This is a genomic window from Rathayibacter sp. AY2B3, from assembly GCF_002931755.1.
Taxonomy (GTDB): Bacteria; Actinomycetota; Actinomycetes; order Actinomycetales; family Microbacteriaceae; genus Rathayibacter.
This window is the reverse complement of sequence record NZ_PSUG01000017.1, coordinates 1-57,475: the sequence shown is the minus strand read 5'-3', so window position 1 is coordinate 57,475 and position 57,475 is coordinate 1. Positions and strand designations below refer to the sequence as shown.

Below are 57,475 nucleotides of genomic sequence, written 5' to 3'. Positions count from 1 at the left end.
GGTGTGGTGCTCGGCCGTGCCCTTGTCGACGTCGGCCCTGCTGAGGGAGAGGTACACGACCGTTGCGAGGATCGCGAGCAGGAAGATGATGCTGGTGACGAAGGTGCCGAGCCCGAGGCCCTGCTCGTCGGGGGAGAGGCCGAGCCAGTCGCCGATGTTGGCGCCGAGGGGGCGGGTGAGGATGTAGGCGATCCAGAACGCGAGGACGGGGTTCGCTCCGTAGCGCCAGAGGCCCGTGACGATGGCGATCAGGGCGAGGGGCAGGAGGATCGAGACGCCGGGGCCCCAGCCGGTGAGCTCGAGGGTCCAGTCGCCGAGGGCGGTGCCGAGCGCGAAGGTGACGAGGACGGTGAGCCAGTAGAACGCCTCGCGCGGGGTGGTGTCGATGCTGTGGATGGAGAGGGTGCGCTCCTTCGAGTACCAGACGCTGAACACGATCGCGAGCAGCACGGAGAAGACGAGGGAGCTGGCCCAGAGGGGCACGCCGAGCTGGTCGGTGAGGATGTCGGTAAGCAGGGTGCCGGTGACGCTCATGACGACGACGGTCAGCCAGTACGCGGCGGGCAGGTAGCGGCGCAGCCGCATCTGGATCGCGAGCACGACTGCGGTGACGATGATGAAGATCACGGCGGTCGTGATGAGGCCGACGCCGAGAACCATGTCGATCCAGTCGGCGAAGCTCTCGCCGACGGTGGTGCAGAGGATCTTGATGATCCAGAACCAGATCGTGACCTCGGGGACCTTGCTGAGCAGCCGGTGCACCGGGAAGCGGGTCGTCGTCGTTGAAGTGTCCATGCCCGCAGAGTCGCAGCCGGGACGGGGGCGGCGGCTCGGGATGCGCCGTGCTGTGTTGTGTTTGCTCACAACGACCCGGAGGTCCCGAACGCGTTCAGGTCGATGCCCGGCTGAGGGGCTGAGGTTCTGTGCTTTCACAACGGATGCAGGGGAATCCTCCGCCGCCACAGGCCGCTCGTTCGTAGCGTGAACTCCTTCGGCGCGCTCCGCGTCGGGAGACGAGGACGACACTGATGCCGAACCGGGAACCCGCGACAGACGGTGCGATCGCCTATCGGGCGGCGCGACGCTGGCCGCTGATCTCGGCGGGCCTCGCGGTGCTGCTCACGGGACTTCTGGCCGCGCTGATCTTCTACCGGGAGCACGACAAGCCGTTCGGGTTCGACACCGCGTGGATGAACGAGATCATCGAGCACCGGTCGACGTTCTGGTTGGTGCCGTCGCTGGTGATGAACGGCCTCGGCGGCGGGATCGTCGGCACGATCGTGATTCCGCTCGTCGTGTTCGTGTGGCTGCTGGTCTGGCGGGGTCGGTGGGCGGCGACGTACTTCGCGATCGCCGCGCCGCTGAGCGGGCTGCTGGTGCAGATCCTCAAGAACGCTGTCGGTCGTCCGCGGCCGCTGGAGATCCTCGTGAACGCCGACTTCGGCTCGTTCCCCTCCGGCCACAGCGCGAACGCCGCCACGACCGCGATGGTCCTCGCGATCGTCTTCCCGCTGTGGTGGGTCCGCATCGCCGGAGCCCTTTACACGGTCGCGATGATGCTCAGCCGCACCTACCTCGGAGCGCACTGGATCTCCGACACCGTCGGCGGACTGCTCCTGGGCGCCGGAGTGGCGCTGATCGTCTGGGCGCCGCTCGCGGTCCGGCTGCACACCGAGCGCGCGTCGTCACCGCCGCCCCTCCGGCGCCGCATCGCCCGACGGCGGGCCCTCAGCTGACGGCTCGTCAGGGTCGAGGCCTGGCGACGTCGCCGCGGAGGATCGTCAGGAGCACGACGGCGACGATCGACCCGGATGCGATCAGGCCCGCGAGCACGACGATCTGGAAGACGCCCGCCGCCACGGGCGAGAGTCCGCCGAAGACGGCGCCGATGAACGCGCCGGGCAGGACGACGAGCCCCGTGGTCCTCGTCTGGTCGGTCAGCGGCACGAGCCCGGTCCAGGCCGCCTCTCGCGCCAGGCCGAGCGTGGCCTGCCGCGGCCGGGCGCCGAGAGCCAGCCAGCCCTCGACCTGGTCCCAGCGGTCGGCGAGCGTCGCGGCCAGCGCTCGGCCGGTGACGGTCGCGACGGTCATCGCGCCGCCGATGAGGATCCCGCCGACCGCGAGGACGTAGCGGCCAGTGAACGGGACGGCCCCGAGACCGAAGACGATCCCGGCGCTCACCGCGACGCCGGCCGCCATCGCCGCGGTGACGGCGAGGACCGTGCGCCGGGAGCGTCCGAGGCGGCCGGCCGCGGTGAGCACCGCGGCACCGCACATGACGACCAGGAAGAGCAGGACCCAGCGGATGTCCGCGATGACTCCCGAGAGGATCACCGCGAGCACCCCGAGCTGAACAGCCCCACGGAGGATCGCCAGCGCCGGCCGCGCGAACGAGACGACCCCGAACGTGCGGAGTGCGGCCACGGAGACTGCCGCGCAGATCGCGACCGCCGCGACCACGACCGCCGGAGTCAGCTGGTCGATGGGCGTTCCTGAATGACCCAGGTGTTGCCGTCGGGGTCGGTGAAGAAGACGAACGAGTTCCACTCCCCGCCGCGGCCCTCGAGCCGGACCCCGTCCTCGAAATACGACACCGGGCTGACGTCCACGCCGCGCTCGGCGAGTTCGGCACGGGCTGCGTCGATGTCGTCGACGACGAGCTGCAGCCCTTCCAGGCGGGTGGGGCCGGTCTTGAGCTGGATGCTGCTGTGCGAGCCGGGCGGGGTGAGCTGCACGATGCGCATCTCGTCGCTGATCCGCACGTCGAGGTCGAGGTGGAACCCGACCTGGTCGGCGTAGAACGCTTTCGCCCGGTCGACGTCCTCGACGCTGACGGGCACGACTTCGAGATTCCACTGCACAGGACGGCCTTTCGCAAGGGTGGCGGACGAGGTGGCGGGCGTCGCCGTCCAGTGTGTCCGGTAGGACTCCCGTCGGGCAATCAGGTCAGCTGGCCGCGATCGTCCCGGTGAGCAGCAGCCCGGACACGACGAGGGCCAGGGCGACGCGGTACCCGACGAAGACGCCGAAGCCGTGGCCCGCGACGTACCGGAGCAGCCACGCGATCGACGCGTACGCGACCACGAACGAGACGACGGTCGCGACGAGGGTCGGGATCCAGCCGACGCTCGCACTGACCTCGGACGCGGCCGTGGCCGCTTCGTAGGCGCCGGCGGCGGTGAGTGCGGGGATGGAGAGGTAGAACGCGAACTTCGTCGCGGTCACTCGATCGAGCCCGCGGAACAGGCCTCCGCTGATGGTCGCTCCGGAACGAGAGACGCCGGGGATCAGCGCGATGCACTGCACGAGGCCGATGATGACCGCGTCTTTCCGGGTGATCGCGCGACGGTCCTTGGTCTGAGCGCCGACGCGTTCGGCGACGAGCATCACGACGCTCCAGCCGAGCAGCGCCGCGACGACGACCCACAGATTGCGCAGGCCTCCGCTGATGAGGTCCTTCCCAAGGAACCCGATGATCCCGATCGGGATCGACCCGAGGATCACGTACCAGGCGATCCGGTAGTTCGTCCGCTTGCGCTGCGACGGGTGCCGCAGCCCGACGAACCACGCGGTGGCGAGCTCGGCGATGTCCTTCCGGAAGTACAGGAGCACTGCGGCGATCGCACCGATCTGGATGATCGCGGTGAACGCGGTCACCCCGACGTCGTCGACGCGGAGGCCCATCAGCTTCTCGGCGATGGTGAGGTGCCCGGTGCTGGAGACCGGGAGGAACTCGGTCAGCCCCTCGATGATGCCGAGGATGATCGCCTGGAGGATGTCCATCGGGTCCGTTCCGGTCGGAGAGGAGTCGCGGGGGATCCCGCGAGCGCTTCCGAGAGTAGGGATCGCGACGGCCGTGCTCGGCCGGAATCCGGGTCGCTGTGTGCATCTTCAACGACCCCGGCGAACACCCCAGCTGCCGACACCGCACGCTCCTCGAGCATGGCGGGATGACGCACCTCGCTGCACCGCTCCCTCGACCCCGCGGCGGTGTCTTCGCCGGCCGCTACGTCGCCTCCACGGTCCCCGAGGCGACGGCGCTGTTCTGGGTCCTCAAGGTGCTGACCACCGGGATGGGCGAGACGGCGTCCGACTTCCTCGCGACCGCCTTCGACCCGGTGATCGTGGTCGGCGCGACCGGTCTCGCGTTCCTCGCGGCCCTCGGGCTGCAGTTCGCGGTCCGCCGGTACATCCCCTGGGTGTACTGGCTGGCAGTACTGATGGTGAGTGTCTTCGGCACGATGGCCGCCGACGTGCTGCACGTCGTCGCCGGCGTCCCGTACCTCGTCTCGACCCTCGGGTTCGCGATCGCGCTCGCCGCGGTCTTCGCCCTGTGGTGGCGAGTCGAGCGGACCCTGTCGATCCACTCGATCACGACACCGCGCCGGGCCCTGTTCTACTGGCTCGCCGTCTCCGGGACCTTCGCGCTCGGCACGGCCGCGGGCGACCTGACCGCCTCCACCCTCGGGTTCGGCTATCTGCCGTCCGCGGTCCTGTTCGCGGCGATCATCGCTGTCCCGGCGCTCGCGCACCGGTTCACGGGGCGGAACGCGGTCCTCGCGTTCTGGTCCGCCTACGTCGTCACGCGTCCGCTCGGGGCGTCGGTCTGCGACTGGCTCGCGGATCCCGTCGCCCAGAAGGGCCTGGGCCTGGGCACCGGCCCGGTCACGCTCGCGGCCCTCGCGGTGTTCCTGCTGCTGGTCGCGGTGATCGCGCTCCGCCGACCGCGCGCGGCCGTCACGGCGACCCCCTGAGCGCAGGGCTCAGGCGTCGCGGCCGGCGCGGTTCTTCTGCCGCCAGTAGGTGAGGGCGATCCCGGCGACGCTGATCACGACGATGCCGACGAGGACGATGTCGATGTACTTCCCGACGAAGTCCGCGACGCCGGGGATCTGTCCGAGGAAGAAGCCGAGCAGGATCACGCCGGTGGACCAGACGGCCGCACCGAGGGCGTTGAAGCCGACGAAGTGGGCGTAGTGCATCTTCCCGACGCCGGCGGCGACGGGGGCGAAGGTCCGGACGACCGGGACGAAGCGGGCGATCGTGACCGCCCAGCCGCCGAAGCGGTCGAAGAACGACTGGGTGCGCGCCACGCTCGAGCGGCTGAACAGTCCGCTGTCCTTGCGCTCGAAGATCCGCGGCCCGCTCGCGCGGCCGATGATGAACCCGAGCTGGTCGCCGAGGAAGGCGGAGGCGGCGACCATCAGGATCACCAGCGGCACCGGGAGCGAGATCACGCCGGTCGCGACGAAGACGCCGGTGAAGAAGAGCAGGGTGTCGCCCGGGAGGAAGAACCCGATCAGGAGGCCCGTCTCGACGAAGGCGATCAGGCAGACCAGGGCGATGGCCCAGGGGCCGGCGCCGTCGAGGAGGGATTGGGGGTCGATCATCGGTTCTCCTAGCGAGAGGTCGGGCCGGGGCGGGTCGCGGGGATGCGGACCTCCGCGCCGAAGCCGTGGGGGACGAGGTTGCGGAGCCGGAGCTCGCCGCCGGCGGCCCGGCTGAGCCCGGCGACGATGGCGAGCCCGAGACCGGCGCCGCCGTCCCGGGAGCGGGCGGCGTCGGGACGGGTGAAGCGGTCGGTCGCGACGGCGAGGAACGCCTCCGGGACACCGGGTCCGTCGTCGTCCACGGAGAGGACGGCCTCTCCGGGGCGCTCGACCAGGGTCGCGGTGATACTGCCGCCGTCCGGCGTCGCGGCGACGGCGTTGGAGAGCAGGTTGTCCAGGATCCGGCCGAAGTCGGTCGGCGAGACGGGGTACCGGGCGGCGTGAGCCGACACGGGAGCGACGAAGTCGATCGCGAGGTCCCGGTCGCGGGCGAGCATCCTGATGCGGTCGACGCTGCCGGTCACCTCCTCGCGGAGAGCCGACGACGAGGCGTCGCCCGTGACGGTGCCGGCGTCGATCTTCGACAGGATCAGCAGCCCGTCCGTCAGGGACTGCAGGCGGTCGATCGAGCGGCGCGCGTCGACGACGTCGGCGTAGAGGGCCGCCGGGTCGTCGCGGACCCGCTCGGCCAGCTCGAGGCGGGTGCGCAGGGCGGCGAGCGGAGTGCGCAGCTCGTGGCTCGCGTCGGCGACGAGCCGCCGCTCCCGGTCCGCCGACTCCCGCAGGTCCGCGATCAGCGCGTTCAGGGTCGAGGCGAGGTCGGAGAGCTCGTCGCGAGCGGGCCCGACGGGGAGGAGCTCGGTGGAGCGGCCGTGGCGCAGCCGGTCGGCGATCGCGCGCATCCGGCCGACGGGTCGCAGCGCGAGGCCGACGAGGAGCCAGGAGGTGGCGGCGAACGCGACGAACAGGATCGCGAGGGCGATCAGGAGCGTCGTGCTGACGCCGCCGACGACGGCCTCGGCGGTGTCGCGGCTCTCCTCGATCAGCGCCTGCGACGCTCCCGAGCGGACCAGCTCGATCGTGGAGGCGTCGAGGATGTGGTCGAGCTGCTCACGGACGACGACCGCGACGATCCCGAAGAACAGCATCGCGACCAGCAGGCTCGACACCGTGATCCGCACCCGGATCGACAGAGTCCGCCACCTCACGGCGTCACCCCGAGCCGGTAGCCCGCACCCCGTCGGGTGAGGATCTCGACCGACGCACCGCCCGCGGCCAGCTTGCGGCGGAGGTAGCTGATGTACTGCTCCGCGATGTTGTGGTCCACGAACTCCGCCGACCCCCACACCTCGAGCAGGATCTCCTCCCGCGGCACGTAGTCGCCGGCGCGGACCGCGAGCACGCGCAGCACTCCGAACTCCTTCGGACTCAAGGGCAGCACGGCGCCGTCGACCGTCGCGGCGTGCGTGTACGGATCGACGCGCAGGTTCCCGAGCGCCACCGGGGTGCGGTTCGTGAGGCGCTCGCGGCGGATCATCGCGCGGAGGCGGGCGGAGAGCTCCTCGAAGTGGAACGGCTTCGCGAGGTAGTCGTCGGCCCCCGCGTCCAGGCCGAACACCCGGTCCTGCAGTGCGTCGCGGGCGGTGAGCAGGATCACCGGGAGCGTGGCACCGCTCGCGCGAAGATGCCGGCAGATCTCGAAGCCGCTCATGCCGGGGAGCATCACGTCGAGAACCGCGGCGGCGTAGTCCGCGTCGCGCGCCGCGTTCAGCGCGTCGACCCCGTTCGAGAACAGGGCGACGTCGTAGCCGTCGCCGGTAAGACCCCGCTTGATGAGCTCGCCCATCTCGACGTCGTCTTCGACGACCATCACCGCGTCACGCATCCCGGCCTCCTACGGTCATGCTCGCACCCGTGGCGCGGCGGAACCGGCCTGCTCCGCGGAGATATGCGGCTTCTCAGCGGTACGCGCTGCATACAGAGACAGCGCACGTGCACCCCGATCGAAAAGCACGTTCCTGGTGCGCAGACGATCTCGGATGCGGGCACTGACATGGACGCCGACCTCCGGTCGACGCGGTGCTGTGCGCTGCGCGCATTTTGCCTGGAAGCCTTCGGCGGCGTACGGGCCTCCAGCGTCCGCGCAAGCCGCTGCGCGGCCGGCTCCTCCGAGGTTCTCGGCACGCGGTCGCTGCGCTCCCTCCCATCGCGCCGACAACCTCTCCTCCTCCGCCCTCCGGGTTGCGCTCCCACCTCCGGCCCTGCTCGGCACTACGTGCCTTCCAGGCAAAAAAAACGCTGGGAGAGAAGGAAGAACAGACGAGCCAGACCACCCCCGCTGGCTTGACAAACCTGATTGAGAATCACGGCCGGAGGGGGAGCGGCTCCCTGCTCGAGCCGGTCGGCGTGCTCGTGCGCGCCGTGCCGCCGCTGCGCCCCGCCGCTCAGTCCTGCGGGTAGCCCGGCAGCCCGTCGATGCTGACCGCGTTCCGCGTGGCGCGGTACTCGGCCATGCCGCCGGGGCCCTTCTTCTCGGCCTGGAGGAGGAGCAGGTCGCGCTCGCCGACCGGCTCCATCACCGGCACGCCCCAGCCGCACGCGTCGCTGATGCGGGTGAGCTCGACGGTGACGACCGCGCGGGTGCTCGGGTGCTCGGGGTGCTGCTCCGCGACCTCGGCGAACGCCTCCGACCCGGGCAGGTGCACGGAGCCGGTGCCGTGCAGGCGGACGATGCGCGGACGCGGTCCGAACGACGCGAACATCAGGCACACGCGCCCGTTCTCGCGCAGGTGCGCGATCGTCTCGACTCCGCTGCCCGTGTAGTCGACCCAGCCGACGCGGCGCGCACCGAGGATCGAGAACGAGTCGTGGCCGCGCGGAGACATGTTGATGTGCCCGTCCGCGGCGAGGGGTGCGGTGGCGACGAACCACATCGGCTGCTCGTGGATCCAGGAGGAGAGGCTCTCGTCGATCTCGTCGTAGACCTGCGCCACGGGGTCAGGCCCCGGCCGCGCGGCGGACCAGCTCGGTGACGGCGGCGCGCGTCTCGTCGTCGGCGGAGACGAGCGCGTAGGCGGTCGGCCAGATCGTGCCGTCGTCGAGCTGGGCGCCGTCCTGGAAGCCGAGGGTCGAGTAGCGCGTGCCGAACTTCGCGCCGGGCTGGAAGAAGACGATCGCCTTGCCGTCCGAGCGCGCGTAGGCGGGGAAGCCGTACCAGGTCTTCGGGAGGAGATCGGGGGCGGTCTCGCCGACGACCTCGTGGAGCATCTGGGCGATCGGCCGCTCCTCGTCGGTCATCGCGGCGATCGCGGACTCCGCGTCCCTGCGATCGGCGTCGGCCTTGTCGGCGCTCTTCTGCCGCTTCGCCTCCGCCCGCAGCTCGGCCGCGCGCTGCTTCATCGCCGCGCGCTCGTCCTTCGAGAAACCGTCTTCGGAGGCCATGTCCGCCCGTCCCGTCCGTCTGCGGCTCCCGGTCCGGGAGCGTCCCCGCACATCGTGGCAGCGCCGCACTCGCCGCACAACGGCGGGACCGGGCGCGACCGCGCCCCCCGGAAGCCCAGCCTCCGCGGTTAGCGTGGACGGATGCGCCTCCTCCTGATCCGCCACGGCCAGACCCCCTCCAATGTGGCGGGCCTCCTCGACACCCGCATCCCCGGACCCGGGCTCACCGACCTCGGCCGCACCCAGGCCGCAGCGCTGCCCGGTCAGCTCGCGGGCGAGGGGATCGGCGCGCTGTTCGTCTCGACGATGGTCCGCACCCACCAGACGGCCGCCCCTCTCGCCGCGGCCCTCGGGCTCGAGCCGATCGAGCGCGACGGCATCCGCGAGGTCGCGGCCGCGGGGCTCGAGATGCGCGGCGACGAGGCGGCGGTCGAGGAGTACATGGGGACGGTCTTCCGCTGGGCCGGCGGCGAGACGTCGATCCGGCTCGCGGGCGGCGAGACGGGCGACGAGTTCGCGGCGCGCTACGACGCGGTGGTGGCGGAGGCGGAGTCGCTCGGGCACGAGGTCGTCGCGCTGGTCAGCCACGGTGCGGCCATCCGCTGCTGGTCGGGTCTGCGCTCCCTCGACCTCGATGCGCGCTTCATCGCCGACCATCTGCTCGACAACACGGGTGTCGTCGTCCTCGAGGGCTCGGGCGACGCGTGGACGCTCGTGTCCTGGCAGGGCGAGCCCGTCAGCGGAGTCGGCGCGGCGGCCCCCTCGGGCCCGGCGGGCGAGACCACCGTCTGAGCGGCACGGGCGTCCTCGCCCCGCTCGCCGGTCGAGCAGCCGTGCAGGGGTGCATCGAGACCCGCCCCCTCCGAGCGCCGCCGGCCGTGCCACGACGGTAACGATCGCGCAACAGTCCGGAAACCAGCTCCGACCAGCACATCCGCGCGCCCCGGTCGCGTCGTGACCACCCCCGGACCCGCCTCCGCAATTGTCCGACGTTTGCCCCTCGGCGGCTCCGCGGCTACCGTGGTCGGCGGTCCTCACGGGCCCCGATGAACCGGTCCGCGCTCGCACGGCGTCCCCCAGGACGCGCAGCGATCGTACGGTCAACGGGAGTGGAGGCGGCCCCGAGGCCGCCTCGGACGCTCTCGCCTCCACCCCCTGCAGCGCTGAGCGGCGGGACGCACGCGGAGGCTCGACGCACGGCTGTCCCACGCTCCCGACCCGGCACCACGAGATGAGCGCAGGGCGTCGTCCCTGCGCGCCGACGGAGTGTACGTGCACCAGAACCAGCAGACCATCAGCGAGCCCCGGAGCGAGGCGGGCGCCGATCCGGCGACCCCGGCTCTCGAGGCTCGCCACCTCTTCAAGGTGTTCGGCCGGAGGCCCGACGAGGTCGTCCGCCGACTGGGCGAGGGTGTCGACCGCGGCGAGCTCGCCGGACTCGGCACTGCCGCGGTGATCGACGCGTCCTTCACCGTGCGCCGAGGCGAGATCTTCGTCGTGATGGGCCTCTCCGGCTCCGGGAAGTCCACCCTCATCCGCATGCTCAACGGGCTCCAGGAGCCCTCCGCGGGCGAGGTCCTGATCGAGGGCTCCACCATCACCGGCGTCTCCGAGGCGGAGCTGCGCCGCGTGCGCCGCTCGTCGGTGTCGATGGTGTTCCAGCACTTCGCGCTCCTCCCGCACCGCACCGTGCTCGACAACGTCGCGTACCCGCTCGAGATCCAGGGCGTCCCCGCGGCCGAGCGCCGCGAGCGGGCCCTCCTCGCGGTCGAGCGCGCCGGTCTCGCCGGCTGGCACGAGAAGATGCCCGACGAGCTCTCCGGCGGCATGCGCCAGCGCGTCGGCCTCGCCCGGGCGCTCGCCGCCGACACCGACATCGTGCTGATGGACGAGGCGTTCTCGGCGCTCGACCCGCTGATCCGCCGCGAGATGCAGGAGCAGCTGATCGAGCTGCAGCACGAGCTCGGCAAGACCATCGTCTTCATCACGCACGACCTCAACGAGGCCATGTTCCTCGGCGACCGCATCGCGGTGATGCGCGACGGCCGCATCGTCCAGATCGGCACTCCGGAGGAGATCCTCACCGACCCGGCGAACGACTACGTCGCCCAGTTCGTGCAGGACGTCGACCGCGCCCGCGTGCTCACCGCCTCCGCCGTGATGGAGCCCGCGCGCTCCGTGGTCACCCTGGCGGCCGGTCCCCGCGCCGCGCTGCGGAGCATGCGCGACCTGCAGACCTCGGCCGCGTTCGTGGTCGGCGGCGGACGCCGCCTGCTGGGCACGGTCCGCGACCGCGACGTGATCGAGCAGGTGCGGCGGAGCGTCGGCGACCTCTCGGCGGTCCTCACCTCCGACGTCGTCACCGTCGGCCCGGACACCGCCCTCAGCGAGGTCATCGAGCCCGCCGTCGAGTCGGCGCTGCCGGTCGCCGTGGTCGACGCCGACGGGCGCCTGCTCGGAGCGATCCCGCGGGTGACCCTGCTCGCGGCGCTCGGCAACGTGCCCGCCCACACCGGCGAGCACCCGGTGATCGAGCCGCCCGCCACCGTCTCGACCGAGGTCGTCACCGCGACTCTGCACGCGACCGGAGGCCCCGTCGAGGACGCCGTCCTCGCGACGGACGGGGGTGCACGATGACCGATCTCGGCTTCCGCCTCCCGCTCGGCGCCCTCGCCGAGGGCGCCGTCGACGTCCTCACGCAGACCTTCCAGCCGGTCTTCGACCTGCTGCGCACCGTCTTCGGCGCCCTCTACTCCGGCGTCGACCTCGTCCTCGCGACGCCGCCCTTCTGGGTGATCGTCGCCTTCCTCGCCGTGCTCGCCTACGCCGTCCGCGGCTGGGTCTTCGCGGCCGGCACCGCCGTGGGGCTCCTGCTGATCGTGGGGGTCGACCAGTGGGAGAACGCGATGGACTCTCTCGCTCTGGTGCTCGTCGCCTCCGTGATCGCCATCGCGCTGAGCGTGCCGCTGGGCGTGCTCGCCGCGCGCAACCGCACGGCCTCCGCGGTCATCCGGCCCGTGCTCGACCTGATGCAGACGATGCCGGCCTTCGTCTACCTGATCCCCGCGCTGATCCTGTTCCGGGTCGGAGTGGTGCCGGGCATCGTCGCGACCATCGTCTTCGCGATGGCGCCGGGCGTCCGGCTCACCGAGCTGGGCATCCGCGGCGTCGACCCGGAGCTCGTCGAGGCGGGGGAGTCGTTCGGCTCCTCGAAGTGGCGGATCCTCCGCCAGATCCAGCTGCCGCTGGCGCTGCCCTCGATCCTGGCGGGCCTCAACCAGGTCATCATGCTCTCGCTCTCGATGGTCGTCATCGCGGGCATGGTCGGCGCCGGAGGGCTGGGCGGCGACGTCGTCGCGAGCCTCAACCGGATCGACGTCGCGCTCGGCTTCGAGGCGGGCGTCTCCGTCGTGATCCTCGCGGTCGTCCTCGACCGGATGACCGGCGCGCTGGGCTCGCCCTCGCCGGCGAGGGTCGCCCGGGCGAAGAACCGCCGCGCCGTCGTGGCGACTCGCTCGGCCGTCGGCGTCGTCTCGATCGGCCTGGTCGCGTCCCTCGGGGCCGCGGCCCTCGCCGCTCCCGCCACCGCCGCCTCCGTCGACAACGGCGACCGCACCGACGTGACCGTCGCCGTGTTCCAGGGCTGGGACGAGGGGATCGCCGTCGCCGCTCTGTGGGAGGCGGTGCTCGAGGAGCAGGGCTACGACGTGACCCTGCAGAACGCCGACGTCGCCCCCGGCTTCCAGGGCCTCTCGACCGGCGACTACGACCTCGCCCTCGACACCTGGCTGCCGCTCACCCACGCCCGGTACGTCGAGCAGTACGGCGACTCGATCGTCGACCTGGGCGCGTGGAACGACGAGGCGAAGCTGACCATCGCGGTCAACGAGGACGCCCCGATCGACTCCCTCGAGGAGCTCGCCGCCGACCCGGGCGTCGTCGGGAACCGCCTGATCGGCATCGAGCCCGGCTCCGGACTGAACAAGACGACGACCGAGGACGTCATCCCGGGCTACGGCCTGGAGGGGATGGACTACCTCACCTCATCGACGCCCGCCATGCTCCAGGAGCTCTCGAGCGCGACCGCCGCGGGCGAGAACATCGCCGTCACGCTCTGGCGCCCGCACTGGGCCTACGACGCGTTCCCGGTCAAGGACCTCGAGGACCCGAAGGGCCTGCTCGGCCAGGCGGAGGGGATCCACTCCTTCGGCTCGGCCGCGTTCGACGCGGACTACCCGACGATGAGCCGCTGGATCCGAGACTTCCGGATGGACTCGAAGACGCTCTACTCGCTCGAGAACGCGCTCTTCAACGACGGGGCCGACGACCGCTCGGCCGCGCTCGCCGCGTGGATGGACGAGAACCGGGAGTACGTCGACACGCTGATCACCTGATCACCCGATCACCTGATCACCGTCGCGACGAAGGCCGAGCGGCCGGAGTCCTCGTCTCGAGGGCTGCTCCGGCCGCTCGGCCTTCGTCGTGCAGGGCGTCAGGCGGTGACGCGGCGTCCCGCGGTGGCGCGGACGAGGAGGGTGACCACCAGCACCACGGCGGCGGCGACCAGCGCGGCGATCCCGGCGGGGACCGAGACGAGCTCGCCGGCGAAGCGGCCGACGGCGACCCAGGAGAGTCCCCAGACGAGCGAGAGCATCGGGGCGATGCGCCCGCGGCCGGTGACGGCGATCAGGAGTCCGACGAGCGCGGCGACGGCGAGGACGACGACCGCCCAGACCGCGGCGCCCGGACCGTCCGCGCTGCCGACTCCCGCGCCGACGAGCCCGGCGGTGACGTTCGCGGCCGTGGCCACGCACACCCAGCCGAGGTAGAGCCCGAAGGTGCCGTCCGTCACGATCGCGTCGACCACTCCGGCCGAGCGGGTGGTGCGGAGGATCACGAAGATGCGCGCGAGCACGGCGAGCAGCAGGGCGATCACGACGACGCTGAGCGTCAGGAAGCCGGCCTGGACGACCAGGATCCACGCGGCGTTCAAGAGGAGGCTCGCGGCGGCCCAGTAGCCCAGCCGGCGGTGGCGGGTGCGGGCGGTCTGGGAGGGGAGGAACTGCCAGATCGCGTAGGCGATGAGGCCGGTGTAGATGACGCTCCAGATCGCGAAGGCGGGGCCGTCGGGGGCGATGGGGGTGGAGGACGCGGTCAGGGCGCCGCCCGCCGCGTCCTGGATCTGAGTGCCGCCCGCGGCGCCCGAGCCGATGAACGAGCCGATGAGGGCGAGCACCGCGCTCACGGCGACGACGACCTGGCGGATCCGGTCGGCGCGGTCGGGGGTTCGTGTGGCGGTCATGTCGCTCCTCCGTTAGTCAGCTGGCTGAGTAATTAGAGTAGCGCGATTCCGCTCCCCGTCCACTGGGGCTTGCGGCGCGGCCCCGGCCCTGGATGAGGGCCGGGGCCGGATCCTCAGGCGCGGGCGGCCGCGTACTGCTCGCGGATCACGGGCCGGTGGTCCGGCGCGGGCTCGGCCACCGAGGTGACGGTCCACGTCGGACGGGATCCGGTCAGCGCCCAGGCGGCCTGCACGGCGGCACCGTCGGCCACGTACTCGCCGGGCGTCGGCACCTGCACGGGCACGTCGAACACCTGCGAGGCCGCGAGCTGCACGGCGCGGTTCTGCGCGGCTCCGCCGATCAGGAGGATGCGCCGCGCCTCCACTCCCTGCGCGCGAACGGCGTCGAGGCCGTCGGCCAATCCGCAGAGCATGCCCTCGATCGCCGCGCGGGCGAGGTTCGGGCGCGTGGTCGAGGCGATGGTCATCCCGTGCAGGCTCGCCGTCGCGTCCGGCAGGTTCGGCGTGCGCTCGCCCTCGAAGTAGGGGACCAGCACGAGGCCGTCGGCACCCGGCTCCGCCTCGAGCGCCAGTGCGGCGAACTCGTCGAAGTCGCTGCCGAGCAGGGTCGCGGTCGAGGCCAGCACGCGCGCGGCGTTGAGCGTCGCGACCAGCGGCAGGAAGCGCCCGCTCGCGTCGGCGAAGCCGGCGACGGTCCCGGAGGCGTCGCGCACCGGGTCGTCCGTGACCGCGAAGACGGTGCCGCTCGTGCCGATGCTGACGACCACGTCGCCGGGGCCGGCGCCGAGGCCGAGCGCGGCGCCCGCGTTGTCGCCCGCGCCGGGGCCGACGACGAGTCCGCTCCCGGTGCGGCCCGCCTCCTCCGAGGGACCGAGCACGCGGGGGAGCAGCGGGCGGTGGCCGAGGGCGCGCTCGAGCAGCTCGAGGTCGTAGCCGTCCGCTCCCCAGTACGAGGTGCCGGAGGCGTCGGACCGGTCGGTCGTGAGCGCGTCGAGCTGCGGACCGCGGGCGGAGTCGGGGCCGTAGCCGAGCAGGCGCCAGGTCAGCCAGTCGTGGGGGAGCGCGACGGCGGCGACGCGGGCGGCGTTCTCGGGCTCGGCGTCGCGAAGCCAGCGGAGCTTGGTAGCGGTGAAGGAGGCGACCGGCACCGATCCGGTGCGCTCCGCCCAGGCCTCGGCCCCGAGCTCCTCGATGAGCGCGGCGGCGGCCGGCGCGCTGCGGGTGTCGTTCCAGAGCAGAGCGGGGCGGATGACGACGCCGCTCTCGTCGAGGACGACCATGCCGTGCTGCTGGCCGCCGACCGAGATCGCGGCGACGTCGTCGAGTCCGCCGGCGTCGGCGAGGGCGAGCTGCAGCGCCTCCCACCAGGCGGCGGGGTCGACCTCGGTGCCGTCGGGGTGGCTCGCCCGGCCGGTGCGCACCACGGTGCCGGTGTCGAGGTCGCGGACGACCACCTTGCAGCTCTGGGTCGACGAGTCGATCCCTGCGACGAGCGTCATCGCTGTCCTCTTTCGTTGGGGGTACGGGGTCGGGCGTCCGGTGCGTAACCGGGCCGGATGCAGGAGAACGGACGAGATCCCGTGCGGGTGCAGGGGATCTCGTCCGTCTCAGGTCGTCCCGCGGCGGACCGCGGGCTCAGAGGGTGCGGGTCAGCCGCGGGCGCCGAGCAGGTGCTCGGTGGCCAGCTGCTGCAGGCGCACGAAGCCGAAGCCCTTGCCGCCGAGGTAGGCGTCGGTGTCGAACGACTCGTACGAGGCGGCGTCCGCGAGCAGGTCGTCGTACGACTCGCCCTCGTTCAGCGTCGGGGTGGACAGCTCGGCGACCTTCGCGGCGGCGAGCGCCTCCTGCACCTCGGGGTCGGCGCGGAAGGCCGCGGCGCGCTCCTTGAGCAGCAGGTAGGTGCGCATGTTCGCGGCGGCCGAGTCCCAGACTCCGGTCTCGTCCTCGGTGCGCGAGGGCTTGTAGTCGAAGTGGCGCGGGCCGTCGTAGGCCGGGACGCCACCGGGGCCGCCGTTCTCGAGGAGGTCGACGAGCGAGAACGCGTTGTGCAGGTCGCCGTGGCCGAAGACGAGGTCCTGGTCGTACTTGATGCCGCGCTGACCGTTGAGGTCGATGTGGAAGAGCTTGCCGTGGTACAGCGCCTGGGCGATGCCGGCGGTGAAGTTCAGACCCGCCATCTGCTCGTGGCCGACCTCGGGGTTCACGCCGACGAGCTCGGGGCGCTCGAGGGAGTCGATGAAGGCGATCGCGTGGCCGAGCGTCGGCAGCAGGATGTCGCCGCGGGGCTCGTTCGGCTTGGGCTCGATGGCGAAGCGGATGTCGTAGCCCTTGTCGGTGACGTAGTCGCCGAGCAGGTTGACGGCCTCGCGGTAGCGCTCGAGCGCGGCGCGGATGTCCTTGGCGGAGTCGTACTCGGCGCCCTCGCGGCCGCCCCACATGACGAAGGTCTTCGCGCCCAGCTCGGCGGCGAGGTCGATGTTGCGGAGGACCTTGCGCAGCGCGAAGCGGCGGACGTCGCGGTCGTTCGAGGTGAAGCCGCCGTCCTTGAAGACCGGGGCGCTGAAGAGGTTCGTGGTGACCATCGGCACGATGAGGCCGGTCGACTCCAGAGCGCCCTTCAGGCGGTCGATCTGGGTCTGGCGCTCGGCGTCGGTGGAGCCGAAGGCGAACAGGTCGTCGTCGTGGAAGGTGAGGCCGTACGCGCCGAGCTCGTCGAGCTTCTCGACCGCGTGGACGACGTCGAGCGGCTCGCGGGTCGGGCCGCCGAACGGGTCCGTCCCGTTGTAGCCGATGGTCCAGAGGCCGAACGAGAACTTGTCGGCGCGGGTGGGGGTCAGGGACATGGGATCCGAATCCTTTCCGGCGACGTCGCCGAATTGTTGTTGGGCCCAACATATCCCCTGCGAGTCGGGAGGCGCAACGAGGGTCGAGGCGGTCGGCTCGTCGGAGGATCGCTTGCGCAAGCGCTTCGACTGTGCGTACAGTCGCTCCAGCACGACCGGTCGAAGCGCTTCGAAGCTCGATCGCGACCGACGACGACGTCCGGCAGGAGGAATCATGGCGACCATCCACGACGTGGCCCGCGCTGCCGGCGTCTCGATCAGCACCGTCTCCTACGCCCTCTCCGGCAAGCGCTCCATCGCCGCCTCCACCCGGCAGCGCGTCGACGACGCGGTGCGGCAGCTCGGCTACCGGCCCCACGCGGGAGCCCGGATGCTCGCGGGGACGCGGACCCACATCCTCGCCCTCTCCGCCCCGATGCGCGGCGAGCTGCACCTGCCGACCCACATGCGCTTCGTCACCGAGGTGCTCGAGCGCGCCCGGGAGTCGGACTACGACGTCCTGCTGCTCGTCACCGACGAGGCCTCCAGCGGCATCGGCCGCGTCTCCTCCTCCTCGCTCGTCGACGGCATCGTCCTGATGGGCGTCGACGACGACGACGACCGCGCCGAGCTGATCCGCGCGGCCGGGGTCCCCGCCACCTTCATCGGCGTGCCCGCCGACTCGCACGATCTCGCCTGCGTCGACCTCGACTTCGCCGAGGCCGCCCGGCAGAGCGTCCGCCGGCTCGCCGAGCTGGGCCACCGCTCGCTCGGCCTGCTCGAGCACCCGCAGTCCTACACCGACCGCAACGCCGGCTTCGTCCGCCGCTTCGACGAGGCGTTCCGCGCCGAGGCCGCCGCGCTCGGAGTCGAGATCGCGGTCGAGCGCCCGCACATCGGCCGCCCGAGCGCACAGGCCGCGATCGACGCGATCCTCGCCGCCCCCGTTCCGCCGACCGCACTCGTGCTGCACTGCAACGAGCCCGTGGCGGAGGCGGCGATCGAGCGCGTCCTCGAGCGCGGCCTCTCCGTCCCCGGCGACCTGTCGATCCTGGCGGCCTGCGCCAGCTACGACGGCGGCGCCCTCCCGGTCCCCACCAGCAGTCTTCCCCTCCCGTTCGACGCGATGTGCCGAGCGGCCGTCGCCCGGACCCTCCAGCAGATCGAATCCGGCCGCACCGTCGGCGTCGAGCTGCTCCCGCCCTCCTACGTCGACCGCGGATCCCTCGCGATCGCTCCGACCGGCGCTCCGGCGCCGGCGGTCCCGTCCGGCACCCTCGCGCCGGCCTCCCTCTAGTCCTCCACCCTCGTCCCGCCCGCTCCGGCTCTGCGCACTGTCGAAGCGCTTCGACACCGCGCCTCCGCGAGAGAGCGCTCCCTGCACCACCCTCCGCAGCACCACCGCACCGTTCGAAGGAGAACCACCGCAATGTCGCTCCGATCCCGCTCCGCCTTCCACCGCCCGACCGCCGGTCTCAGCCGGCGCAACCTCCTCGCCGGCGGAGTCGGCCTCAGCGCGATGTTCGCGCTGGCCGCCTGCTCCGGAGGCGGCTCCGACGCCGGCTCCGACGCGCTCTCGACCACGGTCGACGGCGCCGGCCGCACCCTCACCCTGTGGGACTTCGAGACGCCCGACAGCGACCGCGGCATCGCCTGGCTCGCCGCCCGCGACCTCTTCACCCAGGAGACGGGGGCCGAGATCGCGTACGAGTTCAAGGCCTTCGAGCAGCTGCGCACCGGCGCCAGCCAGATCTTCAACTCCAACTCGGCACCCGACGTCGTCGAGTACAACAAGGGCAACGCGACCAGCGGACTCCTCTCGAGCCAGGGCCTGCTCACCAATCTCGACGAGGCGGTCGCGTTCTACGGCTGGGACTCGCTGATCCCCGGCGCGCTGCAGACCACCGCGAAGTACGACGAGAACGGGATCATGGGCTCCGGCTCCTGGTACGGCATCCCCAACTACGGCGAGTTCACCTTCGTCTACTACAACAAGGACGCCTTCGCCGCGAACGGCCTCGAGGTCCCCACCACCTACGAGGAGTTCACGGCCGTCCTGGACGCCTTCGTGGCCAAGGGCATCACCCCGCTGGCCGAGGCCGGCGCCGAGTACCCGCTGCAGCAGCTCTTCTACCAGCTCGCGCTGCTGAAGGCGGACCGCTCCTGGATCACCGACTACCAGACCTACACGGGCGAGGTCGACTTCGAGGACGCGGCCTGGAGCTACGCGGCCGACCAGCTGAAGACGTACGTCGACAAGGGCTACTTCTCGGCCGACGCCTCCGGGCTGAAGGCGGAGGACGCGGGCACGGCGTTCATCTCGGGCGAGTACCCGATCTTCTTCTCGGGCTCCTGGTGGTTCGGCCGCTTCAAGACGGAGATCACCGGATTCGAGTGGGACACGTTCCTCTTCCCGGGCGCCGAGTTCACGATGGGCTCCGCCGGCAACCACTGGGTGATCCCGGAGACGGCGAAGAACAAGGACCTCGCCTACAAGTGGATCGACATCACGATGCGACCCGAGATCCAGAACCTCATCGGCAACAACGGAGGCATCCCGCTGGTCGTCGACGAGAGCGCCATCACCGACGAGAAGAGCAAGGCGCTGCTCTCGCAGTGGAAGACGGTCGTCGACGGCGACCAGCTCTCCTTCTACCCCGACTGGCCCACCGCGACCTTCTACGACGACCTGGTCGCCGCCACGCAGGAGCTCATCAACGGCTCCTCCGACGAGTCCGCCATGCTCTCCGACCTCCAGGCCAAGTACGACGACGGAGTCGCCGACATCAAGTGACGCGGAAGCGTCACGCGATGCCGGCCAAGGCGGCCGGCCCCGCTTCCGCACCGCACCCCGCGAGATGCCACTTGTGACGCCGACACGCCGTCGCACGCCGTCACAGGTGGCATCTCGCGGCAGCACACCCACGACCCCGTCCGACCTAGGAGTACCCATGACGACGACAGCACCTCGTCGCGCGGAGAGCGCGCCGCCTCCCACGACGCCGCCCCGCGAGAAGCGCTCCGGCGGCTACTGGCTCTACCTGATCCCGGGGTTCGTGCTCTTCACGTTCATCGTGCTGATCCCGCTGATCTGGAACGTCTCCGTCAGCTTCACGTCCTGGCGCGGCATCAAGCCGCCGATCTTCATCGGCCTCGACAACTGGATCGAGCTGATGGGCGACGACCAGTTCTGGACCTCGTTCCTCAACTCGGTCTACATGATCATCGCGATGGTGATCGTCCCCACGATCCTCGGACTCCTGCTCGCGGCGATCCTGTTCGATCTCGTCGGCAAGAAGTTCGGCGGGCGCCTGGCGAGCTTCCTCCGCGCCACCTACTACCTCCCGCAGATCCTGCCGACCGTCATCGCCGCGATCGTCATCGGCTGGATCCTCCGCCCCGACAACGGCGCGCTGAACTCGATCCTCGAGGCCGTCGGACTCGGCTCCCTCTCGCACGACTGGCTGGGCAAGCCGGACACGGCGATGCTCTCGATCATGGTCGTGATGATCTGGGTGCAGCTGGGCTACCCGGTCGTCATCTTCATGGCGGCGCTGCAGCGCGTGGACCCCGAGCTCTACGAAGCGGCGGAGCTCGACGGCGCGAACTGGTTCCAGCGCTTCCGCTGGATCACGGTCTCGATCATCCGGCCCGAGATCTTCGTGGTCACCCTCACCTGCACCATCGCCGCGCTGAAGGTCTTCGGCCCGATCTACGCCCTGACCCGCGGCGGCCCGGGCGACTCCACCATCGTCCCCTCCTACTACTCGTACACCGAGTTCTTCCAGAAGCAGCAGGTGGGCTACGGCGCCACCATCGCGACCGCGCTCACGATCGTCATCGTGATCCTCGCCGTGCTGTTCATCCGCGCCCAGGAGCGCGTCGAGCGCAGCGAAGGAGCCCGCTGATGTCGGCCATCGAGACCCTGCCCCTCACCCAGGCCGGCACGGAGGACGCGGACCTCTCGTCCTCCCGTCCCGCGAAGCCCGCGAAGGGCACCACCAAGCGCACCCTCGGCGACTGGGTGATCCTCGCGGTCGCCGTGGTGATCGGGCTCGTGATCGTCAGCCCGGTGCTGCTGATCCTGCTCAACTCCTTCAAGACCCCCGCGGAGTACTCGGCGAACGGCCCGCTCGCCTTCCCGACCGGCCTCTCCTTCGACGGCCTCTCGACCTTCTGGAGCCGCGTCGACTTCCCCGAGAAGCTCGGCAACTCGATCCTCATCTCGGGGTCGGTGGCGATCCTCGCCGTCGCCCTCTCGGTGCTGAACGCCTACGCGATCGGGATCGGCCGGGTCCGCGGCCGGAGCTGGATCATCGTGCTGTTCCTGCTGGCCAACATGCTCCCGCAGGAGGCCCTGCTCTACCCGCTGTACTACATGTTCAAAGCGGTCGGGATCTACGACACCCAGCTCTCGGTCATCGTCATCTTCACCGTGATCCAGTCGGCGTTCGGCACCTATCTGCTCTCGAGCGTCTACGGCACCTTCCCGAAGGAGATCCTCGAGGCCGCGGCTCTCGACGGCGCCTCGAAGTGGCAGGTGCTCACCCGGGTGATCGTCCCGATCTCGCGGCCCACCCTCTCGGTGCTGATGATCTTCTTCTTCATCTGGACCTGGAACGAGTTCCTTATCCCGCTGGTCTTCCTGGTGAGCGACGCGACGCAGACCGTCCCGATCGCGATCTCGAGCCTTCAGGGCGACAAGATCATGGACGTCACGACGACCAGCGCGAGCGCGCTCCTGGGCCTGCTCCCGACGCTGATCTTCTTCCTGATCTTCCAGCGCACCCTCACCCGCGGCATCACCGCCGGCGCGGTGAAGTAGCCCTCTCTCCCTCCGTCGGCGCCTCCCTCGCGGGATCCGCCGGCGCGCCATCGAAAGGCACCTCCATGAAGTTCACCGACGGGTTCTGGCAGACGCGGGCCGGATTCACGCCCCTGTTCGCGCAGGAGGCGTACGACATCCGCACCGGCGGCTCCTCGCTCGAGGTGATCGCCCCGACCCGGGTCATCCAGGGCCGCGGCGACGTCCTCAACCGGCCGGCGCTCACGGTCACGGTGTCCTCGCCGGCCGAGGGGGTCGCACGGGTGCGGATCGAGCACTGGCGCGGGACGGCGGCCCGCCCGGGCTTCGAGCTGGCCGAGGGCGACGTCGGAGCGGCGGAGGTGACGGAGACGGGCGGCGTGCTGCGCACCGGCGACCTCGAGGTCCGGATCGGGCAGGGCGCTCCGTGGTCGCTGGAGTTCTGGGACACCTCGACCGGCTCGCGCCTCACCGGCTCGGGGCACAAGGCGCAGGGCTACCTGACCGGACCGGACGGAGCCGCCTACCTGCACGAGCAGCTCGACCTCGGCGTCGGCGAGCTGGTCTACGGGCTCGGCGAGCGCTTCGGCCCTTTCGTGAAGAACGGCCAGACCGTCGACGTGTGGAACGCCGACGGCGGCACCTCCTCCGAGCAGGCCTACAAGAACGTCCCGTTCTACCTCTCCAGCCGCGGCTACGGCGTGCTCGTGAACGACCCCGGCCTCGTCTCGTTCGAGATCGGCTCCGAGGCGGTCGAGCGCGTGCAGTTCTCGGTCGGCGGGGAGGCGCTGGAGTACCTGGTGATCCAGGGCCCGACGAAGAAGGACGTGCTGCGCCGCTACACAGGCCTCGCGGGCCGCCCCTCCGTCGTGGCCGCCTGGAGCTACGGGCTGTGGCTGACCACCAGCTTCACCACGAGCTACGACGAGGAGACGGTGAACTCCTTCATCGACGGCTTCGCGGAGCGGGAGCTGCCGCTGTCCGCGTTCCACTTCGACTGCTTCTGGATGCGCGAGTTCCAGTGGACCGACCTCGAGTGGGACCCGCGCACCTTCCCGGACCCCGAGGGGATCCTCGCCCGCCTGCACGAGCGCGGGCTGCACACCTGCGTCTGGATCAATCCGTACATCGCGCAGGCGTCGCCGCTGTTCGCCGAGGGGCGCGAGAAGGGGTACCTGCTCACGACGGCCTCCGGCGACGTCTGGCAGTGGGACATGTGGGTCGCGGGGATGGCGCTGATCGACTTCACGAATCCGGAGGCGACCTCCTGGTTCCAGGAGAAGCTCCGCGTCCTCGTGCGCCAGGGGGTCGACTCCTTCAAGACCGACTTCGGCGAGCGGATCCCGTCGGAGGGCGTCGTCTGGGCCGACGGGACCGACCCTGAGGCGATGCACAACTGGTACACCCAGCTCTACAACCGCGCGGTGCACGAGGTGCTCGAGCAGGAGCTCGGCGAGGGCCGCGCGGTCCTCTTCGCCCGCAGCGCCACCGTCGGCGGACAGTCGCTGCCGGTGCACTGGGGCGGGGACAACACCTCCTCCTACGTGTCGATGGCCGAGACCCTGCGCGGAGGCCTCTCGCTCGCGCTGGGCGGGTTCGGCTTCTGGGCGCACGACATCGGCGGCTTCGAGGGCACGCCCGATCCCGGAGTGTTCAAGCGCTGGCTCGCGTTCGGCCTGCTCTCCTCGCACTCGCGCCTGCACGGATCCTCCTCGGTGCGCGTGCCGTGGGCGTTCGACGAGGAGGCCGTGGAGGTCACCCGGCTCTTCACCCGGCTGAAGCTCTCGCTGATGCCCTACCTCTTCGCGGCCGGGGCGGAGGCGGCGCGCACCGGCGTCCCGATCATGCGCCCGATGGCGCTCGAGTTCGAGGACGACCGCAGCGCCGCCCACCTCGACACGCAGTACCTGCTGGGGCACGACCTGCTCGTCGCTCCGGTGTTCACCGAGGACGGCACGGTCGAGTTCTACCTCCCGCGCGGGACGTGGACGAGCTGGTGGACGGACGAGCGGATCGACTCGACGGGGGAGTGGCGACGGGAGGTCCACGGCTTCGACTCGCTGCCGCTGTACGTGCGCGAGGGCGCGGTGATCCCGGTGGGCGCCCGCCAGGACTCGGCGGAGTACGACTACCTCGACGGGCTCGAGCTGCGGGTGTTCCCGGGGCCGGACGGAGTGACGCCGGTGCGCGTCGTCGCGCACGACACGGGGGAGGAGACGGTGTTCACCGTGACGCGCTCCGGAGGCGACGTCGCGGTCGACGGTCCGGCCGGCACCTGGACCTGGACCCGCGCCGGAGACTGAGTCGCGCGCCGTCAGCTGAGAAGGGGGTCCCTCGCTCCAGGGTGGAGGGACCCCCGTCTCAACTGACGTTGGGGGCGGCGGGCGCCGTCCGACCCGCCGATAGGCTGGCATCGGCCAGCAGAGGAGACCGCGGATGCCCGACCACGCGACGCGCGGCAACAACCTCGACCGCGTCCGGCGCCACAACCTCTCGGCGATCCTCCGCCTCGTGCACCGCGGCGGCCCCCGCTCCCGCTCGCAGCTGACCCGCCTGACCGGCCTCAACCGCTCGACGATCGCGGCGCTGGTCGGCGAGCTGGTCGAGCTCGGCATCGTGCGCGAGCGCGAGCCCGCCACGCCGAACCAGGTCGGCCGGCCGAGCCCGGTCGTCGAGGCCGATCCCGGAGTCGTCGCGCTCGCCGTGAACCCCGAGATCGACGCCGTCACGGTCGCCGTGGTCGGCGTCGACGCCGTCGTCCGCCGCCGCATCCGCCGCGCCGCCTCCGTCCCCACCGCCGAGGCCGCCGCTCGTCTGGCGGCCGAGGCGGTCGCCGAGCTGCTGGCCGAACTGCCCGAGGAGACGCGGACGGTCGGCATCGGCGTCGCCGTGCCCGGTCTCGTCCGCGACGCCGACGGCCTGGTCCGGGTCGGCCCGCACCTCGGCTGGGACGACGAGCCCTTCTCCCGCATGCTCGCCGACGCGACCGGCCTGCCCGTCCTCTCGGCGAACGACGCCAACCTCGGCGCGCTCGCCGAGAGCGTCCTCGGCGCCGGCCGCGACGTCTCGCACCTCGTCTACCTCAACGGCGGCGCGAGCGGAGTGGGTGCCGGCGTCATCGTCGGCGGTGCGCCTCTGCACGGCATCGACGGCTACGCGGGGGAGATCGGCCACACCCTCGTCAACAGCGCGGGCATCGACTGCCACTGCGGCGCCGTCGGCTGCCTCGAGACCGAGGTCGGCCGCGCCGAGCTGCTCACCGTGCTCGGCCTCGACGAGAGCGAGCGGCTGGAGGAGGCGCTCGCCGCCTCCGAGGACCCGGCCGTCCGCGCCGAGGTCGAGCGCCAGCTCGGGCACCTCGCGGTCGCCCTGCGCAACGTGATCAACGTGTTCAACCCGCAGCTCGTGGTGCTGGGCGGCTTCCTCGGGGCGCTGATCGGAGTCGCGCCGGGGTTCCTGGAGGAGCGCCTGGGCCGCGGCGGTCCTTTCCGGGTCGCGCTCGACTCCGTGCGCATCGTGCGGACCGAGCTCGGCGCCGATCTGCTCATGCTGGGCGCCGCAGAGCTCGCCTTCGAGCGTCTGCTCGCCGACCCGCTCGGCACTCCGCTCCACCCGGTCTGACCCGACGGCGGGCCGAGGGGTGGCGCCGCTGACCGACACGTGGTCGAATTGATTCGACCGAGCGGCGTGGAGCCGACCGGGTCCGCTCCCGCGCCGAGGACGACACCGGCCGCACCTCTCCCTCCCATCCCGCTGCGCCCCGCGCAGGAAGGCACTCCGTGTCCACTCTCGCCTCGACTCCGACCGGCTCCGTCCCCGTGCGCCGCCACCCGGGCGACGCCCTCACGGCCCGCCAGCGCCTCGTCTACGTGATCGTCCTCGGCTCGCTGACCGCCCTCGGGCCGTTCACGATCGACCTCTACCTGCCGGCGTTCCCCGCGCTGCAGAGCGAGCTGAACGTCTCGGAGGCGGCGGTCCAGCTGACGCTGACCGGCACGACCCTCGGCTTCGCGCTCGGCCAGCTGGTCGTGGGCCCCTGGAGCGACGCGGTCGGCCGGCGCCTGCCGATCCTGCTGGCCACGTCGCTGCACGTGCTGGCCTGCGTCGGCGCGGCGCTCGCCCCCGAGATCGTCACGCTCGGCGTCTTCCGCTTCCTGATGGGAGCCGGCGCGGCGGCGGGCGGCGTGGTCGCGATGGCGATGGTCCGCGACCTCTTCGGCGGACGCCCGCTGGTGCGGATGCTGTCCCGCCTCGCCCTGGTGTCGGGCCTCGCGCCCGTGCTCGCGCCGGTCATCGGCTCGCAGCTGCTGCTGATCATGGACTGGCGCGGGATCTTCGTCTTCCTCGCCGCGTACGGCGTGCTGGTCGTCGCGGCCGTCGGCCTCCTCGTCGTCGAGACGCGGCCCCGCGCGGCCCGGCACGAGCGCGAGCACCGCTCGCTCGTGCAGCGCTACCGGGCCGTCCTCAGCGACCGCGTGTTCCTCGGAGTGGCGGTGATCGGGGGCATGACCTTCGCCGGCCTGTTCACCTACCTCTCCAGCTCCTCGTTCCTGTTCCAGGGCCTCTACGGATTCGACGCGCAGCAGTACGGCCTGCTCTTCGCCGTGAACTCGCTCGGCGTCGTCCTCGGCGTGCAGGCGTCCTCCTACCTCAGCCGGAGGATCGGTCCGCAGTGGATCCTCGCGATCACGACGCTGACGCTGTTCACCTCCGCCGGCCTGATCGCCCTCTTCGACGTGCTCGGGCTGGGGCTCTGGGGCACGCTGGTCCCGCTGTGGTTCTTCATCGCGTCGTGCGGCTTCAGCTTCCCCTGCGTGCAGGTCCTCGGCCTGGTCAACCACGGCCGGGAGGCGGGGACGGCCGCGTCGCTGCTCGGAGCGGTGAACTTCGGCACCGCCGGACTGCTGTCGCCGATCTCCGGGATCTTCGGCGCAGGCTCGGCCGTGCCGATGGCGCTGGTGATGATGGCGACGGCGACCGTGTCGATCCTGGCGCTCTGGCTGATCGTCCGGCCGAGGAGCGTCCCGGCGCTGCAGGACTGAGCGGGCGGCTCCGGCGGGTCCCGGCGGTCCGGCGCGCCCCGCTCCTGCGGCTCCTCCCGGGCGTTCCGACCCTCGCTGGATCCGCTCCCGAGCACCGCTGCTACAGTCCCCTCCCATGTCCTCCCGCGACTCCTCCGCCCTGCTCGCCGAGCTCTCCGACCCCGACCGCGACGTCCGCCTCCGCGCGGCGATGACCCTGGGCGAGCTCGCCGAGCCCGCCACCGCCGAGCCCCTCGCCGCGCACCTCTGGGAGGAGCCGGACTTCTTCGTCCGCGACGTGCTCACCTGGTCGCTCGGCCGGCTCGGCTCCGCAGCCGTCCCCGTCGCCCGCGAGGCGCTCGGCCGCGAGCCGCGGGTGCGCACGCAGGCGCTGCACGTGCTCAGCAAGATCCTCGACCCGCACACGCTCGACGACATCGCCCCGCTGGCCGCCGACTCCGAGCCCGCCGTCGCCGCGAAGGCCCGCTTCGCGCTGGGCCGCCTCGGCGACGAGCGTGCGCTGCCGGTCCTGCTCGGCCTGCTCGGCGACGACGACGCGGAGGCGCAGAACGTGCTCACCGACGTCCTCGCCTCCTTCGGCGCCGCGGCCGTCCCCGGTCTGGAGCAGGCCCTCCGCGAGGGGTCCGCGCCGGTCCGCCGTCACGCCGCCGCCGCCCTCGGCTACCTGGGCGTCGACGCACGACCGGCCGTCGACGCGCTGGACAGGGCCGCCGGCAGCGACGACTCCGCCCTCGCGGTCTCGGCCGTGATGGCGCTCGGCTCGATCACCGGTCCCGACGCGGCCGCCGCGCTCGAGCGGGCCTCCGCCTCGGACGACTCCCGCGTGAGCGCCGTCGCCGCGCGGCTCCTCGCCCGCGCCTCCGAGCCGACCCGGCTCGACGCCCTCCGCGCCGCCCGCCTGGCCCGCGCGGCCGGCTGAGCCGCGCCGCGGACGTCCGCGGGGAGAGGCCGGGCATCCGAGCGGCCGGCCGAGCCGTCCCGCAACCCCCAGCGGGGGAACGCCTTTGGCGGCATCATGTCCGGATGGATCACCGCGACGACCGACTGTCGACCGAGCCCGGAATCGCGCGCCCGGACGCCGTCCAGCGCTCGCGGATGCGCGAGCAGGTGCCGTCCGACGACGTCGCCGCGCGGCTGCTGACGAAGGAGGCGGCGCACCGGGTCTCCCGCCGCTGGCCGCTGATCTCCGCGTCGCTCGCGATCCTGCTCACGGTGCTCCTCGCCGTGCTGATCGCCTTCCGCCCCACCTCGGCCTTCCGCTTCGACGTGGAGTGGATGGACGAGATCGTCGAGCACCGCTCGCCGGTGTGGGACATCCCGGCCCTCGTCATGAACACGGTCGGAGCGGGACTCGTCGGCACGACGCTCATCCCGCTCGGCATCGTCGCCGTGCTGCTGGTGTTCCGGAGGCGGTGGGCCGCGCTCTACTACGCGATCGCCGCGCTGGTCAGCGTGGGCGCCACCCAGCTCGTCAAGGAGTTGGTGGGACGCGCCCGCCCGGCCGACATGCTCGTCACCAGCGACTACGGCTCCTTCCCGTCCGGCCACACCGCCAACGCCGCGACGACGGCGATGGTGCTGGCCCTGGTGTTCCCGCTGCTGTGGGTCTGGATCGCCGGCTTCCTCCACACCGTGGCGATGATGGCGAGCCGCACCTACCTCGGCGCCCACTGGCTGAGCGACACCGTCGGCGGTTTGCTGCTCGGGATCGGGGTGGCGCTCGTGGTCTGGGCTCCGCTCGCCGGCCGCCTGCGCACCGAGGCCGAGCTCCCGCACCCGCCGATCTGGATCCGCCGCACCACCTGACGCGCGCAGACCCTCCCCGTGGGAGGGCCGGGGGATCGCGGGGTCCGTCGTCCGCGGCGCCCGAGGAGCGCGGAGGCCTGCCGATCAGCCGAAGGCGGAGAGGGAGTCGAGCTCGTTGAAGGTGTAGACGTGCAGGCCCGCGAGGCGGTCGCCCGCCGCCGCTTCCAGTCGCGCGACGAAGGCGGACGGGTCGAAGCGGCGCCCGCGGAGCAGCCCGCCGGCCACTGAGGTGCTCCGCTTCAGGAAGCCGAGCGAGGAGCCCACTCCGATCCGCGCGCCGAGCGTCAGCAGCCGCGAGCGCTCGACCGGCCCCGGCACACCCGCCCACAGGTCGGCGGTGACCCCCGTCTCGCGCAGCCGGTCGGCGTAGCGGACCACCGCGTCGACGTCGAAGCACATCTGCGTGACGATCGAGCGGATGAACGGAGCGCGCTCGCGCAGGTGCCGCTCGATGCTCTCGTCGGAGAGGTGCGGGTGGCCCTCGGGGTAGCCCGCGATGTCCAGGGCCAGCCCGGGCGAGATCTCGCGGGCGTCGCGGATGAGCTCGAGGCTCGTGGAGTAGGTGCCCGCCGCCGAGGACGCGTCGCCCGAGATCACGAACGCCTCGTCGATCCCCGCCTCGCCCATCCGACCGAGGACCCGCTCCAGCGCGCCGCGGCCCTCGACGTTCCTCGCCGCCAGATGGGGTACCACGCGGAATCCGCGGTGGGCCAGCGCGAGCGCGCAGTCCACGGTCCGCCCGGTCCCGTGCTTCGGCAGGCTCGTCACGGTCAGCGTCACCGCGGAGGGGTCCGGGAACGCCCGCGCGGCGCGCTCGCCGATGTCATCGGCCGGGATGATCTCGAAGCGCGCGCGGGTCATCGGCCCAGCCTGCCACGCGGAGGCGGAGCGGCGCGGGGGGTCGCCGCGCCGCACGAGTGTCGGAGGGGCGCCCTAGCCTGGAGCCGATCGCCGCCCGGTGGTCGCGGAAGGAGTCGCGTGTACCTGGAGTCCGGACGCGTGGTCACGAGCCCCACCGACCTGTCGAACTGGGCGGCCTGCGAGTGGGCCGTCCTCCGCCGGTTCGACGCCCTTCTGGGCCGCGCCCCGCGCCTCGAGGCCGAGAAGGATGCGATGCTCGAGCGCACCGCGGTGCTCGGCGACGAGCACGAGCACCGCTTCCTCGCCGAGCTGAAGCGCACGCACGAGGTGCTCGAGTTCGAGCGCCCCGAGCCCGCCGGCTACCCCGCGGCGGCCGAGGCGGCCGTCGAGGCGATGCGCGCCGGGGTCGACGTGCTCTACCAGGCCACCTTCTTCGACGGCGACTTCCTCGGCTTCTCGGACTTCCTCCTCCGCACCGCCGACGGCGCCTACGAGGTCTACGACACCAAGCTCGCCCGGCACGCGAAGATCCCGGCGCTGCTGCAGCTCGCCGCCTACGCCGAGCAGATGCAGGCCCGCGGCATCCGCGTGGGGGAGCAGGTGCATCTCGTGCTCGGCGACGGCTCCGTCACCAGCCACGAGCTGGCCGTCGTCGCCCCGGTCCAGCGGGTGCAGCGCGCCCGGCTCCGCGCCGTGCTCGCCGAGCGCCTCGCCGCCGACGAGCCGCTGGCGTGGGGCGATCCGCGGTATCCCTCCTGCGGGCGCTGCTCCGTCTGCGCGCCCGAGGTCCAGGCGCACCGCGATCCGATCCTCGTCGCCGGGATGCGGCTCGACCAGCGCGCGAAGCTCGCGGCGGCCGGCGTCCTGACCCTCGACGCACTGGCCGAGCACGACGGCCCCGTGCCCGGCCTGGGCGCGGGCACGCTCGAGGGCCTGCGCGCCCAGGCGAGGCTGCAGCTGCGGTCGGAGTCCTCGCCGGTGCCGACCGTCGAGGTGATCGACGCCTCCGTGCTCGCCGCGCTGCCCGCCCCCGACCCGGGCGACCTCTTCTTCGACTTCGAGGGCGACCCGCTGTACACCGAGGACACCCGCGAGTGGGGCCTCGACTACCTCTTCGGCATGGTCGACGACCAGGAGCGCTTCACCGCGCTCTGGGCGCACGACCTCGCGGACGAGCGCCGCGCGCTCCTCGACTTCCTCGCGCTGCTGCAGGCCCGCCGCGCCGAGCACCCCCGGATGCACGTCTACCACTACGCCTCCTACGAGCGCAGCCACCTGCTCTCGCTCGCGCTCCGGCACGGCGTCGGCGAGGAAGAGGTCGACGCGCTCCTGCGCGACGGCGTCCTGGTCGACCTGTACCCGGTGGTGCGGCGGGCGCTCCGCGTGGGCTCGCGCAGCTACTCGCTGAAGAAGCTGGAGCCGCTCTACATGGGCGACGAGGAGCGGGACGCGTCCGGCGTCACGAACGCCGCCGACAGCATCGAGATGTACGTGGAGGCGCGGGCGGCGCTGGAGGCCGATCCGGTCGACGGCCGGCGCCGGCTCGACCTCGTCGCCGAGTACAACGCCTACGACTGCCGCTCCACGCTGCGCCTGCGCGACTGGCTCCTCGAGCTCGCTCCGCCGCGCGAGGAGCTGCCGCCGCTGCTCGAGGTCGAGATCCCCGTGCCCCGCGAGCCGCACCCGGTCGCGGTCGCCCTGCTGGCGCAGGTCGAGGGGATCGAGCCGCGCGAGCGCACGCCCGACCAGACCGCGCTCGCCCTCGCCGGCGCGGCGATCGACTACCACCGCCGCGAGGCCAAGACCTTCTGGCAGGAGCACTTCGACCGCCTCCGGCAGCCGCTGGACGAGTGGGCGGACACCCGCGACGTCGTGATGATCGACCGGGTCGAGGTCGTCCGCGACTGGGCGAAGCTCCCACGGGCCCGCACGCAGTCGCGCGAGCTGCGGATCCTCGGCCGACTCGCTCCCGGCAGCCGGCTCGGCGTCGGCTCCTCGCCGTACCTGGTCTACGAGGCCCCGGCGCCCCCCGGTGCGCCCTCACCCGGTCCCGGTCTGCGCGGCGCCTCCGAGCGCTCCGAGATCCTCGCGGTCGACGACGACGGCGAGCGGATCGTCCTGCTCCTCAAGGAGGGCCTGAAGGCGGGGGAGGAGCCTCACGACGACGCCCCCGTGGCCCTCGCCCCCGCGCCGCCGCCGCGTGCCGCTCCCCAGCCCGAGGCGATCGCGGAGTGGGGCGCCGAGGTCCTCGACGCGCTGCCCGCGATGCCGGCCGACCCGGCGCTCGACGTCCTCCGCCGCGTGCCGCCGGCCGCCGTCGCTCCTGTGCAGGGCGACGACGTGATCGGCGCGGTCGTCACGACTCTGCTCGGACTCGACCGGGCGACCCTCGCCGTGCAGGGGCCGCCCGGCACCGGGAAGACCTACGTCGGCTCCCACGTCATCGCGCGGCTGGTGAACGAGCACGGCTGGCGGATCGGCGTGGTCGGCCAGTCGCACTCGGTGGTCGAGAACGTGCTGAGCGCGGTCGTCGGCCGCGGCGTCGATCCCTCCCGGGTGGCGAAAGTGCCCAGGAGCGGCACGTCGCCCGAGGCGCTCGAGGCCGCGCCCTGGGCGCCGGTGAAGAACGCGGCGGCGCTCACCGCGGTCCTCGAGGAGGGCGGCGGCTGCGTCATCGGCGGCACCGCCTGGACCTTCGCGAACCCGGTCACCGTGCCGCGCCGCTCGCTCGACCTCCTGGTGGTCGACGAGGCCGGGCAGTTCTCGCTCGCTCCGACGATCGCGTCGGCCGTCTCCGCTCAGCGCCTGCTCCTGCTCGGCGACCCTCAGCAGCTGCCCCAGGTGAGCCAGGGCGCGCACCCGGAGCCGGTCGACGAGTCGGCGCTCGGCTGGCTCGCCGACGGTCACGACGTCCTCCCGCCCGAGTACGGCTACTTCCTCGCGCAGACCCACCGGATGCACCCGGCGCTCTCCGACGCCGTCTCCGAGCTCTCCTACGAGGGCGCGCTGCGGTCGCGGGCGCCGGAGGTGCGCCACCTGGAGGGGGTCGAGCCGGGCGTGCACTCCGTCCCGGTCGAGCACGCGGGCGACACCACCTCCTCGCCGGACGAGGCGAGGCGCGTCGTCGAGATCGCCCTCTCCCTCGTCGGCCGCACCTGGACCGACGAGCACGGCGAGCGGACGCTGACCGCGGCCGACGTCATCGTCGTCGCGCCCTACAACGCTCAGGGCGGGCTCCTCCGCGCCGCCCTCGACGCCGCGGGCCTCGAGGAGACGCCGGTCGGCACGGTCGACCTCTTCCAGGGCAGGGAGGCGGTGGTCGCCATCGTCTCCCTCGCCGCGTCCTCGGGGGCGGACGTCCCGCGCGGGATGGAGTTCCTCCTCCTGCCCAACCGCCTGAACGTCGCGGTCTCGCGGGCGAAGTGGGCGGCGTACCTGGTGCACTCGCCGGCGCTCGCCGCCTCGCTCCCGACCTCGCTGACCGGCCTCGAGCACCTCTCCGGCTTCCTCCGCCTGCTCGAGCGGGGAGAGCGGGCCGCCCTGTGACGGATCCGGTGGCCGAAGGAGGCGCTCCACTCCGATTCCGTCGGTGTTCGGCATGGTGGACGACGCGATCCGTCGCTACGGTGTCCCCATGAGAATCCTCCTGGTCGGCGCCGGCGGCGTCGGCGACGCCTTCGCGAAGATCGCCGCGCGCCGCTCCTTCTTCGAGCAGATCATCGTCTGCGACTACGACCTCGCCCGGGCCGAGCGCACGGTCGCCTGGATCGCGGAGCGGCACGGTGCGGACGACCGCTTCGTCGCCGCGCGGATCGACGCCTCCGACGCCGAGAACGTCGAGACCGTCGCCCGCGCGCACGGGGCGACCCATGTGATGAACGCGGTCGAGCCGCGCTTCGTCCCGACGATCTTCGCCGGAGCGCTCGCCGCCGAGGCCGACTACCTCGACATGGCGATGAGCCTCTCCCTCCCGCACCCCGAGCAGCCCCACGAGCTGACCGGGCTCAAGCTCGGCGACGAGCAGTTCGCCGCCGCGGAGGAGTGGTCCTCCCGCGGCCGCCTCGCCCTGGTGGGCATGGGCGTGGAGCCGGGGCTCTCCGATGTCTTCGCCCGCTACGCCTCCGACCACCTCTTCGACGAGATCGACGAGCTGGGAGTGCGAGACGGCGCGAACCTCGTCGTGCACGACGCGGACGGCCGCGAGATCTTCGCTCCGTCCTTCTCCATCTGGACCACGATCGAGGAGTGCCTGAACCCGCCGGTGGTGTTCGAGCGCGACCGCGGCTGGTACACCACGGCCCCCTTCTCGGAGCCCGAGGTGTTCGAGTTCCCCGAGGGCATCGGTCCAGTCGAGTGCGTGAACGTCGAGCACGAGGAGGTGCTGCTGATGCCGCGCTGGCTGGACGCGAAGAAGGTCACCTTCAAGTACGGCCTCGGCGAGCAGTTCATCGGCGTCCTGCGCACTCTCCACCTCCTCGGCCTCGACAGCACCGAGCCCCTGCGGGTCCGCTCGGCCGGCGGTCCCGTCGAGGTGTCGCCGCGCGACGTCGTGGCCGCCGCTCTGCCCGATCCGGCCGGCATCGGCCCGCGGATGACCGGCAGGACCTGCGCCGGCCTCTTCGTCTCGGGCACGAAGGACGGCGCTCACCGCGAGGTGTACCTCTACCACGTGAGCGACAACGAGTGGACGATGGCCGAGTACGGCACCCAGTGCGTGGTCTGGCAGACGGCGCTCAACCCGGTGGTCGCGCTCGAGCTCCTCGCGACCGGCGTGTGGACCGGCGCCGGAGTGCTCGGGCCGGAGGCGTTCAGCGCCGACCCGTTCCTCGAGCTGATGGCCCGCCCCGAGGCCGACGGCGGGTACGGACAGTCCTGGCACGTCCGCGAGGACTGACCGGCGCCGCCGACCCTAGGCTGAGCCCATGAGTGACGACGACGGGCTCGCCTCGGCGAGAGACGAGGCGCGCGCGGCCCTGGAGGCCGCCCGCCGACTGCAGGCGGAGGCCGCCGAGGCCCTGGCGCGAGCGGAGGCGGCGGCCGCGGCGCTGAACGCGGCGGCCGGCCCGGAGGAGGCGGAGGCCGTCGCCGACGACGTGCGGCTGGTCGCGGCGTCGGAGAGCGGAGCGGAGCAGTCCGCCGCTCCCGTTGCTGCTGACGCCGTCGCTGCGGTCGCCGTCTCCTCCGGTCCGGTTGCTCCGGGGGCCGATGCTCCGCCCGTCGTCGCTCCGGAAGCCGCTGCTCCGCCCGCGCCCTCCGCGCCCGCCCCGGCCCCCGGCCCGCTCCCCGAGAGCGCCGTCGACGCGGTGCGCGCCGGGTACGCGTTCTCCGGCCCGGCCCTCGAGCTCGGCGCCCTCGTCAACGGCGACGCGCGGATCGACGTCCCCGTCCGCATCCCGCTCGGCATGCTCAACCGGCACGGCCTCGTCGTCGGCGCGACCGGCACCGGCAAGACCAAGACGCTGCAGGTCCTCGCCGAGCAGCTCTCGGCCCACGGCGTCCCCGTCTTCGCCGCGGACATCAAGGGCGACCTCTCCGGCCTCGCCACTCCGGGCGCCGCGACCGACGCGCTGCTCGCCCGCACCCGCGGCATCGGCCAGGACTGGCGAGCGGAGGCGGCCCCCGCCGAGTACTTCGCGCTCGGCGGCATCGGCACCGGCATCCCTGTCCGCGCCACCGTCACCGGCTTCGGAGCACTGCTGCTCGCGAAGGTGCTCGGCCTCAATCACACGCAGGAGTCGAGCCTCGGCCTCGTCTTCCACTACGCCGAGAGCGCCGGCCTCCCGCTCGTCGACCTGTCCGACCTCCGCGCCGTGCTCACCTACCTCGTCGGCGACGAGGGCAAGTCCGAGCTCGCCGAGCTCGGCGGGCTGTCCAAGGCGACCGCCGGCGTGATCCTCCGCGAGCTGATCGCGTTCGCCGACCAGGGCGCCGACGTGTTCTTCGGCGAGCCCGAGATCGACACGGCCGAGTTCCTCCGCCTCGCCGCCGACGGGCGCGGCGTCGTCAGCCTCCTCGAGGTCCCCGGAGTCGCCGACCGACCGGCTCTGTTCTCCACCTTCCTGATGTGGCTGCTCGCCGACCTCTTCAACGACCTGCCGGAGGTCGGCGACCTCGACAAGCCGAAGCTGGTGTTCTTCTTCGACGAGGCGCACCTGCTCTTCCGCGACGCGTCGAAGGACTTCCTCGCCGCGATCACCCAGACCGTGCGCCTCATCCGCTCCAAGGGGGTCGGCATCGTCTTCGTCACGCAGACCCCGAAGGACGTGCCCGGCGACGTCCTCGCTCAGCTCGGCTCCCGCGTGCAGCACCAGCTCCGCGCGCACACGCCGGACGACGCGAAGGCACTCCGCGCCACCGTCTCGACCTACCCCGAGAGCGACTACGACCTCGGCGAGGTCCTCCAGGCGCTCCCCATCGGCGAGGCGATCGTGACGGTCATGAACGAGCGCGGCGCGCCGACCCCGGTCGCCTGGACGCGTCTGCGCGCCCCGCTCGGCTCGATGCAGCCCACCCCCGAGGCCGACCGCGAGGCGAGCGTCCAGCGCTCGCCGCTGCTCGCGCGCTACGGCACGTCCCTCGACCGCGACTCCGCCCGCGAGATCCTCACCCGCCGACTCGACGCAGCCGCGGACGCCGAGGAGGCCCGCGTCGCCGCCGAGCAGCAGGCCGACGACGACGCCCGCCGCGCGAAGGAGGACGCGCGCCGCGCGAAGGAGGAGACCGCGGACGCCGCCCGCCGCGCCAAGGAGCGGGCCGCCGCCGAGCGCGCCGCCGACCAGGCCGCCGAGCGCTCCCGGCGGCGCACGGCACCGACCTCGCGCGGGACCCGCACCGCCCGCCGCGACAAGACGGTCGTCGAGGAGGTCTTGGGCTCGAGCGCCGGCAGGACCCTCCTGCGGGAGGTGGTGCGCGGGATCTTCGGGACCGCTCGACGGCGCTGACGCGGCCGGGCGGCTCCGGGAGACGAGGCGCTAACGGGAGCGTGTTAGCGTCGGTAGCATGAGTGAGAGCGGGACGACGCGGGAGCGGATCCTCCGAGCGACGGTCGAGCTGCTGGCGGACGGCGGGCGGGACGCGGTGTCGACGCGGGCGATCAGCGCGGCGGCGGGGGTGCAGGCACCCACGATCTACCGGACGTTCGGCGACCTGCGCGGGCTGCTCGACTCGGCCGCGGCAGCCGGATTCGCCACGGCCCTCGCCGACTTCGAGCGGAGCGAGGCGCCGGCCGACCCGGTCGACGCGCTCCGGGCCGCCTGGGACCACCACGTCGCCTTCGGGCTCGCCGAACCGCACCTCTACGCGCTGATGTTCACCGCGCGGCCGGGGGAGGAGTCGGAGGCGGCGCGCCTGTCCCGCGGCGTCCTCCTCGACGCGGTCCGCGCCGTCGCCGAGGCCGGCCGCCTCACGGTCGACGTCGAGCGCGCCTCCCGCCTGCTCCAGTCGGCCGCACTCGGCTGCACCCTCACGCTGACCGCCCTCGCCGACCCGGACGACGAGCTCTCGTCCCGCTCGCGCGAGTCCGTCCTCGCGGCGATCACCACGGCGGAGGCGGGCCCCACCGATCCCGCCGCCCGCGCGGTCGTCGCGCACGCCGTCGCCCTGCGCACCGCGCTGCCGCAGATCGAGCCCCTCAGCGCGGGGGAGCGGCTCCTGCTCGACGAATGGCTCGAGCGCATCGCCGACTGAGCATCCGCGTCGCCGCGGCTCCGTGTCGCCGGCCGCTCGTCCGCGATGTCGTTATACGGATGGCGACGGGCACGATCCGGTGCCGGCACCTACGGTCGGACCATGTCGCGATCCATAGCCGAACTCTTCTTCCGCCCCGTCTGCGCCGCCTGCTCGGCCCCGCTCGTCGCCCGCCGTGGCGCGTTCTGCTCCGACTCCTGCGCGCGGACGAACCACCTCTACGGCTGATCCCGCCTTCGGCGCGACTCCTCGGCGGCCGATCACGCAGGCCCCGCCCGATACGGATGCTCGCGCCCACGGGTCGAATGCCGCCCACGGGTGAAACAAAACGGTGCCCGTGCTGGCGAGAGCAACGGGCACCGTTCGCGGAGGATGGGGGATTCGAACCCCCGAGGGCTTTCACCCAACACGCTTTCCAAGCGTGCGCCATAGGCCACTAGGCGAATCCTCCTGGCACGACCTGAGCCGCGACTCATCGATACTAGCCGGTGTCGGAGGCTCCCGCTGACCACGACCCCGACACGCCCCGCTCTCCTCGGCCGCCGTCGTCGGTTAGACTGTCACCCGGCTCCCCGCGTGGCGCCATCCAGGCCAACTCCCCCAGGGCGGAAACGCAGCAAGGGTAACCGGGCTCTGGCGGGTGCGCGGGGGGTCTTCTTCCGTTGACGGGCCGCGGTGGCGGCGGAGGCTCCTCCACAGCCCTCCGACCTGCACGGACTCCCATCCCTGGCCTCTACCCAGCCAGCCGGAGGGACCCCCTCGGTAGGCTGGATCCGATGGTTCAGAGCATCTACATCTCGTCCGCCGAAGGTCATTCGGGCAAGTCCACGGTCGCCCTCGGCGTCCTCGATGCGCTCAGCAGCCAGGTGCAGCGGGTCGGCGTCTTCCGCCCGATCGCCCGCTCCACCTCCGAGCCGGACTACGTGCTCGAGATGCTGCTCGGCCACTCCGACTCGGGCCTCGCCTACGAGGACTGCATCGGCGTCACCTACGAGGACGTCCACGCCGACGGCGAGGCGGCGCTCTCGCGGATCGTCGAGCGCTACAAGGGCGTCGAGGCGCGGTGCGACGCGGTCGTCATCCTCGGGTCCGACTACACCGATGTGGGCAGCCCCACCGAGCTCGGCTACAACGCCCGCATCGCCGCCAACCTCGGCGCTCCGGTCCTGCTGGTCCTCACGGGCCGGGACTCGTCCCGCAGCGAGCAGCTGGGCCAGGCGCCCGCGCGCACTCCCGAGGAGATGCGCCAGATCACCGAGCTCGCCTCGGTCGAGCTGCGCACCGCGCACGCGAGCCTCATCGGAGTGATCGCGAACCGCGCCGATCCCGACACCGCCGCCGACGCCGTCGCCGCGATCCGCGAGAGCATCCCCGCCACCGTCCCGGTCTGGGCGATCCGCGAGGACCCGTTCCTCGTCGCTCCGAGCCTGTCCCGCCTGGTCGAGGCGGTCGACGGTGTCGTCGTCGCGGGCGATCCGGAGCTGCTCGGCCGCGAGGCGCTCGGTGTGGTGATCGCCGGCATGTCCATGGTCAACGTTCTGCCGCGGCTCACCGAGGGAGGCGTCGTGATCGTCCCCGGCGACCGGCCCGAGGTCGTCCTCGCCGTGATCATGGCGTACGCCTCCGGCACGTTCCCGACCGTCACCGGCATCATCCTCAACGGCGGCTTCGAGCTGCCGGAGCCGATCGTCCGGCTGATCGAGGGCGTCGACAGCCGCGTGCCGATCGTCATGACCGAGCTCGGCACCTACGACACCGCCGTCCGCGTCACCGCGGCCCGCGGGCGACTGGCGGCCGACTCCCCGCGCAAGCGCGACACCTCCCTCGCCCTCTTCCAGGAGGCGGTCGACGCGGTCGAGCTGCTCACGCTGCTCGACGTCGGCCGTTCCGAGGTCGTCACGCCGCTGATGTTCGAGTACGGGCTGATCGAGCGCGCGCGCATCGCCGACCGCCACATCGTCCTGCCCGAGGGCGGCGACGACCGGATCCTCCGCGCCGCCGCGACCGTGCTCAAGCGCGGCATCGCGCGGCTCACGATCCTGGGCGAGGAGGCCGAGATCCGCGCCCGCGCGGCGGGCCTCGGCCTCGACCTCGACGGCGCCCGCGTGCTGAGCACCCTCGACCCGGAGCACCGCGCGCGCTTCGCCGAGGAGTACGCCCGCATCCGCGCGCACAAGGGCATCACCTACGACCACGCCTACGACACGGTCACGGACGTCTCCTACTTCGGCACGATGATGGTGCAGCTCGGCCTGGCCGACGGCATGGTCTCGGGGGCCGCGCACACGACGGCGCACACCATCCGCCCCGGCTTCGAGATCATCAAGACGAGCCCGGGCGTCTCCGTCGTCTCGAGCGTGTTCCTGATGGCGCTCGCCGACAGGGTCCTTGTCTACGGCGACTGCGCGGTGAACCCCGACCCCACCGAGGCTCAGCTCGCCGACATCGCGATCTCGTCCGCCGAGACCGCCCAGCAGTTCGGCATCGACCCCCGCATCGCGATGCTCTCCTACTCCACGGGCGAGAGCGGAGCCGGAGCCGACGTCGAGAAGGTCCGCGCGGCGACGGCTCTGGTGCGCGAGCGCCGGCCCGACCTGCTCGTCGAGGGCCCGATCCAGTACGACGCGGCGGCGGACGCGGCGGTCGCGGCGTCGAAGATGCCCGGCTCCCAGGTCGCCGGACGCGCGACGGTGTTCATCTTCCCCGACCTCAACACGGGCAACAACACGTACAAGGCCGTGCAGCGCTCGGCCGGCGCCGTCGCCATCGGGCCGGTCTTGCAGGGCCTGCGCAAGCCGGTCAACGACCTCTCCCGCGGCGCGCTCGTGCAGGACATCGTGAACACCGTCGCGATCACGGCCATCCAGGCCGCGACGCAGGCCATCGTCCCGCCCACCGCCGCCATCCCCGTGGTGCGCTAGCGGCGACCCCGCCGCCGCCCCTCCCGACCCCGATCACCCCAGGAGTCCCCTCATGTCCGTCGTCCTCGTCGTCAACAGCGGTTCGTCGTCGTTCAAGTACCAGCTCATCGAGATGACCACCGAGGAGACCCTCGCCAGCGGCCTCGTTGAGCGGATCGGCGAGGAGACCGGCCGCACGAAGCACACCCGCGACGGGGAGTCGTTCGAGATCGAGGGGCCGATCCCCGACCACACCGCCGGCTTCGACGCGATGATCCGCGCGTTCGGCGAGCACGGTCCGAGCCTCGACGAGTTCCCTCCCGTCGCCGTGGGCCACCGCGTCGTGCACGGCGGCAAGCGCTTCTTCGAGCCCACCGTCGTCACCGACCTGGTCAAGATCAACATCGAGGACCTCGCCGACCTCGCCCCGCTCCACAACCCCGCCAACCTCGAGGGCATCGAGGCGGCGCAGAAGGCCTTCCCGGACGTCCCGCACGTCGCCGTCTTCGACACCGCCTTCCACCACACGATCCCGGCCGAGGCGTCGACCTACGCGCTGCCCGCCGAGCTCGCCGAGAAGCACCGCGTCCGCCGCTACGGCTTCCACGGCACCTCGCACAAGTTCGTCTCGGAGGCCGCCGCCGCCTACCTCGGCCGCCGCCGCTCCGACCTGAAGACGATCGTCCTGCACCTGGGCAACGGAGCGTCCGCCTGCGCCGTCGACGGCGGCGTCTCCGTCGAGACCTCGATGGGCATGACCCCGCTCGAGGGCCTGGTCATGGGCACCCGCTCCGGAGACCTCGACCCGGCCGTCGTGTTCCACCTCGCCCGCAAGGCCGGCCTCTCGATCGACGAGCTCGACACCCTCCTCAACCGCCGCAGCGGGCTCCTCGGACTCACGGGACGCGGCGACATGCGCGACGTCCAGGAGGCGGCCGAGGCCGGCGACGAGCAGGCCCGCGCCGGACTCGAGGTCTACTACCACCGCCTCCGCCACTACATCGGTGCCTTCTACGCCCAGCTGGGCCGCGTCGACGCCGTGGTGTTCACGGCCGGAGTCGGCGAGAACGTCGCCGCCGTCCGCGCCGGCGCCCTGCGCGGCCTCGAGGGCCTCGGCATCGAGCTCGACCCCGAGCGCAACACGTCCGCCGACCGCGGCGCCCGCCGCATCTCCACCGACGACTCCCGCGTCACCGTCCTCGTCGTCCCCACCAACGAGGAGCTGGAGATCGCCCGGCAGAGCTTGTCGGTCGTGTAGCGGCGGAGCCGCCACACGACTCGCGGTCGGCTTCCAGGGGTGGTGGCTCCCGCAGAGCGGGGTGCGTCGGGCTGCCCTGAATCGCTGACACGCGGCGGTGTCTGCTCGTCGGGCAGCGGTGACCCGCTGCACGACCGCGGTCGGCTTCTCGTGGGGTCTCGTTCCGCAGAGCGGGCCGCGTCGGGCTGCCCTGAATCGCTGACACGCGATTCCGGGTCGCGGCCCTCTGCCGGATACTCGGACGCTCTTGCTGGTCGAGCAGCCGCGGCGGCTCAGGGCAGCAGGCGCGCGTCGCCCGCGTAGAGGTTGAAGCCGGAGCCGCGGCTGAAGCCGATCAGGGTGAGGCCGGAATCGCGGGCCAGGTCCACCGCCAGCGACGACGGGGCACCGACCGCGGCGAGCAGGGGGATGCCGGCCATCACGGCCTTCTGCACCAGTTCGAACGAGGCGCGCCCCGACACCTGCAGGAGCGTCCCGCGCAGCGGCAGCCGGCCCTCCCGGAGCCCCCAGCCGACCACCTTGTCCACGGCGTTGTGCCGCCCGACGTCCTCCCGGAGCACCAGCAGCGAGCCGTCGGCATCGAACAGCCCGGCCGCGTGGACGCCGCCCGTCCGCTCGAACACCGCCTGCGCCTCGCGGAGCCGGTCCGGGAGCGAGACCAGCAGCTCCCGCTCCACCCGCAGCCCGTCCTCCGCGACGCTCCACGCCGAGTCGGTGGCGACCGCCTCGAGCGACGCGAGCCCGCACACTCCGCACGAGCTCGTCGTGTAGACCGACCGCTCGCGCTCGAGCAGCACGGACTCCCGTCCGCCTCGGACACTCGCATCGACCACGTTGTAGGTGTTCTCGCCCGGCCCGGAGCCGCTGGCGCAGTAGCGCATCGCCGCCAGCTGCTCCGACTCGGTGAGCACCCCCTCGGACACCAGGAACCCGGCGACCAGGTCGAAGTCGTCGCCGGGTGTGCGCATGGTCACGCTGAAGCGCCGTCCGCCGACGCGGATCTCGAGCGGCTCCTCGACGGCGAGGACGTCCTCGCGGCGGCGGGGCGGATCGTCCGCGCGGACAGCGGTCAGGCGGGTGCGGGCGACACTGCGGGTCATGGGTCTCCTCAGGCGGTGGAGGTCATCCTCCCACCGGGAACCGGGAGCGATGCCGGGGTGCGGACGTACGATGCAGGAATGGTCGATGACGCCGAGCCCCGCGAGAGTCCGATCGACGAGAGCCGTCTCTCCGTCCGGTCGCCGAAGAGACGCGCCGTCGGGATCCCCGGCGTCGCCCACGCCCTCGAGATATCGCTCAAGCAGATGGGCCCGGTGCGCAGCGCCGAGACGCTCCTGCGGGTGAACCAGAAGACCGGCTTCGACTGCCCGGGCTGCGCCTGGCCCGAGGGCGACAAGCGCCACGTCGCCGAGTTCTGCGAGAACGGAGCGAAAGCGGTCGCCGAGGAGGCGACGCTCCGCACCGTCACGTCGGCCTTCTTCGCCGCGCACCCCGTCGCGGAGCTGGAGGAGTGGGACGACTTCGCGCTCGGCCAGCAGGGGCGTCTCACCGAGCCGATGCTGCTCGAGGAGGGCGCGACGCACTACCGGCCCGTGGAGTGGGACGAGGCGCTCGACCTCGTGGCCGAGGAGCTGCGCGCCTGTGCGAGCCCCGACGAGGCGATCTTCTACACCTCCGGCCGGACCTCGAACGAGTCGGCCTTCGTCTACCAGCTGATGGTCCGCGGCTTCGGCACGAACAACCTGCCCGACTGCTCCAACATGTGCCACGAGTCCAGCGGCTCCGCCCTCACCGAGACGATCGGGATCGGCAAGGGCTCGGTGAGCCTGCGCGACGTGGAGCGGGCACCGCTGATCATCGTCGCGGGCCAGAACCCCGGCACGAACCATCCGCGGATGCTGACCGCTCTGGAGCGTGCCAAGCGCGCGGGCGGCACCATCGTGGCCGTGAACCCGCTGCCGGAGGCGGGGCTGCTCCGCTTCCAGAACCCGCAGACCGTCCGCGGCACGCTGGGCGACGGCACGGCCCTCGCCGATCACTTCCTCCAGGTGCGGCTGGGCGGCGACCAGGCCCTCTTCCAGGGCCTCGGCAAGGCGCTGCTCGAGGCGGAGGAGGCGCGCGGCGACGTCTTCGACCACGCCTTCATCCGCGAGAGCACCGGCGGCCTCGCCGAGTACCTCCACGGGCTGCGCGAGGTGCAGTGGGACGAGATCGAGCGGGCGAGCGGCATCGACGAGACGCGCATCCGCACCGTCGCCGAGCTGATCGCGGCGTCCGAGGGCACCGTGGTCTGCTGGGCGATGGGCCTCACGCAGCACGCCCACTCCGTCGCCACGCTCAAGGACGTGGTCAACGTGCTCCTGCTCACCGGCAACATCGGCAAGCCCGGTGCCGGCGTCTGCCCGGTGCGCGGCCACTCCAACGTGCAGGGCGACCGCACGATGGGGATCTTCGAGCGGATGCCGGACTCCTTCCACGACGCGCTCGACCGAGAGTTCTCCTTCTCCTCCCCGCGCGAGCACGGCACGGACACCGTCGCCGCGATCCGGGCGATGCGCGACGGGAAGGCCCGCGTCTTCATGGGGCTCGGCGGCAACTTCGCCCGGGCGACGCCCGACAGCGGAGTGACAGAGGCGGCGATGCGCTCGCTCGCCCTGACCGTGCACGTCTCGACCAAGCTCAACCGCTCGCACGTCGTCACCGGCCGGCGCGCGCTGATCCTGCCCACCCTCGGCCGCACCGACTCCGACGTGCAGCGCTCGGGCGAGCAGCGGGTCACGGTCGAGGACTCGATGAGCGCCGTGCACGCCTCCCGGGGCCGCCTGCGCCCGCCGAGCCCGGGCCTGCGCTCGGAGGTGGCGATCCTCACGGGGATCGCGGAGCGGCTGCTCGAGGGCCGTGAGAACGTCCCCCGGGTCGACTGGGCGGGACTGCGCGACGACTACCGCCGCATCCGCTCGCACATCGCCAACGTCGTCCCCGGCTTCGACGGCTTCGAGGCCCGGATCGACGTGCCCGGCGGCTTCGTCCTCCCGCACCCGCCGCGCGACTCGCGCCGCTTCGACACCCCCTCCGGCCTGGCCCGCTTCACCGCGAATCCCCTCGAGTACCCGCGGGTGCCGGAGGGCAGGCTGCTGCTGCAGACGCTGCGCTCGCACGACCAGTTCAACACCACGATCTACGGGAAGGACGACCGCTACCGCGGGATCCACGACGGTCGCCGAGTGGTGTTCGTCCACGCCGACGACGTCGCCGAGCTGGGCTTCGCGGACGGAGCGATGGTCGACCTGGTCTCGGAGTGGCCCGACGGCGTCGAGCGGCGGGCGGAGGCGTTCCGCGTCGTGGCCTACGACACGCCCCGCGGCTGCGCGGCCGCGTACTACCCGGAGACGAACGTCCTCGTGCCGCTGGACTCGACCGCGAAGATCAGCAACACGCCGACGTCGAAGTCGGTCGTGATCCGCCTCGAGCCGGCGGCGTAGGCCTCACCAGGGCAGCGGCAGCAGGCGCACGGAGTCGCCCGCTGCCGCCCCCGGCGCGGGAACGACGGCGACGGCCTCGGAGGCGGCGAGCCCGGTCAGCATGTGCGAGCGGATGCCCGCGGAGGCCCGCCAGCCGTCCTCGCCGGAGGAGACGGGTACGAGCACCGTGGTCCCCGGGCGCCCGAGCGGCTCGGCGAGGACACCCCGGCCGAGGGGGCGGGCAGCGGCGCCGGACGCCGCGTCGAGGGCCGGGGGCAGGAAGGAGAGCGCCGCGAGCAGCGCGGCGAGCGGATTGCCCGGCAGCGCGATCACCAGCGTCCCGCCCGGCAGCAGCGCAGCCATGGTCGGGTGGCCGGGGCGCATGCCGACGCCGTCGACGAGGACGCGCGCCCCCACCGCATCGAGGGCGCGGCGGACCGCGTCCACCCGGGAGCGCCCGGTCCCACCCGTGGTGAGGAGGATCGGCGCCGTGCCCGCCAGCAGCGTCCGGGCGATCGCGTCCTCGTCGTCGCCGCGGCGCACGACCTCTCCCACGGCTCCGCCCGAGAGCTCGACCAGCGCGGGGAGCAGCGGTGTGAACGCGTCGCGGACCCGTCCCGCGGGCGGCATCCCCTCGGTGTCGACCTCGTCCCCCGTGAGGAGCAGGTCGACCGCGGCGGGTGGCCGGACGTCGAGCGCGTCGATCCCGGCGACCGCGAGCAGGGCGAGGTGCGCGGGAGTGAGGCGGGTCCCGGCGCCGACCAGCACGGCGCCGCGCGAGGCCTCGTCGCCCGCGAGCCGGATGTGGCGGCCGGGCGGGAGGGGCGTCCGCGCCGTGAGCAGGTCGTCGCAGACTGCGCCCTGCTCGGACGGCAGCACCGCGTCGCTCCACTCGGGCACGGCGGCGCCGGTGACGATCGGAGCGGCGGTGCCGTCCTCGAGCGGCCAGGGCCCGGGCCCGCGCACGGCCCAGCCGTCCATGGCCGAGGAGTCGTAGTGGGGGAGCGGCCGCGCGGCGGCGACGTCGCGGTCGAGGACGGCTCCCCGCGCGTCGAGGAGGGGGACGGTCGCGACGCCGGAGCGTGCGACCGCTCCGCCGACGATCCGCCTGGCCTCGTCCCAGTCGGTCGCCTCGTGCCCGTGCGCGCTCATCCCGTCCATTCTCCCGGGGCTCGGGGCGGGCCCTGGGCAGGACCCGCCCCGTCGGTCATCCCAGGTAGCCGTTCGGGTTCAGCACGAACTTCTTCGCCGCGCCCTTGTCGAAGTCGGCGTAGCCGCGGGGAGCGTCGTCCAGGCTGATCGCGGTGGCCTGGACCGCGTCGGCGATGTGCACCCGGTCGTGCAGGATCGCCATCATCAGCTGCCGGTTGTACTTCATCACCGGGCACTGGCCCGTGGTGAAGGACAGCGACTTCGCCCAGCCGAGCCCGAGCCGGATCGACAGCGAGCCCTCCTGGGCCGCTTCGTCGACTCCGCCCGGGTCGCCCGTGACGTAGAGCCCCGGGATACCGAGGGCGCCGCCCGCCGCGGTGATCGACATCAGCGAGTTCAGCACCGTCGCCGGCGCCTCCTTCCCCGAGTCGGCGCCGTTGCCGTGCGCTTCGAAGCCGACGGCGTCCACTCCGCAGTCGACCTCCGGCACGCCGAGGATCTGCTCGATCTGGCCCGCCGGATCGCCCTTCGAGACGTCGACCGTCTCGCAGCCGAAGGAGCGCGCCTGCGCCAGACGCTCCTCGTTGAGGTCCGCGACGATCACGACGGCCGCTCCGAGCAGCTGCGCTCCGACCGCCGCGGCCAGTCCGACCGGTCCCGCTCCTGCGACGTAGACCGTGGAGCCGACGCCGACCCCGGCGGTCACCGCGCCGTGGAAGCCCGTCGGGAAGATGTCGGAGAGCATCGTCAGATCGAGGATCTTCTCGAGCGCCTGATCGCGGTCCGGGAACACCAGCAGGTTCCAGTCGGCGTAGGGGACCATCACGTACTCGGCCTGCCCGCCGACCCAGCCGCCCATGTCGACGTAGCCGTACGCGCTGCCCGGGCGGTCCGGATTCACGTTGAGGCAGATGCCGGTCTTGCGCTCCTTGCAGTTGCGGCACCGGCCGCAGGCGATGTTGAACGGCACCGACACGATGTCGCCGACCTTGACGAACTCGACGTCGGGGCCGACCTCCACCACCTCGCCGGTGATCTCGTGGCCGAGCACGAGGTCGGACGGAGCGGTGGTGCGGCCGCGGACCATGTGCTGGTCGGAGCCGCAGATGTTGGTGGAGACCGTGCGGAGGATGGCACCGTGGGGCAGCTTCCGCCCGATGTTCGCCGGATTGACGCCGGGTCCGTCCTTCAGCTCGAAGGTGGGGTAGTCGATGTCGATGACCTCGACGACTCCGGGGGACTTGTAGGCGACGGCTCTGTTGCCTGACATGCGGGGCTCCTTCAGATGGACGACCGCGGCGCAGTCGGCCGCGGGAGTCCTGCGCCGCGCTCGGTCCGAGCCGCGGCACCGGGACTCGGGGGAACCGTACGGCGTCGGCCTGGTGCCGGATCGAGGCCGGTGGAGTAGCTTCTCAGGAGGCGTGCGAACGCTCGTCCACCGCTCGGTGCGAGGCCGCGAGCGCCGCGTCGAGCGCGTCCCGTCCGCCTCCGGCCAGGCCCGCCGCGTAGCCCGCGAGGAACGTGGTCAGCGGAGCCGCCGGCCGGACCACTCCGTGCGCAGCGCGACCGGCGAGGGCGAGCAGGGCGTCCGGGTCCGCCGGGACCTCGGCGAGGCCGAGCGCGGAGGACAGGTCGGCCCACCAGCCGGCGAGCACCTCCTCGGTGGGGCGGGTGCCGACGGAGGCGGAGGGGCGGGGGCCGGTGGTGTCGTCCATCCGCTCAGTCTGCGCCGCGCGGGCCCGGCAGGTCGATCCCGTGCCGGAGCGCGTCGGCGGGCGCGTCGACGTCGTCGGTCGTCCCTGCGGGGACCGCGACGAGCCTCACGGACAGGTCGCGCAGGAGCACGCGCACGGAGGCGCCGTCGGGATCGCCGAGCGCCGCGAGAGCGTCGACGAGGGCTGAGCGCCGGTGCACGCCGAGGAGCTGCTGAGGCCGGCCGTCGTCGTCGACGGCCAGGAGGGAGTCCTCGACGGCGCTCGCCGCCTCCTCCAGCAGCCGGCGGACCGCCGGGCCGGGCGCCACGAGATCGGCGGCGAGCACGACGACCCACTCCGGAGCGCCCGCGCGCTCGAGCAGGGGCAGGGCGGACGAGATCCCGGCGACCGGACCGCCGAACGGGGGATCCTCCTGGACGAGCTCGGCGCCGTCGACGGCCGCTGCGAGCGACGGCGGTCCGGCCACGACCCTCCGCTCGGCTCCCCGAACGGCCGCGAGGGCCGCGCCGAGGAGCGTCGACTCGCGGTGCCGCAGGAGCGGCTTGACCGCGCCGCCGAGGCGGGAGGCCCGTCCCCCGGCGAGCACGACGGCGTCGAAGCGGGGGAGCGGCGGCGGAGGGTGCACGGCTCCGAGGCTACGCGCGCTCCCGTCTCCGCCGCCCCGGCTCCGGTGTCGGAGGTCGCGGCTACTCTTGTCGGGTGGTAGCAGCTCTGTATCGCCGGTACCGGCCCGAGACGTTCGCCGAGATGATCGGCCAGTCCCAGGTGACGGATCCGCTCATGACGGCGCTGCGCACCAACCGCGTCAACCACGCCTACCTCTTCAGCGGTCCCCGCGGCTGCGGCAAGACCACCTCGGCGCGCATCCTCGCCCGCTGCCTCAACTGCGCGACGGGTCCCACCGACACGCCCTGCGGCGTCTGCGACAGCTGCGTCGAGCTCAGCCGCGAGGGCCAGGGCTCGCTCGACGTGGTCGAGATCGACGCGGCGAGCCACAACGGCGTCGACGACGCGCGCGATCTGCGCGAGCGCGCCATCTTCGCCCCGGCGCGCGACCGCTTCAAGATCTTCATCCTCGACGAGGCGCACATGGTCACGCCGCAGGGCTTCAACGCGCTGCTCAAGATCGTGGAGGAGCCGCCGGAGCACGTGAAGTTCATCTTCGCGACCACGGAGCCGGACAAGGTCATCGGCACGATCCGCTCGCGCACGCACCACTACCCGTTCCGGCTCGTCCCGCCGGCCCAGATGCTCGACTACACGCAGGAGCTCTGCGAGCGCGAGGGCGTGCACGTGGCGGCCGGCGTGCTGCCGCTCGTGGTCCGTGCGGGCGGCGGGTCCGTCCGCGACACCCTCTCCCTGCTCGACCAGCTGATGGCCGGCTCCGAGGCCGAGACCGTCGAGTACGAGCGGGCCGTCGCCCTCCTCGGCTACACCCACGGGGCCCTGCTCGACGAGGTGGTCGACGCGCTCGCCGAGCACGACTCCGCCGAGGCGTTCGGAGCGGTCGACCGCGTCATCCAGACGGGGCAGGACCCGCGCCGCTTCGTCGAGGACCTGCTCGAGAAGCTCCGCGACCTGATCGTCGTCGCGGCGACCGGGGGAGCGGCGTCCGCCGTGCTCCGCGGCGTCTCGCAGGACGAGCTCGACCGCATGGCCGGCCAGTCCCGTGCGCTCGGCCTGGCCGAGCTCTCCCGCATCGCCGACGTGGTCAACGAGGCCCTCACCGAGATGACCGGTGCGACCTCGCCGCGCCTGCACCTCGAGCTGATGGTCGCCCGCACCCTGGTGCACGGCACCGGCGCCGGCATCGCGCCCGCTGCGGCGCAGGAGGAGCGCCCGCGGCACGTGGCCGCGCCGCGCGAGACCGCGGCGCCCGCCCCGCGGTCGTCCGAGCCGCAGCGAGCACCCGAGCCCCACCACGCCTCGCACGCCGCCGCTCCCGGCTCGGTGCCCGAGTCCCTCGCGGCCGCTCCACGCGCCGAGGCGCCGGTGACCGCGTCCGCACCCGTCGATGCGCCCCCGGTGAAGGCCCCCGAGGAGACGGCGGCCGCGCCGGAGGCGGACGAGACCGCGCCCGCCGCGTCCGGACGCCCGCGCGCGACGACCGCCGAGGCGGCTCGTCCGGAGCCGATCGAGCAGGAGTCGCCGGACGAGGCCGTCGCATCCCCTGCGGCGGTCGCCGCGCCGGCCGCCTCCGCCCCCGCTGCAGCCGTTCCGGACGCCCCCGCAGACGGCGCGGTCACCCTCCAGCGGATGAAGGACACCTGGCCCGAGATCCTCGAGGTCGTGCAGAAGGCGAAGATGACCGCCTGGCTGGTCGCCTACACGGCTCAGGTGCGTGCCCTCAAGGACGACGTCCTGACCCTCTCCTTCCCGAGCCAGAACGACGTCGAGTCCTTCAAGATGCCCGGCACCGCGGGCCAGCCCGGCGTCAGCGAGTACCTGCGTCAGGCCATCCAGCAGGTCCTCGGCCTGCGGGTGAAGTACATCGCCCGCGTCGAGCCGCGCGCCGCCGCCCCGGAGGCCGAGCGCGCCGCCGTCGAGGCGCCCGCCGCGCCCGCCCCGGCTGCGTCGGTCCCGGCCGCGACCGGCTCCGACGGCTGGGCCACCGTGGCGATCCCCGCCGATCCGACTCCGGCCGTCGAGACCGCGACCGCCTCCGCTTCCCTCGAGGCACCCGCCGCTGCCGCTGTTCCCGTCCGCGACTCCGTTCCCGTCCGCGACTCCGCTCCCGAGGCCGCGCCGGTCCCTGCCGCGGCCCCCGCCGGCGACGAGCCCCCGTTCGACGAGGAGCCGCCGGAGGAGGACATGCCGCCGGTCGAGCCGCCGATGCCCGACTCCTGGGCGACCGTCGCGCCGCCCGGTGAGCCCGCCGCCGCGCCCGAGCCCGCCGCCCCGTCGCGGCCCGCCCCCGTCGCCGAGCGTCCGGCTCCCGCCGCGCGTCCCGTCACCCGCACGACCCGCTCGGCGACCGCCGACGGCCGTCAGCGCTACGGCGAGGCGGTCGTGCGCGAGATCCTCGGCGCCCAATTCATCGAGGAGCAGCCCCACACGCCGCGCGGCCCCCGCGTGACCGGCGCGTGAGACCCCTCCGCCGCTCCGCCACCGCCCGCCCCGCCACCCCCGTCCGCCCCATCCGAGAGGAGGCGACCGCATGTACGAAGGCATCGTCCAGGAGCTGATCGACGAGCTCGGCCGGCTCCCCGGCATCGGCCCGAAGTCCGCCCAGCGCATCGCGTTCCACATCCTGCAGACCGAGACGTTCGACGTCACCCGGCTCGCCGAGATCCTCCTCGAGCTGCGCGGCCGCGTGCACTTCTGCGACATCTGCGGGAACGTCGCGGAGGAGGCGACCTGCGGGATCTGCCGCGACCCGCGCCGAAGCCGCGCGGTCATCTGCGTCGTGGAGGAGGCGAAGGACGTCCCGGCGATCGAGCGCACCCGCGAGTTCCGCGGGCTCTACCACGTGCTCGGCGGCGCGATCAGCCCGATCGACGGCATCGGCCCGGATCAGCTCCGCATCCGCCAGCTGCTGCAGCGGCTCGCGGACGGCGAGGTGCAGGAGGTCATCATCGCGACCGACCCGAACCTCGAGGGCGAGGCGACGGCGACCTACCTCTCGCGCATGCTCAGCACCCTCGGCATCCGCATCACCCGCCTGGCGTCCGGGCTGCCCGTCGGCGGAGACCTCGAGTACGCCGATGAGATCACCCTCGGCCGCGCCTTCGAGGGCCGCCGGCTCGTCGAGAACTGACGCGGCCGCCGGAGTCGCATGACCGCTCCGGCATGCGGTCGACCGGTAGACTCGCCCGTCGGGTCGCGACGGCGGTCCAGCCACCGACACGGGAGCAGCACGTGAGCCTGATCGTCCAGAAGTTCGGCGGGTCCTCCGTCGCCGACGCGGAGAGCATCAAGAGGGTCGCGAAGCGGATCGTCGCCACCAAGCAGGCGGGCAACGACGTGGTCGTCGCCGTCTCGGCCATGGGCGACACCACCGACGACCTGCTCGAGCTCGCCCACCAGGTCACGCCCATCCCCGCCCCCCGCGAGCTCGACATGCTGCTCTCCTCGGGCGAGCGCATCTCGATGGCGCTGCTGGCGATGGCGATCAAGAGCATGGGCTTCGAGGCCCGCTCCTTCACCGGCAGCCAGGCCGGCATGATCACGGACGCGCAGCACGGCGCCGCCCGCATCGTGGACATCACCCCGGTCCGCCTCCGCGAGGCGCTCGACGAGAACGCCGTCGTCATCGTCGCGGGCTTCCAGGGCTTCAACCGCGACACGAAGGACATCACCACTCTCGGCCGCGGCGGCTCGGACACCACCGCCGTCGCGCTCGCCGCGGGACTCGGCGCCGACACCTGCGAGATCTACACCGACGTCGACGGCGTCTTCACCGCCGATCCGCGGGTCGTCAAGAAGGCCCGCAAGCTCGACCGCATCACCAGCGAGGAGATGCTCGAGCTGGCCGCCGCGGGCGCGAAGGTGCTGCACATCCGCGCCGTCGAGTTCGCCCGCCGCCACGGAGTCACGCTCCACGTGCGCTCCTCCTTCAGCCCCAACGAGGGCACCATCGTCTACAACGCCGAGACCGCCGGCGCCGAGCAGAACGGACAAGCCGTGGAAGAGCCCATCATCGCCGGAGTCGCCGCCGACCTGAACGAGGCGAAGATCACCGTCGTCGGAGTCCCCGACATCCCGGGCAAGGCCGCGCAGATCTTCACGATCGTGGCCAAGACCGGCTCCAACATCGACATGATCGTGCAGAACGTGTCGGCTGCGGCCACCGCCCGCACCGACATCTCGTTCACCCTGCCCAAGGCCGACGGCCAGACCGTCCTCATGGCTCTCAACGCCGAGAAGGACGAGGTCGGCTTCGAGTCCCTGCAGTACGACGACCAGATCGCCAAGCTCGCGCTCGTGGGCGCCGGGATGCGCACCAACGCCGGCGTCTCCGCGAAGCTGTTCCGCTCCCTCTACGAGGCCGGGATCAACATCGAGATGATCTCCACCAGCGAGATCCGCATCTCGGTCGTCACCCGCGCCGACACCGTGAACGAGGCCCTGCGCGTCGTGCACACCGCCTTCGGGCTCGACGCCGAGGACGAGGCGGTCGTCTACGCCGGTACCGGCCGCTGACGGCCGGACACCCTCGCGATCCGGCCGTTCCTCCCGAGCGGCCGGACGGACCGGTACCCTCTCCCTCGATCCCCCCGCCACGAGCGGCCCGCGCGCCGCACGGACGAAAGAGCACAGCATGAGCAGCACCCCCCTCCACGTGGGCGTCGTCGGCGCGACCGGCCAGGTCGGGAAGGTGATGCGCCGCCTCCTCGAGGAGCGCGACTTCCCCGTCGCGTCCATCCGCTTCTTCGCCACCGCCCGCTCGGCGGGCACGACGCTGCCGTTCCGCGGCGAGGACGTCGTGGTCGAGGACGTGGAGACCGCCGATCCGTCGGGGCTCGACATCGCCCTGTTCTCGGCCGGAGCCACGGGCTCGCGCGCGCAGGCGCCCCGCTTCGCCGCGGCCGGCGTCACCGTGATCGACAACTCCAGCGCCTGGCGGATGGACCCCGAGGTCCCGCTCGTCGTCAGCGAGGTGAACCCCCACGCCATCGACCAGGCGGTCAAGGGCATCATCGCCAACCCCAACTGCACCACGATGGCGGCGATGCCGATCCTGAAGGTCCTCGACCGCGAGGCGGGACTCACCCGCCTGATCGTGAGCACCTACCAGGCCGTGTCCGGCAGCGGGCTGGCCGGAGCGAACGAGCTGGCCGGCCAGGTCCGCGCCGCGGTCGCCGACGAGCACCTGCTCGACCTGGTGCACGACGGCTCGGCGGTCGCCTTCCCCGCGCCCGACAAGTACGTGGCCCCGATCGCCTTCGACGTCATCCCCTTCGCGGGCAGCCTGGTCGAGGACGGCTCGAACGAGACCGACGAGGAGAAGAAGCTCCGCAACGAGAGCCGCCGCATCCTCGAGCTCCCGGGCCTGCTGGTCTCGGGGACCTGCGTGCGGGTCCCCGTCTTCACCGGCCACTCGCTCTCGATCAACGCCGAGTTCGCCTCCGCCCTCAGCCCCGAGCGCGCGCGCGAGCTGCTGGCCGACGCGCCCGGCGTCGTGCTGCGCGAGGTGCCGACTCCGCTGGAGGCCGCGGGCAAGGACCCGAGCTTCGTCGGCCGCATCCGCGCCGACGAGGGCGCTCCGGAGGGACGCGGCCTCGCGCTCTTCATCAGCAACGACAACCTCCGCAAGGGCGCGGCTCTGAACGCCGTGCAGATCGCCGAGCTCATCGCGGCGAAGCAGCCCGTCTCCTGATCCTGCCGGAAGGGGCCGGCGCCAGGCGCTCCGGCCCCTTCCGGGTGGAAAAGCCGCGAATTTGATGGGGGAGCGGGGCCCCTCCCCGCCTCGGCGTGCTCGCGCGAGCGTAAACTCGTCTCTCGTGAACTCCTCGGAACCGGTCGACGTCGCCCTCATCGGTGGGGGCATCATGAGCGCCACTCTCGGCGCCCTCATCACCCAGCTGCAGCCCGACTGGACCATCGCGGCCTACGAGCGCCTCGGCGACGTGGCGCAGGAGTCGTCGAACCCGTGGAACAACGCGGGCACCGGTCACGCGGCCCTCTGCGAGCTGAACTACATGCCCGAGGCGGCCGACGGCTCCGTCGACCCGGCCAAGGCGATCCAGATCAACGAGCAGTTCCAGATCTCGCGCCAGTTCTGGTCGAGCCTGGTGGAGTCGGGCGACATCCGCGAGCCGTCCAGCTTCATCAACCCGGCGCCGCACATGACCTTCGTGCACGGCGAGGCCAACGTCGAGTACCTCCGCAAGCGCTACGAGGCGCTCAAGGACCAGCCGCTGTTCGCCGGCATCGAGTTCACCGAGAGCGTCAAGACCATCCACGAGTGGGCGCCGCTGCTGATGGAGCAGCGTCCCGCCGGCGGCGGCCCGTACGCGGCGACGCGCATGCCCGCCGGGACCGACGTCGACTTCGGCTCGCTGACCCACCAGCTGTTCGACCACGTCGTCGCCCACGGCGGCACGCTCGACACCGGCCGCGAGGTCACCGACATCACCCGTCAGAAGGACGGCACCTGGCGGCTCGACCTCAAGCAGGTCGTCGGAGGCACGCCGCAGAGCGTGACCGCGCGCTTCGTCTTCGTCGGCGCGGGCGGCGGCGCGCTGCACCTGCTGCAGAAGTCCGGGATCCCCGAGATCAAGGGCTTCGGCGGCTTCCCCATCTCGGGGCAGTTCCTCCGCACGGACAACCCCGAGCTGGTCGCCCGGCACAAGGCCAAGGTCTACGGCAAGGCCGCGGTCGGAGCGCCTCCGATGTCGGTGCCGCACCTCGATGCGCGCGTCGTCGACGGCGAGTCGTCCCTCCTCTTCGGCCCCTACGCGGGCTTCACGCCCAAGTTCCTGAAGCGGGGCTCCTGGCTCGACCTGCCCCTGTCGATCCGACCGCACAACATCGGCCCGATGCTCGCGGTCGCCCGCGACAACCTCGACCTGATGAAGTACCTGATCGGCGAGGTGCTCGCCGGCCGCGGCAAGAAGATGAAGGCCCTGCGCGAGTTCCTCCCCACCGCCCGCGACGAGGACTGGTACCTGATCACGGCCGGCCAGCGCGTCCAGGTGATGAAGAAGGACGAGAAGAAGGGCGGCGTGCTGCAGTTCGGCACCGAGGTCATCACCGGAGGGGACGGCACGATCGCCGGCCTGCTCGGCGCCTCGCCCGGAGCGTCGACCGCCGTGCCGATCATGCTCGACATCGTGCAGAAGTGCTTCCCCGACCGGATGAAGGCCTGGGAGCCCCGGATCCGCGCGCTGGTGCCGAGCTACGGCTCGACGCTCAACGACGCGCCCGAGAAGGCCGAGCAGACGGTCACCGCGACCGCCGAGACGCTGGAGCTGTCCGCCTCCGTCTGATCGGGTGCGAGCCGTTCGAACATATGTTCTAATGGCTCCATGAGGTGGAGCGGACAGTCGATCGGCACGGCCGACGAGGCCGCGCTGCCCGGGCTCGTCACGCTCACCGATCTGGTGCGGACGGTGCGCACTCCGGAGTTCGAGGGCATCACCTTCTACGAGGTGCTCGCGAAGTCGGCGCTCAACCGCGTGCACACCTCCTCGACGATGCCGTTCGGCTGGAGCATCAACCCGATGCGCGGCTGCACCCACGCCTGCACCTACTGCTTCGCCCGGCCCACGCACGAGTACCTCGAGTTCGACGGCGGTCGCGACTTCGACTCCCAGATCGTCGTCAAGGTGAATGTCGCCGAGGTCCTCACCCGCGAGCTCGCCAAGCCGAGCTGGGAGCGGCACCCCGTGGCCCTCGGCACCAACACCGATCCGTACCAGCGCGCCGAGGGCCGCTACCGGCTGATGCCGGGCATCATCGCCGCGCTCGCCGCCTCCGGCACCCCGATCTCGATCCTCACGAAGGGCTCGCTGCTGCGGCGCGACCTGCCGCTGCTCCGCGAGGCCGCCGAGCACGTCCCGGTCGACCTCGGCGTCTCGATCGCCGTCTACGACGAGGGTCTCCAGCGCTCCGTCGAGCCGGGAGCGCCGACCGCGGCGGCCCGTCTGGCGACGGTCACCGCGGCACGGGAGGCCGGGTTCGACTGCTCGGTTTTCCTGATGCCGATCCTGCCGTTCCTCACCGACACCCGGGCGCACCTCGACGAGTCGCTGCGGGCGTGCCGCGAGGCCGGCGCCAGCACGATCATGTACTCGACCCTCTACCTCAAGCCCGGGGTGAAGGAGTGGTTCCTGCAGTGGCTCGGGCAGGAGCACCCCGAGCTGGTCGACAGGTACCGCGCGCTCTACCCGGGCCGCGACGCCTACGCGCCTCTCGAGTACCGGCGCTGGCTCTCGGCGCGCATCCGCCCGCTGATGCGCGCGCACGGGCTCGAGCGCGGCGAGGAGGACCCGGCCACCGGCTCCGTCAAGTCCTCGGCCCTCGGCTCGCTCGGGACTCTGCGGGCCCTCGGCGGCGAGCGGCGCTCCCTCCAGCACGACGGGCTGCTGGTCGGAGAGCTCGGCCCGGAGCGCGCCGCGATCCTCCCGGGCGTCGGGCAGCCGACGCTGTTCTGAGCCGGTGCCGGGCCCGGCCGCGGCTAGGATCGTCCGCATGGTCACCCGCTCCGGTGAGCCCTCGGGCTCCTCCGCCCGGAGCGCCCGCGACGCGGTGCCCCGTCCGGTCCGGCTCGGCCTGCTCGACCCGCGCGAGGACCTGCTCGCGGCGACGAGCGCGTGGATCCGCACCCACGCTCCGGACTTCGAGGTCGTCGTGGCCGCCTCCACCTGGCACGACCTGGTGACGAGCGACGTGTTCCCCACCCAGGTGGTCGTGATGGACGTCGAGCTGCGCGAGCCGATCTCGATCGAGGCGCGGATCCGGACCTGCCGGGCGGCGGGAGCCGCGGTCGTGGCGCTCTCCGCGAGCGAGGACGACGAGGTCCGCGAGCGCGCTCTGAAGGCCGGGGCCGTGCGGCATCTGGCGAAGTCGCGCTCGCTCGCCGAGGTGATGGAGCAGACCCGCGCCGCTCTCGAGATGCGCTCGGCCGACGTCTCGTCCGCGCAGTGGCGGCCCCTGCCGTCCGGAGTCGCGGCGCAGCAGCGCCCGCGGCTCAGCGCCGGCGAGCTGGAGGCGCTGCGCCTCTACGCGTCCGGATCGAGCACTCCGGAGGTCGCCGCCAAGATGAACGTGCAGTTCGAGACCGCGAAGACCTACCTGCAGCGCGTCCGCCGCAAGTACGTCGCCGTCGGCCGGCCTGCGAGCCGCCGGGCCGATCTGATCCGCCGCGCCGGCGAGGACGGGTTCCTCCCGTGACCGACCCCTGCTCACCCCGGAGGCCCCGCCTCCGGGGTGAGCAGGGGTCGGTCACGGG

At 72.5% G+C, this 57,475-nt stretch carries 47 protein-coding genes, 1 tRNA gene and 1 other RNA gene (1 of these 49 cut by a window edge); 30 read left to right on the top strand and 19 right to left on the bottom strand.

The features are described from left to right. Nucleotides 1-795, bottom strand: the 5' portion of a protein-coding gene (locus C5C24_RS07660) for a hypothetical protein (protein WP_104304677.1). 465 nt of this gene lie to the left of the window's left edge; only the first 795 of its 1,260 coding nucleotides appear in the window; it begins with the start codon at nt 793-795; its stop codon lies off the left edge, out of view. Between the two features lie 233 nt (nt 796-1,028). Between C5C24_RS07660 and C5C24_RS07655 the strand changes: the two genes are divergently transcribed. Then, the gene (locus C5C24_RS07655) at nt 1,029-1,736 is read left to right on the top strand and encodes a phosphatase PAP2 family protein (protein ID WP_104304676.1); all 708 of its coding nucleotides are present in this window, start codon (nt 1,029-1,031) and stop codon (nt 1,734-1,736) included. Nucleotides 1,737-1,743: 7 nt separating this feature from the next. Here the strand turns inward: C5C24_RS07655 and C5C24_RS07650 are convergent, their stop codons facing one another. From C5C24_RS07650 to C5C24_RS07640, 3 genes are all read right to left on the bottom strand, one after another. Further along, nucleotides 1,744-2,460, bottom strand: coding sequence for an ABC transporter permease (locus C5C24_RS07650; protein WP_308470813.1), 717 nt, complete (start codon nt 2,458-2,460; stop codon nt 1,744-1,746). Between the two features lie 11 nt (nt 2,461-2,471). Continuing rightward, nucleotides 2,472-2,861 carry a VOC family protein gene (locus C5C24_RS07645; RefSeq protein WP_104276676.1) on the bottom strand — a complete coding sequence of 130 codons (390 nt, stop codon included), beginning with the start codon at nt 2,859-2,861 and terminating at the stop codon, nt 2,472-2,474. 85 nt (nt 2,862-2,946) lie between these two features. Next, on the bottom strand, nt 2,947-3,783 hold the full coding sequence (locus C5C24_RS07640; protein ID WP_104304675.1) for an undecaprenyl-diphosphate phosphatase: 837 nt from the start codon (nt 3,781-3,783) through the stop codon (nt 2,947-2,949). Between the two features lie 167 nt (nt 3,784-3,950). On the opposite strand from C5C24_RS07640, the gene C5C24_RS07635 reads away from it, so the two are divergent. After that, nucleotides 3,951-4,754: a hypothetical protein gene (locus C5C24_RS07635; RefSeq protein WP_104304674.1), complete on the top strand. Its 804-nt coding sequence runs from the start codon at nt 3,951-3,953 to the stop codon at nt 4,752-4,754. Nucleotides 4,755-4,763: 9 nt separating this feature from the next. On the opposite strand, the gene C5C24_RS07630 is transcribed toward C5C24_RS07635, so the two are convergent. The 5 genes from C5C24_RS07630 to C5C24_RS07610 form a co-directional block, all read right to left on the bottom strand. Next, entirely contained in the window at nt 4,764-5,390 is a 627-nt protein-coding gene (locus C5C24_RS07630; protein WP_104304673.1) for a DedA family protein, read from the bottom strand. Nucleotides 5,391-5,398: 8 nt separating this feature from the next. Beyond that, the gene (locus C5C24_RS07625; RefSeq protein ID WP_146082562.1) at nt 5,399-6,538 is read right to left on the bottom strand and encodes a HAMP domain-containing sensor histidine kinase; all 1,140 of its coding nucleotides are present in this window, start codon (nt 6,536-6,538) and stop codon (nt 5,399-5,401) included. After that, nucleotides 6,535-7,215, bottom strand: a complete 681-nt coding sequence (locus C5C24_RS07620; RefSeq protein ID WP_104304671.1) for a response regulator transcription factor — start codon at nt 7,213-7,215, stop codon at nt 6,535-6,537. The genes C5C24_RS07625 and C5C24_RS07620 overlap by 4 nt, the downstream gene beginning before the upstream one ends. 559 nt (nt 7,216-7,774) lie before the next feature. Next, nucleotides 7,775-8,323: a pyridoxamine 5'-phosphate oxidase family protein gene (locus C5C24_RS07615; RefSeq protein WP_104304670.1), complete on the bottom strand. Its 549-nt coding sequence runs from the start codon at nt 8,321-8,323 to the stop codon at nt 7,775-7,777. Between the two features lie 4 nt (nt 8,324-8,327). After that, nucleotides 8,328-8,771, bottom strand: a complete 444-nt coding sequence (locus C5C24_RS07610; RefSeq protein WP_104304669.1) for a hypothetical protein — start codon at nt 8,769-8,771, stop codon at nt 8,328-8,330. Between the two features lie 141 nt (nt 8,772-8,912). Between C5C24_RS07610 and C5C24_RS07605 the strand changes: the two genes are divergently transcribed. The 3 genes from C5C24_RS07605 to C5C24_RS18565 all read left to right on the top strand — a co-directional run bounded on the left by C5C24_RS07605 (nt 8,913) and on the right by C5C24_RS18565 (nt 13,165). After that, nucleotides 8,913-9,563 carry a histidine phosphatase family protein gene (locus C5C24_RS07605; protein ID WP_104304668.1) on the top strand — a complete coding sequence of 217 codons (651 nt, stop codon included), beginning with the start codon at nt 8,913-8,915 and terminating at the stop codon, nt 9,561-9,563. Between the two features lie 480 nt (nt 9,564-10,043). Further along, nucleotides 10,044-11,408, top strand: coding sequence for a glycine betaine/L-proline ABC transporter ATP-binding protein (locus C5C24_RS07600; RefSeq protein ID WP_258065087.1), 1,365 nt, complete (start codon nt 10,044-10,046; stop codon nt 11,406-11,408). Continuing rightward, the gene (locus C5C24_RS18565) at nt 11,405-13,165 is read left to right on the top strand and encodes an ABC transporter permease/substrate binding protein (RefSeq protein WP_104304667.1); all 1,761 of its coding nucleotides are present in this window, start codon (nt 11,405-11,407) and stop codon (nt 13,163-13,165) included. The genes C5C24_RS07600 and C5C24_RS18565 overlap by 4 nt, the downstream gene beginning before the upstream one ends. 98 nt (nt 13,166-13,263) lie before the next feature. On the opposite strand, the gene C5C24_RS07590 is transcribed toward C5C24_RS18565, so the two are convergent. The 3 genes from C5C24_RS07590 to xylA all read right to left on the bottom strand — a co-directional run bounded on the left by C5C24_RS07590 (nt 13,264) and on the right by xylA (nt 16,916). Next, the gene (locus tag C5C24_RS07590; protein WP_104304666.1) at nt 13,264-14,073 is read right to left on the bottom strand and encodes a tryptophan-rich sensory protein; all 810 of its coding nucleotides are present in this window, start codon (nt 14,071-14,073) and stop codon (nt 13,264-13,266) included. Nucleotides 14,074-14,186: 113 nt separating this feature from the next. Next, nucleotides 14,187-15,572, bottom strand: a complete 1,386-nt coding sequence (gene xylB, locus C5C24_RS07585) for a xylulokinase (RefSeq protein ID WP_104277779.1) — start codon at nt 15,570-15,572, stop codon at nt 14,187-14,189. Between the two features lie 150 nt (nt 15,573-15,722). Then, nucleotides 15,723-16,916 carry a xylose isomerase gene (gene xylA / locus C5C24_RS07580; protein WP_104277780.1) on the bottom strand — a complete coding sequence of 398 codons (1,194 nt, stop codon included), beginning with the start codon at nt 16,914-16,916 and terminating at the stop codon, nt 15,723-15,725. A 214-nt stretch (nt 16,917-17,130) separates the two neighbouring features. Between xylA and C5C24_RS17620 the strand changes: the two genes are divergently transcribed. From C5C24_RS17620 to C5C24_RS07530, 9 genes are all read left to right on the top strand, one after another. Next, complete coding sequence (locus C5C24_RS17620; protein WP_181135503.1) at nt 17,131-18,192, top strand: LacI family DNA-binding transcriptional regulator; 1,062 nt, start codon at nt 17,131-17,133, stop codon at nt 18,190-18,192. A gap of 132 nt (nt 18,193-18,324) precedes the next feature. Beyond that, nucleotides 18,325-19,689: an ABC transporter substrate-binding protein gene (locus C5C24_RS07565; RefSeq protein WP_258065086.1), complete on the top strand. Its 1,365-nt coding sequence runs from the start codon at nt 18,325-18,327 to the stop codon at nt 19,687-19,689. A gap of 157 nt (nt 19,690-19,846) precedes the next feature. Continuing rightward, nucleotides 19,847-20,803 (top strand): carbohydrate ABC transporter permease, encoded by a 957-nt coding sequence (locus C5C24_RS07560; RefSeq protein WP_104277782.1) that lies wholly within the window; start codon nt 19,847-19,849, stop codon nt 20,801-20,803. Continuing rightward, entirely contained in the window at nt 20,803-21,720 is a 918-nt protein-coding gene (locus C5C24_RS07555) for a carbohydrate ABC transporter permease (RefSeq protein ID WP_104277783.1), read from the top strand. Before C5C24_RS07560 ends, C5C24_RS07555 begins: the two co-directional genes overlap by 1 nt. 65 nt (nt 21,721-21,785) lie before the next feature. Further along, nucleotides 21,786-24,002, top strand: a complete 2,217-nt coding sequence (gene yicI / locus C5C24_RS07550) for an alpha-xylosidase (protein ID WP_104304665.1) — start codon at nt 21,786-21,788, stop codon at nt 24,000-24,002. A 133-nt stretch (nt 24,003-24,135) separates the two neighbouring features. Next, entirely contained in the window at nt 24,136-25,320 is a 1,185-nt protein-coding gene (locus C5C24_RS07545) for an ROK family transcriptional regulator (RefSeq protein ID WP_104304664.1), read from the top strand. A 158-nt stretch (nt 25,321-25,478) separates the two neighbouring features. After that, on the top strand, nt 25,479-26,741 hold the full coding sequence (locus C5C24_RS07540) for a multidrug effflux MFS transporter (RefSeq protein WP_181135502.1): 1,263 nt from the start codon (nt 25,479-25,481) through the stop codon (nt 26,739-26,741). Nucleotides 26,742-26,856: 115 nt separating this feature from the next. Further along, nucleotides 26,857-27,660 carry a HEAT repeat domain-containing protein gene (locus C5C24_RS07535; protein WP_104282195.1) on the top strand — a complete coding sequence of 268 codons (804 nt, stop codon included), beginning with the start codon at nt 26,857-26,859 and terminating at the stop codon, nt 27,658-27,660. A gap of 104 nt (nt 27,661-27,764) precedes the next feature. Further along, on the top strand, nt 27,765-28,547 hold the full coding sequence (locus C5C24_RS07530) for a phosphatase PAP2 family protein (RefSeq protein ID WP_258065085.1): 783 nt from the start codon (nt 27,765-27,767) through the stop codon (nt 28,545-28,547). Nucleotides 28,548-28,631: 84 nt separating this feature from the next. On the opposite strand, the gene C5C24_RS07525 is transcribed toward C5C24_RS07530, so the two are convergent. Beyond that, on the bottom strand, nt 28,632-29,408 hold the full coding sequence (locus C5C24_RS07525; RefSeq protein ID WP_104304663.1) for a methylenetetrahydrofolate reductase: 777 nt from the start codon (nt 29,406-29,408) through the stop codon (nt 28,632-28,634). Between the two features lie 117 nt (nt 29,409-29,525). Here C5C24_RS07525 and C5C24_RS07520 point away from each other — a divergent pair, with 117 nt between their 5' ends. The 5 genes from C5C24_RS07520 to C5C24_RS18385 all read left to right on the top strand — a co-directional run bounded on the left by C5C24_RS07520 (nt 29,526) and on the right by C5C24_RS18385 (nt 37,322). After that, nucleotides 29,526-32,954 carry a bifunctional RecB family nuclease/DEAD/DEAH box helicase gene (locus C5C24_RS07520; RefSeq protein WP_104304662.1) on the top strand — a complete coding sequence of 1,143 codons (3,429 nt, stop codon included), beginning with the start codon at nt 29,526-29,528 and terminating at the stop codon, nt 32,952-32,954. 88 nt (nt 32,955-33,042) lie between these two features. After that, on the top strand, nt 33,043-34,302 hold the full coding sequence (locus tag C5C24_RS07515) for a saccharopine dehydrogenase family protein (RefSeq protein WP_104234533.1): 1,260 nt from the start codon (nt 33,043-33,045) through the stop codon (nt 34,300-34,302). Nucleotides 34,303-34,330: 28 nt separating this feature from the next. Continuing rightward, entirely contained in the window at nt 34,331-36,349 is a 2,019-nt protein-coding gene (locus C5C24_RS07510) for a helicase HerA-like domain-containing protein (protein WP_104304661.1), read from the top strand. 58 nt (nt 36,350-36,407) lie between these two features. Then, a complete protein-coding gene (locus C5C24_RS07505; protein WP_104227474.1) occupies nt 36,408-37,094 on the top strand; it encodes a TetR/AcrR family transcriptional regulator in 687 nt (228 codons plus the stop codon). Nucleotides 37,095-37,196: 102 nt separating this feature from the next. Then, entirely contained in the window at nt 37,197-37,322 is a 126-nt protein-coding gene (locus C5C24_RS18385) for a hypothetical protein (RefSeq protein ID WP_258060618.1), read from the top strand. A 138-nt stretch (nt 37,323-37,460) separates the two neighbouring features. Here C5C24_RS18385 and C5C24_RS07500 read toward each other — a convergent pair. Then, a tRNA-Ser gene (locus C5C24_RS07500) sits at nt 37,461-37,545 on the bottom strand. A 112-nt stretch (nt 37,546-37,657) separates the two neighbouring features. Between C5C24_RS07500 and ffs the strand changes: the two genes are divergently transcribed. The 3 genes from ffs to C5C24_RS07485 all read left to right on the top strand — a co-directional run bounded on the left by ffs (nt 37,658) and on the right by C5C24_RS07485 (nt 41,252). Beyond that, an RNA gene (gene ffs / locus C5C24_RS07495) (signal recognition particle sRNA small type) lies at nt 37,658-37,754 on the top strand. Between the two features lie 116 nt (nt 37,755-37,870). Beyond that, a complete protein-coding gene (gene pta, locus C5C24_RS07490; RefSeq protein ID WP_104227473.1) occupies nt 37,871-40,015 on the top strand; it encodes a phosphate acetyltransferase in 2,145 nt (714 codons plus the stop codon). Between the two features lie 52 nt (nt 40,016-40,067). Continuing rightward, nucleotides 40,068-41,252 carry an acetate/propionate family kinase gene (locus C5C24_RS07485; protein ID WP_104304660.1) on the top strand — a complete coding sequence of 395 codons (1,185 nt, stop codon included), beginning with the start codon at nt 40,068-40,070 and terminating at the stop codon, nt 41,250-41,252. 272 nt (nt 41,253-41,524) lie between these two features. Here the strand turns inward: C5C24_RS07485 and fdhD are convergent, their stop codons facing one another. After that, nucleotides 41,525-42,352, bottom strand: coding sequence for a formate dehydrogenase accessory sulfurtransferase FdhD (fdhD, locus tag C5C24_RS07480; RefSeq protein ID WP_104277913.1), 828 nt, complete (start codon nt 42,350-42,352; stop codon nt 41,525-41,527). A 78-nt stretch (nt 42,353-42,430) separates the two neighbouring features. Between fdhD and C5C24_RS07475 the strand changes: the two genes are divergently transcribed. Next, nucleotides 42,431-44,734 carry an FdhF/YdeP family oxidoreductase gene (locus C5C24_RS07475; RefSeq protein WP_104304659.1) on the top strand — a complete coding sequence of 768 codons (2,304 nt, stop codon included), beginning with the start codon at nt 42,431-42,433 and terminating at the stop codon, nt 44,732-44,734. A 3-nt stretch (nt 44,735-44,737) separates the two neighbouring features. On the opposite strand, the gene C5C24_RS07470 is transcribed toward C5C24_RS07475, so the two are convergent. The 4 genes from C5C24_RS07470 to C5C24_RS07455 form a co-directional block, all read right to left on the bottom strand. After that, the gene (locus C5C24_RS07470) at nt 44,738-45,865 is read right to left on the bottom strand and encodes a molybdopterin molybdotransferase MoeA (protein WP_181135499.1); all 1,128 of its coding nucleotides are present in this window, start codon (nt 45,863-45,865) and stop codon (nt 44,738-44,740) included. 55 nt (nt 45,866-45,920) lie between these two features. Next, nucleotides 45,921-47,135, bottom strand: coding sequence for a formaldehyde dehydrogenase, glutathione-independent (fdhA, locus tag C5C24_RS07465; RefSeq protein WP_104225123.1), 1,215 nt, complete (start codon nt 47,133-47,135; stop codon nt 45,921-45,923). 142 nt (nt 47,136-47,277) lie between these two features. Further along, nucleotides 47,278-47,580, bottom strand: coding sequence for a DUF6457 domain-containing protein (locus C5C24_RS07460; RefSeq protein WP_219812846.1), 303 nt, complete (start codon nt 47,578-47,580; stop codon nt 47,278-47,280). A gap of 4 nt (nt 47,581-47,584) precedes the next feature. Further along, nucleotides 47,585-48,205: a molybdenum cofactor guanylyltransferase gene (locus tag C5C24_RS07455; protein ID WP_258065084.1), complete on the bottom strand. Its 621-nt coding sequence runs from the start codon at nt 48,203-48,205 to the stop codon at nt 47,585-47,587. 74 nt (nt 48,206-48,279) lie between these two features. Here C5C24_RS07455 and C5C24_RS07450 point away from each other — a divergent pair, with 74 nt between their 5' ends. The 7 genes from C5C24_RS07450 to C5C24_RS07420 all read left to right on the top strand — a co-directional run bounded on the left by C5C24_RS07450 (nt 48,280) and on the right by C5C24_RS07420 (nt 57,417). Next, on the top strand, nt 48,280-50,667 hold the full coding sequence (locus C5C24_RS07450) for a DNA polymerase III subunit gamma and tau (RefSeq protein WP_104304657.1): 2,388 nt from the start codon (nt 48,280-48,282) through the stop codon (nt 50,665-50,667). A 70-nt stretch (nt 50,668-50,737) separates the two neighbouring features. Beyond that, nucleotides 50,738-51,337: a recombination mediator RecR gene (recR, locus tag C5C24_RS07445; protein WP_104222157.1), complete on the top strand. Its 600-nt coding sequence runs from the start codon at nt 50,738-50,740 to the stop codon at nt 51,335-51,337. Between the two features lie 101 nt (nt 51,338-51,438). Continuing rightward, the gene (locus C5C24_RS07440; RefSeq protein ID WP_104222160.1) at nt 51,439-52,722 is read left to right on the top strand and encodes an aspartate kinase; all 1,284 of its coding nucleotides are present in this window, start codon (nt 51,439-51,441) and stop codon (nt 52,720-52,722) included. 118 nt (nt 52,723-52,840) lie between these two features. Next, entirely contained in the window at nt 52,841-53,899 is a 1,059-nt protein-coding gene (locus tag C5C24_RS07435) for an aspartate-semialdehyde dehydrogenase (protein ID WP_104304656.1), read from the top strand. Between the two features lie 64 nt (nt 53,900-53,963). Continuing rightward, nucleotides 53,964-55,511 carry a malate:quinone oxidoreductase gene (locus C5C24_RS07430; protein WP_104282301.1) on the top strand — a complete coding sequence of 516 codons (1,548 nt, stop codon included), beginning with the start codon at nt 53,964-53,966 and terminating at the stop codon, nt 55,509-55,511. A gap of 39 nt (nt 55,512-55,550) precedes the next feature. Continuing rightward, the gene (locus C5C24_RS07425) at nt 55,551-56,678 is read left to right on the top strand and encodes an Rv2578c family radical SAM protein (RefSeq protein ID WP_104276321.1); all 1,128 of its coding nucleotides are present in this window, start codon (nt 55,551-55,553) and stop codon (nt 56,676-56,678) included. Between the two features lie 37 nt (nt 56,679-56,715). Beyond that, nucleotides 56,716-57,417, top strand: a complete 702-nt coding sequence (locus tag C5C24_RS07420) for a LuxR C-terminal-related transcriptional regulator (RefSeq protein ID WP_146082560.1) — start codon at nt 56,716-56,718, stop codon at nt 57,415-57,417. Nucleotides 57,418-57,475 lie beyond the last annotated feature (58 nt).

Coding starts and splice junctions, on each gene's coding strand:
- xylA (WP_104277780.1), bottom strand. CDS start 16,916: ATGTCCCTGACCCCCACCCGCGCCGACAAGTTCTCGTTCGGCCTCTGG.
- C5C24_RS07420 (WP_146082560.1), top strand. CDS start 56,716: ATGGTCACCCGCTCCGGTGAGCCCTCGGGCTCCTCCGCCCGGAGCGCC.
- C5C24_RS17620 (WP_181135503.1), top strand. CDS start 17,131: ATGGCGACCATCCACGACGTGGCCCGCGCTGCCGGCGTCTCGATCAGC.
- xylB (WP_104277779.1), bottom strand. CDS start 15,572: ATGACGCTCGTCGCAGGGATCGACTCGTCGACCCAGAGCTGCAAGGTG.
- C5C24_RS07560 (WP_104277782.1), top strand. CDS start 19,847: ATGACGACGACAGCACCTCGTCGCGCGGAGAGCGCGCCGCCTCCCACG.
- C5C24_RS18385 (WP_258060618.1), top strand. CDS start 37,197: ATGTCGCGATCCATAGCCGAACTCTTCTTCCGCCCCGTCTGCGCCGCC.
- C5C24_RS07460 (WP_219812846.1), bottom strand. CDS start 47,580: ATGGACGACACCACCGGCCCCCGCCCCTCCGCCTCCGTCGGCACCCGC.
- C5C24_RS07640 (WP_104304675.1), bottom strand. CDS start 3,783: ATGGACATCCTCCAGGCGATCATCCTCGGCATCATCGAGGGGCTGACC.
- C5C24_RS07470 (WP_181135499.1), bottom strand. CDS start 45,865: ATGAGCGCGCACGGGCACGAGGCGACCGACTGGGACGAGGCCAGGCGG.
- C5C24_RS07590 (WP_104304666.1), bottom strand. CDS start 14,073: ATGACCGCCACACGAACCCCCGACCGCGCCGACCGGATCCGCCAGGTC.
- C5C24_RS07525 (WP_104304663.1), bottom strand. CDS start 29,408: ATGACCCGCGCGCGCTTCGAGATCATCCCGGCCGATGACATCGGCGAG.
- C5C24_RS07535 (WP_104282195.1), top strand. CDS start 26,857: ATGTCCTCCCGCGACTCCTCCGCCCTGCTCGCCGAGCTCTCCGACCCC.
- pta (WP_104227473.1), top strand. CDS start 37,871: ATGGTTCAGAGCATCTACATCTCGTCCGCCGAAGGTCATTCGGGCAAG.
- C5C24_RS07510 (WP_104304661.1), top strand. CDS start 34,331: ATGAGTGACGACGACGGGCTCGCCTCGGCGAGAGACGAGGCGCGCGCG.
- fdhD (WP_104277913.1), bottom strand. CDS start 42,352: ATGACCCGCAGTGTCGCCCGCACCCGCCTGACCGCTGTCCGCGCGGAC.
- C5C24_RS07605 (WP_104304668.1), top strand. CDS start 8,913: ATGCGCCTCCTCCTGATCCGCCACGGCCAGACCCCCTCCAATGTGGCG.
- C5C24_RS18565 (WP_104304667.1), top strand. CDS start 11,405: ATGACCGATCTCGGCTTCCGCCTCCCGCTCGGCGCCCTCGCCGAGGGC.
- C5C24_RS07475 (WP_104304659.1), top strand. CDS start 42,431: ATGGTCGATGACGCCGAGCCCCGCGAGAGTCCGATCGACGAGAGCCGT.
- C5C24_RS07485 (WP_104304660.1), top strand. CDS start 40,068: ATGTCCGTCGTCCTCGTCGTCAACAGCGGTTCGTCGTCGTTCAAGTAC.
- C5C24_RS07630 (WP_104304673.1), bottom strand. CDS start 5,390: ATGATCGACCCCCAATCCCTCCTCGACGGCGCCGGCCCCTGGGCCATC.
- C5C24_RS07425 (WP_104276321.1), top strand. CDS start 55,551: ATGAGGTGGAGCGGACAGTCGATCGGCACGGCCGACGAGGCCGCGCTG.
- C5C24_RS07435 (WP_104304656.1), top strand. CDS start 52,841: ATGAGCAGCACCCCCCTCCACGTGGGCGTCGTCGGCGCGACCGGCCAG.
- fdhA (WP_104225123.1), bottom strand. CDS start 47,135: ATGTCAGGCAACAGAGCCGTCGCCTACAAGTCCCCCGGAGTCGTCGAG.
- yicI (WP_104304665.1), top strand. CDS start 21,786: ATGAAGTTCACCGACGGGTTCTGGCAGACGCGGGCCGGATTCACGCCC.
- C5C24_RS07555 (WP_104277783.1), top strand. CDS start 20,803: ATGTCGGCCATCGAGACCCTGCCCCTCACCCAGGCCGGCACGGAGGAC.
- C5C24_RS07620 (WP_104304671.1), bottom strand. CDS start 7,215: ATGCGTGACGCGGTGATGGTCGTCGAAGACGACGTCGAGATGGGCGAG.
- C5C24_RS07610 (WP_104304669.1), bottom strand. CDS start 8,771: ATGGCCTCCGAAGACGGTTTCTCGAAGGACGAGCGCGCGGCGATGAAG.
- recR (WP_104222157.1), top strand. CDS start 50,738: ATGTACGAAGGCATCGTCCAGGAGCTGATCGACGAGCTCGGCCGGCTC.
- C5C24_RS07430 (WP_104282301.1), top strand. CDS start 53,964: ATGGGGGAGCGGGGCCCCTCCCCGCCTCGGCGTGCTCGCGCGAGCGTA.
- C5C24_RS07565 (WP_258065086.1), top strand. CDS start 18,325: ATGTCGCTCCGATCCCGCTCCGCCTTCCACCGCCCGACCGCCGGTCTC.
- C5C24_RS07635 (WP_104304674.1), top strand. CDS start 3,951: ATGACGCACCTCGCTGCACCGCTCCCTCGACCCCGCGGCGGTGTCTTC.
- C5C24_RS07655 (WP_104304676.1), top strand. CDS start 1,029: ATGCCGAACCGGGAACCCGCGACAGACGGTGCGATCGCCTATCGGGCG.
- C5C24_RS07545 (WP_104304664.1), top strand. CDS start 24,136: ATGCCCGACCACGCGACGCGCGGCAACAACCTCGACCGCGTCCGGCGC.
- C5C24_RS07515 (WP_104234533.1), top strand. CDS start 33,043: ATGAGAATCCTCCTGGTCGGCGCCGGCGGCGTCGGCGACGCCTTCGCG.
- C5C24_RS07530 (WP_258065085.1), top strand. CDS start 27,765: ATGGATCACCGCGACGACCGACTGTCGACCGAGCCCGGAATCGCGCGC.
- C5C24_RS07505 (WP_104227474.1), top strand. CDS start 36,408: ATGAGTGAGAGCGGGACGACGCGGGAGCGGATCCTCCGAGCGACGGTC.